At 36.9% G+C, this 57,671-nt stretch carries 50 protein-coding genes, 3 tRNA genes, 1 rRNA gene and 1 pseudogene (2 of these 55 running past the window's edge); 37 read left to right on the top strand and 18 right to left on the bottom strand.

Going from position 1 to position 57,671, the window contains the following annotated elements; all coding sequences use genetic code 11:
- The 8 genes from FORMB_RS02405 to FORMB_RS02370 form a co-directional block, all read right to left on the bottom strand.
- Nucleotides 1-807: the 5' portion of a MerR family transcriptional regulator gene (locus FORMB_RS02405; RefSeq protein ID WP_069675932.1), read on the bottom strand. Its footprint begins 93 nt before the window's first position; 807 of the gene's 900 nt are visible here — the first part of the coding sequence; the start codon lies at nt 805-807; its stop codon lies beyond the left edge, outside the window.
- 78 nt (nt 808-885) lie between these two features.
- Nucleotides 886-970, bottom strand: a tRNA-Leu gene (locus FORMB_RS02400).
- Nucleotides 971-1,025: 55 nt separating this feature from the next.
- A complete protein-coding gene (locus FORMB_RS02395; protein WP_069675931.1) occupies nt 1,026-1,538 on the bottom strand; it encodes a hypothetical protein in 513 nt (170 codons plus the stop codon).
- Nucleotides 1,531-2,733 (bottom strand): hypothetical protein, encoded by a 1,203-nt coding sequence (locus tag FORMB_RS02390; protein ID WP_069675930.1) that lies wholly within the window; start codon nt 2,731-2,733, stop codon nt 1,531-1,533. The genes FORMB_RS02395 and FORMB_RS02390 overlap by 8 nt, the downstream gene beginning before the upstream one ends.
- Complete coding sequence (locus FORMB_RS02385; RefSeq protein ID WP_069675929.1) at nt 2,733-4,952, bottom strand: type II secretion system protein GspD; 2,220 nt, start codon at nt 4,950-4,952, stop codon at nt 2,733-2,735. Before FORMB_RS02385 ends, FORMB_RS02390 begins: the two co-directional genes overlap by 1 nt.
- Before the next feature lie 40 nt (nt 4,953-4,992).
- Nucleotides 4,993-6,399, bottom strand: coding sequence for a GspE/PulE family protein (locus FORMB_RS02380; protein ID WP_231925563.1), 1,407 nt, complete (start codon nt 6,397-6,399; stop codon nt 4,993-4,995).
- A 1-nt stretch (nt 6,400) separates the two neighbouring features.
- Nucleotides 6,401-6,877: a hypothetical protein gene (locus tag FORMB_RS02375; protein WP_069675928.1), complete on the bottom strand. Its 477-nt coding sequence runs from the start codon at nt 6,875-6,877 to the stop codon at nt 6,401-6,403.
- 1 nt (nt 6,878) lies between these two features.
- On the bottom strand, nt 6,879-7,274 hold the full coding sequence (locus FORMB_RS02370; protein ID WP_069675927.1) for a prepilin-type N-terminal cleavage/methylation domain-containing protein: 396 nt from the start codon (nt 7,272-7,274) through the stop codon (nt 6,879-6,881).
- A 287-nt stretch (nt 7,275-7,561) separates the two neighbouring features.
- Between FORMB_RS02370 and FORMB_RS02365 the strand changes: the two genes are divergently transcribed.
- The 22 genes and pseudogenes from FORMB_RS02365 (at nt 7,562) to FORMB_RS02255 (ending at nt 32,470) form a co-directional block, all read left to right on the top strand.
- Nucleotides 7,562-8,002 (top strand): OmpH family outer membrane protein, encoded by a 441-nt coding sequence (locus FORMB_RS02365; protein ID WP_231925562.1) that lies wholly within the window; start codon nt 7,562-7,564, stop codon nt 8,000-8,002.
- A gap of 33 nt (nt 8,003-8,035) precedes the next feature.
- Nucleotides 8,036-9,424 (top strand): hypothetical protein, encoded by a 1,389-nt coding sequence (locus FORMB_RS02360; protein WP_069675926.1) that lies wholly within the window; start codon nt 8,036-8,038, stop codon nt 9,422-9,424.
- Nucleotides 9,425-9,430: 6 nt separating this feature from the next.
- Nucleotides 9,431-10,093 (top strand): DUF2059 domain-containing protein, encoded by a 663-nt coding sequence (locus FORMB_RS02355; RefSeq protein ID WP_069675925.1) that lies wholly within the window; start codon nt 9,431-9,433, stop codon nt 10,091-10,093.
- A 12-nt stretch (nt 10,094-10,105) separates the two neighbouring features.
- Nucleotides 10,106-10,732: a hypothetical protein gene (locus tag FORMB_RS02350; protein WP_069675924.1), complete on the top strand. Its 627-nt coding sequence runs from the start codon at nt 10,106-10,108 to the stop codon at nt 10,730-10,732.
- Nucleotides 10,733-10,743: 11 nt separating this feature from the next.
- Entirely contained in the window at nt 10,744-11,397 is a 654-nt protein-coding gene (locus FORMB_RS02345) for a hypothetical protein (RefSeq protein WP_069675923.1), read from the top strand.
- A 4-nt stretch (nt 11,398-11,401) separates the two neighbouring features.
- Nucleotides 11,402-16,486 carry a hypothetical protein gene (locus tag FORMB_RS02340; protein ID WP_157498066.1) on the top strand — a complete coding sequence of 1,695 codons (5,085 nt, stop codon included), beginning with the start codon at nt 11,402-11,404 and terminating at the stop codon, nt 16,484-16,486.
- A complete protein-coding gene (locus tag FORMB_RS02335; RefSeq protein WP_069675921.1) occupies nt 16,476-21,227 on the top strand; it encodes an RHS repeat domain-containing protein in 4,752 nt (1,583 codons plus the stop codon). The genes FORMB_RS02340 and FORMB_RS02335 overlap by 11 nt, the downstream gene beginning before the upstream one ends.
- Complete coding sequence (locus tag FORMB_RS02330; protein WP_069675920.1) at nt 21,227-21,466, top strand: hypothetical protein; 240 nt, start codon at nt 21,227-21,229, stop codon at nt 21,464-21,466. The genes FORMB_RS02335 and FORMB_RS02330 overlap by 1 nt, the downstream gene beginning before the upstream one ends.
- A 223-nt stretch (nt 21,467-21,689) precedes the next feature.
- Nucleotides 21,690-23,231 carry an RHS repeat domain-containing protein gene (locus tag FORMB_RS02325; protein ID WP_069675919.1) on the top strand — a complete coding sequence of 514 codons (1,542 nt, stop codon included), beginning with the start codon at nt 21,690-21,692 and terminating at the stop codon, nt 23,229-23,231.
- On the top strand, nt 23,215-23,796 hold the full coding sequence (locus tag FORMB_RS02320; RefSeq protein WP_069675918.1) for a hypothetical protein: 582 nt from the start codon (nt 23,215-23,217) through the stop codon (nt 23,794-23,796). The genes FORMB_RS02325 and FORMB_RS02320 overlap by 17 nt, the downstream gene beginning before the upstream one ends.
- A gap of 72 nt (nt 23,797-23,868) precedes the next feature.
- On the top strand, nt 23,869-24,777 hold the full coding sequence (locus FORMB_RS02315) for an RHS repeat domain-containing protein (RefSeq protein WP_069675917.1): 909 nt from the start codon (nt 23,869-23,871) through the stop codon (nt 24,775-24,777).
- Nucleotides 24,778-24,789: 12 nt separating this feature from the next.
- Nucleotides 24,790-25,473, top strand: coding sequence for a hypothetical protein (locus tag FORMB_RS02310; protein WP_069675916.1), 684 nt, complete (start codon nt 24,790-24,792; stop codon nt 25,471-25,473).
- 37 nt (nt 25,474-25,510) lie between these two features.
- Complete coding sequence (locus tag FORMB_RS02305; protein WP_069675915.1) at nt 25,511-25,753, top strand: hypothetical protein; 243 nt, start codon at nt 25,511-25,513, stop codon at nt 25,751-25,753.
- A gap of 11 nt (nt 25,754-25,764) precedes the next feature.
- Nucleotides 25,765-26,214, top strand: a complete 450-nt coding sequence (locus FORMB_RS02300) for a hypothetical protein (RefSeq protein ID WP_069675914.1) — start codon at nt 25,765-25,767, stop codon at nt 26,212-26,214.
- A gap of 457 nt (nt 26,215-26,671) precedes the next feature.
- Nucleotides 26,672-26,746, top strand: a pseudogene (locus FORMB_RS13290) (ORF6N domain-containing protein); the annotation flags it as partial.
- A gap of 615 nt (nt 26,747-27,361) precedes the next feature.
- Nucleotides 27,362-28,141, top strand: a complete 780-nt coding sequence (locus tag FORMB_RS02285) for a hypothetical protein (RefSeq protein ID WP_157498065.1) — start codon at nt 27,362-27,364, stop codon at nt 28,139-28,141.
- Between the two features lie 2 nt (nt 28,142-28,143).
- On the top strand, nt 28,144-28,800 hold the full coding sequence (locus FORMB_RS02280; protein WP_069675911.1) for a hypothetical protein: 657 nt from the start codon (nt 28,144-28,146) through the stop codon (nt 28,798-28,800).
- Nucleotides 28,793-29,254 (top strand): hypothetical protein, encoded by a 462-nt coding sequence (locus FORMB_RS02275; protein WP_069675910.1) that lies wholly within the window; start codon nt 28,793-28,795, stop codon nt 29,252-29,254. Before FORMB_RS02280 ends, FORMB_RS02275 begins: the two co-directional genes overlap by 8 nt.
- Nucleotides 29,254-30,531, top strand: a complete 1,278-nt coding sequence (locus FORMB_RS02270; protein WP_069675909.1) for a hypothetical protein — start codon at nt 29,254-29,256, stop codon at nt 30,529-30,531. Before FORMB_RS02275 ends, FORMB_RS02270 begins: the two co-directional genes overlap by 1 nt.
- Nucleotides 30,519-30,854: a hypothetical protein gene (locus tag FORMB_RS02265; RefSeq protein WP_069675908.1), complete on the top strand. Its 336-nt coding sequence runs from the start codon at nt 30,519-30,521 to the stop codon at nt 30,852-30,854. The genes FORMB_RS02270 and FORMB_RS02265 overlap by 13 nt, the downstream gene beginning before the upstream one ends.
- Nucleotides 30,841-31,326, top strand: coding sequence for a type II secretion system protein (locus FORMB_RS02260; RefSeq protein WP_231925561.1), 486 nt, complete (start codon nt 30,841-30,843; stop codon nt 31,324-31,326). Before FORMB_RS02265 ends, FORMB_RS02260 begins: the two co-directional genes overlap by 14 nt.
- Before the next feature lie 10 nt (nt 31,327-31,336).
- Nucleotides 31,337-32,470, top strand: a complete 1,134-nt coding sequence (locus FORMB_RS02255; protein ID WP_069675907.1) for a type II secretion system F family protein — start codon at nt 31,337-31,339, stop codon at nt 32,468-32,470.
- A 56-nt stretch (nt 32,471-32,526) separates the two neighbouring features.
- Here FORMB_RS02255 and FORMB_RS02250 read toward each other — a convergent pair.
- Nucleotides 32,527-32,611 (bottom strand) — tRNA-Leu (locus tag FORMB_RS02250).
- A 54-nt stretch (nt 32,612-32,665) separates the two neighbouring features.
- Nucleotides 32,666-32,738 (bottom strand) — tRNA-Lys (locus tag FORMB_RS02245).
- A gap of 128 nt (nt 32,739-32,866) precedes the next feature.
- On the opposite strand from FORMB_RS02245, the gene FORMB_RS02240 reads away from it, so the two are divergent.
- On the top strand, nt 32,867-33,385 hold the full coding sequence (locus tag FORMB_RS02240) for a shikimate kinase (RefSeq protein WP_069675906.1): 519 nt from the start codon (nt 32,867-32,869) through the stop codon (nt 33,383-33,385).
- Here FORMB_RS02240 and FORMB_RS02235 read toward each other — a convergent pair.
- A complete protein-coding gene (locus FORMB_RS02235; protein WP_069675905.1) occupies nt 33,377-33,880 on the bottom strand; it encodes a phosphoribosyltransferase family protein in 504 nt (167 codons plus the stop codon). The genes FORMB_RS02240 and FORMB_RS02235 overlap by 9 nt on opposite strands.
- Nucleotides 33,881-33,927: 47 nt before the next feature.
- On the bottom strand, nt 33,928-34,308 hold the full coding sequence (locus tag FORMB_RS02230; protein ID WP_069675904.1) for an RNA-binding S4 domain-containing protein: 381 nt from the start codon (nt 34,306-34,308) through the stop codon (nt 33,928-33,930).
- A gap of 76 nt (nt 34,309-34,384) precedes the next feature.
- On the opposite strand from FORMB_RS02230, the gene FORMB_RS02225 reads away from it, so the two are divergent.
- Nucleotides 34,385-35,410, top strand: a complete 1,026-nt coding sequence (locus FORMB_RS02225; RefSeq protein ID WP_069675903.1) for an FKBP-type peptidyl-prolyl cis-trans isomerase — start codon at nt 34,385-34,387, stop codon at nt 35,408-35,410.
- Nucleotides 35,411-35,612: 202 nt separating this feature from the next.
- On the opposite strand, the gene FORMB_RS02220 is transcribed toward FORMB_RS02225, so the two are convergent.
- On the bottom strand, nt 35,613-36,566 hold the full coding sequence (locus FORMB_RS02220; RefSeq protein WP_069675902.1) for a transketolase family protein: 954 nt from the start codon (nt 36,564-36,566) through the stop codon (nt 35,613-35,615).
- A gap of 18 nt (nt 36,567-36,584) precedes the next feature.
- On the bottom strand, nt 36,585-37,427 hold the full coding sequence (locus FORMB_RS02215; RefSeq protein ID WP_069675901.1) for a transketolase: 843 nt from the start codon (nt 37,425-37,427) through the stop codon (nt 36,585-36,587).
- Between the two features lie 175 nt (nt 37,428-37,602).
- Here FORMB_RS02215 and FORMB_RS02210 point away from each other — a divergent pair, with 175 nt between their 5' ends.
- The 10 genes from FORMB_RS02210 to FORMB_RS02165 all read left to right on the top strand — a co-directional run bounded on the left by FORMB_RS02210 (nt 37,603) and on the right by FORMB_RS02165 (nt 49,124).
- Complete coding sequence (locus FORMB_RS02210; RefSeq protein ID WP_069675900.1) at nt 37,603-39,531, top strand: LTA synthase family protein; 1,929 nt, start codon at nt 37,603-37,605, stop codon at nt 39,529-39,531.
- A 16-nt stretch (nt 39,532-39,547) separates the two neighbouring features.
- Entirely contained in the window at nt 39,548-40,114 is a 567-nt protein-coding gene (locus tag FORMB_RS02205; protein ID WP_069675899.1) for a dual specificity protein phosphatase family protein, read from the top strand.
- 87 nt (nt 40,115-40,201) lie between these two features.
- Entirely contained in the window at nt 40,202-41,332 is a 1,131-nt protein-coding gene (tgt, locus tag FORMB_RS02200; protein WP_069675898.1) for a tRNA guanosine(34) transglycosylase Tgt, read from the top strand.
- 4 nt (nt 41,333-41,336) lie between these two features.
- Nucleotides 41,337-42,410 (top strand): LptF/LptG family permease, encoded by a 1,074-nt coding sequence (locus FORMB_RS02195; protein WP_069675897.1) that lies wholly within the window; start codon nt 41,337-41,339, stop codon nt 42,408-42,410.
- Nucleotides 42,397-43,284, top strand: a complete 888-nt coding sequence (locus FORMB_RS02190; RefSeq protein WP_069675896.1) for a DMT family transporter — start codon at nt 42,397-42,399, stop codon at nt 43,282-43,284. Before FORMB_RS02195 ends, FORMB_RS02190 begins: the two co-directional genes overlap by 14 nt.
- A gap of 71 nt (nt 43,285-43,355) precedes the next feature.
- Nucleotides 43,356-44,309 (top strand): acetyl-CoA carboxylase carboxyltransferase subunit alpha, encoded by a 954-nt coding sequence (locus tag FORMB_RS02185; protein WP_069675895.1) that lies wholly within the window; start codon nt 43,356-43,358, stop codon nt 44,307-44,309.
- A gap of 246 nt (nt 44,310-44,555) precedes the next feature.
- Nucleotides 44,556-46,091 carry a replicative DNA helicase gene (dnaB, locus tag FORMB_RS02180; RefSeq protein ID WP_069675894.1) on the top strand — a complete coding sequence of 512 codons (1,536 nt, stop codon included), beginning with the start codon at nt 44,556-44,558 and terminating at the stop codon, nt 46,089-46,091.
- 108 nt (nt 46,092-46,199) lie between these two features.
- On the top strand, nt 46,200-47,384 hold the full coding sequence (locus FORMB_RS02175; RefSeq protein ID WP_069677865.1) for an asparagine synthetase B: 1,185 nt from the start codon (nt 46,200-46,202) through the stop codon (nt 47,382-47,384).
- Between the two features lie 55 nt (nt 47,385-47,439).
- Nucleotides 47,440-48,153: a DUF4197 domain-containing protein gene (locus FORMB_RS02170; protein ID WP_069675893.1), complete on the top strand. Its 714-nt coding sequence runs from the start codon at nt 47,440-47,442 to the stop codon at nt 48,151-48,153.
- A 131-nt stretch (nt 48,154-48,284) separates the two neighbouring features.
- The gene (locus FORMB_RS02165) at nt 48,285-49,124 is read left to right on the top strand and encodes a 2OG-Fe(II) oxygenase (protein ID WP_069675892.1); all 840 of its coding nucleotides are present in this window, start codon (nt 48,285-48,287) and stop codon (nt 49,122-49,124) included.
- 101 nt (nt 49,125-49,225) lie between these two features.
- Here the strand turns inward: FORMB_RS02165 and rplT are convergent, their stop codons facing one another.
- The 4 genes from rplT to thrS form a co-directional block, all read right to left on the bottom strand.
- Nucleotides 49,226-49,570 (bottom strand): 50S ribosomal protein L20, encoded by a 345-nt coding sequence (rplT, locus tag FORMB_RS02160; RefSeq protein ID WP_069675891.1) that lies wholly within the window; start codon nt 49,568-49,570, stop codon nt 49,226-49,228.
- Nucleotides 49,571-49,669: 99 nt separating this feature from the next.
- A complete protein-coding gene (rpmI, locus tag FORMB_RS02155) occupies nt 49,670-49,867 on the bottom strand; it encodes a 50S ribosomal protein L35 (protein ID WP_069675890.1) in 198 nt (65 codons plus the stop codon).
- Between the two features lie 26 nt (nt 49,868-49,893).
- Nucleotides 49,894-50,409, bottom strand: a complete 516-nt coding sequence (infC, locus tag FORMB_RS02150) for a translation initiation factor IF-3 (protein ID WP_083243891.1) — start codon at nt 50,407-50,409, stop codon at nt 49,894-49,896.
- A 63-nt stretch (nt 50,410-50,472) separates the two neighbouring features.
- Complete coding sequence (gene thrS, locus FORMB_RS02145) at nt 50,473-52,413, bottom strand: threonine--tRNA ligase (RefSeq protein ID WP_069675888.1); 1,941 nt, start codon at nt 52,411-52,413, stop codon at nt 50,473-50,475.
- Between the two features lie 140 nt (nt 52,414-52,553).
- Here thrS and FORMB_RS02140 point away from each other — a divergent pair, with 140 nt between their 5' ends.
- The 3 genes from FORMB_RS02140 to FORMB_RS02130 form a co-directional block, all read left to right on the top strand.
- Nucleotides 52,554-52,844, top strand: coding sequence for a hypothetical protein (locus tag FORMB_RS02140; protein ID WP_157498063.1), 291 nt, complete (start codon nt 52,554-52,556; stop codon nt 52,842-52,844).
- A gap of 66 nt (nt 52,845-52,910) precedes the next feature.
- The gene (locus FORMB_RS02135) at nt 52,911-56,207 is read left to right on the top strand and encodes a reprolysin-like metallopeptidase (RefSeq protein WP_069675886.1); all 3,297 of its coding nucleotides are present in this window, start codon (nt 52,911-52,913) and stop codon (nt 56,205-56,207) included.
- Nucleotides 56,208-56,691: 484 nt separating this feature from the next.
- Nucleotides 56,692-57,671 (top strand): 16S ribosomal RNA (locus FORMB_RS02130); it runs 540 nt beyond the window's last position.

Below are 57,671 nucleotides of genomic sequence, written 5' to 3'. Positions count from 1 at the left end.
TAACCGCACCGAATTAGTAGTGTTTTTAATTACTTCCGTATAGAGTTTTTTCAAATAACCTTCAACCTCTTCAGGGTTTGGTTTGATGGTGAAATAAGAGACGTATGTAATGTCTTCATAAAGAGCGTTAAGAAGGGTAAGGTCCTCAATAGGGACACTTTCACCAAGATAAATTGTGTGGTATCCACGACTCAAAAGTTCGTAGTTTATAAACAAAAGTCCAATATCATGAATTTCATTGAGTGGTAAAAACAACACAAACGTTTTTGTATCAGGTTTCGGGTTTGAACTTTGTATGCGCTCAATATGAATCAACACTTTTTGTCGAATATGAACAGATAAAAAATGCTCATGGGAAGGCTTGATAGTGAGTGTTTGCCATAAAAAACCGATGTCTTGTATGATGGGAATGAAGAGTTCGTAAAAAATTTCACGAAAGCTTTTTTCCTCTAACAAACGGTTATAGGTGTTGTAAAAAAGTGCTTGGTCAAAATTTAGCATCGCCAGTTTAAAGGCATTAAAGGCATGTGGTTCCGTATTTCCTAAATACGAAACCTCTTTTACTTTTGCTGCAATTTGAAACTCATCAAGTACTGCAATTCTAGAGACTTTATAGCCATTACTGTTTAAGAAACTAATGTTCATCAGCTTTTGTAAGCTTCTTAAATTGTAAGTCCTAATGTTGGTGTCTGTGCGTTCTGGCACGAGAAGATTGTAGCGTTTCTCCCATATACGAATGGTATGGGCTTTAATTCCAGAAAGATTTTCTAAGTCCTTTATGCTAAAGGAGGTTTTAATTGTGTTCATGTTTTAATAAGATTTGGGTCAACTAAACTAATCAAAAAAACATTAAAAACAAAATGTTGAACTTAAATAATACAAAAGTGCGCACGAGAAGACTCGAACTTCCACGGGAATAATTCCCACTAGCCCCTCAAGCTAGCGCGTCTACCAATTCCGCCACGTGCGCATTATGAATGTTAAAGTTGAGAGTTTGTGTCTCAGTTTTAGATTGTGATTAAAAATCAGCCAAAACTCTTTAACAAAATCCTTGCTTGCAAATAAAACCGTCCCGTTCTATAGTTTTTCTTTTTTTCAAAATGAAGACTGATGACCTCCCCAAATTTAGTTTTTTGTTCTAATAAATAGACAAGTTGATTGATGTTGTTATAAGTGCCTTCAAGCGTGAAATCATAGGTTTTGATCACTAAGTTATCATTTGTAGAGACGTGGGGTTCTAGAAAATCAACCACCTTTAATGCGTTATTACTGGCGTAGGTATTGATGACTTTAAGAAGATTGTTTTGAATCGAAGACCCACCCAATTGGAACCTTGTTAAGAGCGAATCATAATAAACATTTTTTTGTTTTAACAAGGCTAATTGCTGGGGTGCACTTTTGAGAGATACAGCCTCATTTGCTAAATGGGTATGTTGTTCTTTTAGTTGAAGGGTGTTTTTGATGGCGAGTTGGTAACAAAGGATCAATGCCAAAATAAAAGATACTGTGAGGGCTATATTTTTTTGCTGTTTAGTCATTTCTTATAAGGATAGAAACTTTAAATTCTGATTTTTTGGAACTCGTATTGCGATACTCTACAATAGCAACTTTAGCAATCCACCCCATTTTTTCTAAATGATTAATCCATTCTGAAAAATCAGAGCTCTTAATACAGCTGCCTGAAACGAGAATGTGATCTTCACTTAATTGAATAGGAGCATCTTCTTTAATGCGCCTTAACAAAGGCTGGTAATGGTAGTCTGAGAGCAGAATGGTTTCCGGTAAGCTTTCGATAATAGTATGACTGTAAAACGAGCTTTTAGATCCATTGCTTTTTAGTAAATCATCTACCATTTTCTGTTTTTTGGAGACGGTTTCATTAAGTATAATGATTTGTTTTTTGGTAACTTGATTTATTTCTGAGACTTGCTCCAATTCATTTACGCTATCGAAATGATGATTAAAAAAGAAAAAGTTAATTAATAATAACCCTAAAATAAAGAGACCTCCAAATTTTATAAATAGATTATAAAACCGCGTTTGTTTGTAACTGTCTTCTAAGTGTTTTTTTTCTGTTGAAAAGTTGGTTTCTGTGTTGCTGTTTTTTAAAATAGGTTGGAGGGCTCCCGAAAAAGAGAGCAACTGATGATTGGTCACACTACTGCCATTTATATCATAATTTTCTGAAACAACAGCTCCCTTTTCAATCTGTAAGATGTCATCGTTTTCCAGAGTGATTTTAGCATTAGAACTGTAAATCGTTTCCTCTTGGATAAACTCCATGAGGTTGCTCAGAGAATGATTTCCTAAAGATATATTGAGTATTAAAAGTTGATGTTTCGCATAGGTTTCTACAAGTGTATTTATATAATCTTTCCGACAGATATTTATAAAATGCGAGTTCTTTTGAGAGAGGACTTCAAAATAGAAATCTTCAAGATTGATGTTTGGGAATGCGCTATAAACTAATTTTAAAGCATCCGTTTGTTTATTTTCAATTGTTTTAGAAAGTACTTTGTCATTATTAACGATCAAAACAATATGTTGGTGTTTCGGTAGATGTTTCGATAGATTTTCAATGGTATTATCTTTAAAAGAAGCACTGATGTTGAGCTCTTTTTTAGATTGAAGCAGTACCGTTGCATTTAGAATTTCAGTCTGATTATGGGTGCTGAGTTCAACCCCACAAAAGTGCTTTCCATACTGTAGATATGTCCAAATGGTATTTAGCATTAGTAAATAATGGTGGGTTTGATTAACACAGTTAATTTAGATTTACGACCTTCTCGTACCCGTTTGCTAAACAGCCATTTTATAATGGGGATTCTTGATAAAAAGGGAACTCCCGACCCTGAGTTATTTGTTCGTCGCTCCTCCAGACCTCCTAAAACGACAATGTCTTGATCTCTCACGCGAATAATGGAACTGAATTCTCGAGAGCTAATATCTGGCGGTGCATCTTTTGAAATTCGACCTCTAAAACTGGACTGAATTACAAAAATATCCAAGGTGACTTGTCCATCTCCCGAAACAATGGGTTTGATGGTGAGCCCCAATTCTGCTTCTATAGGCTGGTAGTTTGTAATTTCAGACGTTTGTGGATTGTCATTACCATAAATATTACGTTGGGTAACGGCGTAATAGGAGGTTTGTCCATTTGAAAATCGCGCACGGTGTCCATTTAGCGTTGAGAGTTTGGGAGTGGAGCGCACCTTTAAATTTCCATTGGATTCCATGGCTTTAATTGTTGCGAAAAAATTAGGAATCACTTTCCCTAAGTTAAAAGACCCAAAGCCGTCAAAGCCACCAATAACCTTATTAATAGTGTGTGCGCCTAAGCTAAGGTCTGTTTCTGGATAGATTCCACCGCTAGTGGTTGTTGGCTCTTTTCCAATGCCCCAACTGACTCCTGTTTCTACAATAGCGTTGGTGTTAACCTCAATCATCATAACTTCAATTAAAATAACGGGGACAGGTTTGTCAATTTTAGATATAAAATCCTTGAACCGTCCAATGTTACTGCTCGGGCCATTGACGTAAAAACTGTTGAGTTCATAATCCACTTTAATGTCCAAATCTTTTTTAATTTCATCTGGAAGAATATTCACCAATGCCTCCGCTTTGCTACTGTAATTACTAAAGGATTGATTTGAATTGGTATTCAGTTGTTCTCGGTTACGATTGCTGTAATTATCAATTTGATTCGAATTAGAATTCGTGTTATTTCTTGAGTTTGTATTGGTATTTTGCACTTGACTTCTAGCGTTTCGACTGCTGCTGCGACTGCCGCCTCCGCTTGGGTCTGATAGCAATTCTACAGAACGGTGTTGTAAATGAATGATCGCAACTTCACGAACACTCAACTGATTTTCGGTTCCAAAGAAATAAATGGTGCCTTCTTTTTTGTAGGTAAAATGCTTGGAGCCTTTGGAACTTTTTACATTTGATAATGACCGTTGGTTCGGGTTATTAAAATTTGAATTGTTAGGATTGTTAGGATTTGAAGTTTCGGAAGTTTGAGTCGTTTGTCCTTCAAAAATCTTGGTTAATAGAGCATCAAAAGAAATAGACTTGGCTTTAAAGGTCGCCATACCTGCTTGGTCTAAAGGTGTTGCAGTAAACACATCAATGTTGAGGGCATTGCCAATATCATTGATAATATCAGCAATGGATGTATTGACAAAATCAACTTCTAACAATTGATTTTCTAAGTTGAGCACATTAAAAAAGAAGTTAGAATTCCGGGATCTTGCAGGGCGTTGATTTCCAGAATTGGAAGTATTTGAATTAGAAGTTGTTCCGCTAGGCGAATTATCTTCAAAGAGATAAAACCCATCTTTTGATTGTTCTACATATAAATTATTTGCAAAAGCCATATTGTCCATCGCAGTATCAAAAGGCGTTTGTTGAATATAGGCCGTCAACAATTTAGCTTCAAGACCTGGGGAAAACACTAAGTTTTTCCCAGTTTCATCCATAATGCGTTTGAATACGTCGTAAAGCGAATCTCCTTTCGCATCGATAGAAATGGTCTGATTATTTGGGTCGTAGGTGATGGGAATGACCCGTTTTTCGGGGGTTTCGGGGGTTTCAAAATACTGTTTAATTGAAAGGATGTTTCCTGTAAAATCAATGGTCAAGTTGTATTCTTTACATAAAAATACCAGTAAATCTGCGACGGATACGTCCGTAAAATTATTTGCGATACTAATTTGATTCAGTTCTGGCGACACATTAATATTTACTTTATGAACATCCGAAACCGCTAACAAAAAATTGGAGAGGGTGATGTTGTCAACGTTAATTTCAGTCTTGACATTTTCGGTCAATCCATTCACTTCCGTTGATAACAATTCCAACTGATTTTTGATGTTCAAAATACGTTGATCCGGATTTTGCGCATGAGTGAAACTGCAAATTAATAAGGCAACTATGGGGATTATTTTTTTCATTTTTTAGAGATAAAACTAGGGTAATGACAGCAGCTATATTTTAACTAGAAAGCAGGGTATATACTTCATCTATAGAAGTGACACCGTTGATTACTAGATCTAATGCATTGTCTTTAAGGGTTTTAATATTATTTTTTATACTATAATCTTCAATTTCTAAGGTGTTTTGTTTGATGTGTTCGGTTAAGGCTTTTTGGATCGGCAAAATCTCATAAATCGCCCGTCGTCCTTGATAGCCTGTGTGGTAACAATCGTTACAGCCTTCCGCTTTGAAATGCGTTTTTAAGTTGTTGGGTATTTTAAAATCAGCAGGGAATAACCCTTTTGAGATGGGAGCTTCTTTTTTGCAAACGGGACATAGTTTCCGAACCAAACGCTGCGCAACACTGACGTTTAAGGTGCTGGCGATTAAAAAGGAAGGGATGCCCATGTCAATTAATCTCGAAATCGTTGCCCAAGCCGAATTGGTATGGATGGTGGACAATACCAAATGCCCTGTCAACGCGGCGCGAATGGCCATGTTAGCAGTTTTTACATCCCGAATTTCTCCCACCATAATCACATCAGGATCCTGTCGTAAAAAGGTTCTTAAAGTACTCGAAAAATCCAATCCAATACTTTCTTTAAGCTGCACTTGGTTGATGCCTTCTAGCGTATATTCTATCGGATCTTCAATGGTAAGAATATTAGTTGTTTCGTCGTTCAGAAGCTTCAGGGTGGCATAGAGCGTTGTCGTTTTTCCAGAGCCTGTGGGGCCAGAAATTAAAATAATTCCGTTGGGTTTTTTCAGCGTTTCCGTATAGAGCTTGAGTTCCGAGGCTGTAAATCCCAATTCACTTAAATTAACAAGGGTGGCATCTTTACTTAAAATACGAAGCACAATTTTTTCGCCATGCAGCGTGGGGAGGGTGGACACCCGAATGTCAAATTCATCGCCATTGGCTTTGACCGTGATCCGCCCATCTTGTGGGAGGCGTTTTTCGGAGATGTCTAAATTTGCTTTTATCTTGAGTTTGTTAATAATCACTGGGTATTCTTCCAAAGAAATAAAAAACTGTTCTTTCAATTTCCCATCCAATCGGTAGCGCACGCGACACCTAAATTCATAAGGCTCAAAATGAATGTCACTACTCCCAATATCTTTAGCGGTCAAGAGTAGTTTTTCTAAAAAATCCGTGCTGTAACGCAAGTCTTCTTGGGGGTTTTTAGACTGTGGTCTAAAATTCACACTCAAATACTGTTGTATGTTTTCGGTGGAGTCTTCAAGGAGTTCAATCTCTTTATTTAAGATGATTTGTAATTCCTGTGTCAAATGATCAGACACTTGATCGGATTTAAACGTCAAGCTGCCATTGTGCGCCTCCACAGGAATGATCCGGTAATGGTAGGCTTGCGCACTCGAAATAAGTTGCGATAAATGGGTTGCTATGTGAAAATCTTCGTTCAAATTATAAGGTATAAGCAGGGGTTAAAAAACCCATCCAATGGGCAGCATAAACGAATGCAAAAAACACACTCATATAGCCCGCTAAGGGCACGGATTCTGATTTAGATTTTTTTAGAACTAGATGTAAAAGCAACGAACCTACCAATCCAAACACAAAGACAATCATAAAAGTCAATTGGGCAAAACCAAATGCCAGCGCGACAAACAACAGTCCATCACCCAAACCAATTGTGTCCGATAATTTCATTTTTAGTTTATAGGTCGCATACAAAAAGATCACGCCCAACAACAGACCAATAAATACCAAATTGAGTAGGATGGCTTCCAAAAACAAGGCCGCTGAGGTTTCCTGAAAAAAGAGAATTCCGACGCAAATGCCAATGGCTGGAAACAAAAACCAATACACAGAGCGGTCCTTCAAATCCTGATAGGCGACGCTCGCAAAGGCACTCAATAAGATCAGTTTTAGGATCCCCATTTTAATCTTTTACGGTTTGTTTTGGTTTGCCATCTTCGTCAATTTCCCACACATTAAACACTCCATCGCCATCAAAATCAGTAATGGCAGTCGCACGGGCTTTGAATTGGTGGTTGGTGGCACTTATAATTTCATAGCGGTAATTGGAAGTCCCCTCTTCTTTTACGGTTTTTGGGGCTTCAAAATCAATGGTTTCTAAGTCCATTGAATATTTCGAATTCATATAACGGTAGGTGGTTTGTGAATTGAAGAGGTGACTTAATTGGAGTTGCGCTTCCACACTTTTGGCTTTGCTAATGAGGGGCATCAAGTTGGGCAATGCCAACAGCAGTAAAATCCCAATAATGACCAGCACAATGAGGATTTCTTGTAGATTATAAGCAGGCAGTTTTTTCATCTTTTTGGGGATTAATGAGAAACAATGGGATAAATATATATAAAATTTTAACACGAGTCGGAACTATGTCCGTTTTTTTATATCAGATAAGAATGAGTTAAAATGTTAGTTAAACGTTAAAAAACAAGACAACCATTTTTTTATTTAACAGTATTTTAATAGTTTTATGCTACCTAATAAATCTATTAAAAATTATGAATAAACTCGTCTTCCCTGTAGCCATTGCTGCACTTTTAATCAGCATTGGATCCTTTTTTTATTTACAATCGTCTTCCAACCAAGTGTAAGTGGATGTCAATAAATTATTGGATGGATACAAACGCACCAAAATAGTGCGTGCGCAATTTGAAGAAAAAGCCAAAACTCTCAATGCCAATGTGGACAGTCTGCTCGTGGACTGGCAAAATGAATTGAAAATCTACGAAAAAGAACGTTCCAAAATGAGTAAAAAAGAATTGGAACTCAAGCAGGAATTGTTGGGCAATAAACAACAACAGATCAATAACTACCAACAAGCCGTTCAAAAACAAATCCAGGAAGAAGACAAGAAAGCCACGCAAACCGTCATCAATGATATTAATGACTATGTGAAGGACTATGGTAAACAGCAAGGGCATCAAATTATTTTTGGAGCCAGCGGCAGTGGAAATATCATGTATGCCAACGAGGCCTCCGATTTAACCCAAACCGTTTTAGACGGTTTAAATGCGGAATTTGAGGGGCAATAAACTTAAATAAAACAGAACTAAAAACCATTTATTATGAAAAAAACAAATCTTACACTTCTTTTAATTTTTAATATTTCTTTACTATTTGCTCAATTAGACGACACATCCTCTACAAATAACGGCGCTATGATTTTTGGTGATGGTACTGGAACACTATATCAGTTTGCTGGTGATCAACGTGGTACAGATACTACAAACCAATCACAAGGAGGTTTTGGTATTCTTTCTGGTTCTCATCAAATATCTCCAATAGTTTGGATGTATGGAAATACAAACAGAAATGCTTTTCAAGTTAGGAAAAAGGGATATAATTCTACAGTCCAAAATGGATCAACTTTATTTCATGTAGGAGCAACCGGAAATGTCGGAATTGGAACAACAACTCCAAGCGAGAAACTCCACGTCAATGGAAATATATTGAGTAATAAATTAATGTTAAACGATCCTAACAGAACAATAGATTGGAATACAATATGGCAAAGTGGTTTTTATGAAAGTTATAATGCTACAAATGGTCCAGAATCAGGTGGATGGTTTTGGGGCTTAAACATGAACCACGTTTCAAATAGTTCTACGTATAAATATAATGGACAAATCGCAATTAAAAATTCAAGTTCATCTCCTACAATGTATTTTAGAAGTACCAATAGGCTTGGAGCTGGAACTTGGGCTAAAATCATTACCGATATAGGAAATAAAGTTATTATAACTGGCAATGTCGGAATTGGAACAACAAATCCACAATACAAGTTACATGTAAATAGCGGAGTACAGTTAAGAAAAACCTCTATTGGTGCAACGAGTGCTTCTTCTGAAAATAGTTGGATACGAGACGATTGGTTAACCGGTAGTTATGGGCCTCCAAAATGGAATCAAGCTACCGCAAAATGGGTACGCCCAGGAGGAACTTATAATGATATGGGAGGGGTGGTTTTTCAAGATGAGGGCACTTACTTTATTCGTGATAGTAGTGGTCCTCAGCTAGAATATACAAATAATGAGTTTTTAGAGAAAGCATATTTATTTGCTCATATTTCTACTGGCAATATTGGAATTGGCACTAACACCCCCGATTCTGGCTATAAATTAACCGTCAAGGGCAATATATCTACAAGAGAAGTGAGAGTCACTGCTACAGCAGGTGGTGCAGATTTTGTTTTTGAAGACACGTATAAGTTACCAACATTAAAAACAGTCGAGCAGTTTATTACAAAAAACAAACACCTTCCAGAAATAGCATCGGCTAAAGAAATGGAAGAAAACGGGATTCATCTTGCAGAAATGAACATCAAACTCCTCCAAAAAATTGAAGAACTCACGCTTTACACTATCCAGCAACAAAAAGAGTTAGAAGCCCAACACCAAAAAAACAAAAGCTTAGAAGCGCGATTGGAAGCTTTGGAAGTCCATCTAAAAAATTAAATAATTATGATAAAATCACTTTTTGTTTTAATGATTCTATGCCTCACAGTTCAGGGGCAGGCACAGGAAACCGATGCCTCTCAACTGGTGAAGCTCCTACATCAAACCGATATGGACTCTAGGTTGGAGTTCTTACAACAATTCCAATCCGTAGCGCCTTCTGAAAAAATGAAAGACAGCACCGCTTTAGCAAAGTCGCTTTACACAGGTATTGAAGCCGTCTATCAAAAACAATTCACCCCAAAGGAGTTGAAAGGCTTGTATGCTTTTTACAGCAGCCCACTGGGAACAAAACTCCTACAGAAACAAGCCCAACTCCATAGCGAGGTTTCAACCGTGGCTTATAAGTGGGAGATGGAACAACAAGGCATCACTATTGAAGACCTCGAAACACCAATTTTCAACGATAAAGAGGACGAACTCATGGAGCCGAATGCTGAGACCATTGCAGAAGAAGTCGCCCCAAAAGTGGAAAAAATTCCGCTGCCAAAAATCGCAACTTTAGACGATTTAAAATCCTTGTTGCGTAAAGATCCCTTTATCATCGCGGATCAGAACATATTACTGGCATTGTTCGGGAAAAAAGAACTGGACACTGTGTTTGAACAACTGATGGAAGAACAGGGAGCTGAGCTAATGGAAGAAGAGGAGATAGAACCAAAACAATAAGGAATCAAACGGATGGCTAAAAAACACCTCTTTCAAAAAATGCTTACCCTAAGTTTTTTAGGAGTGCTCCTCATCGGGTGTCAAGGTCATAAAACGTTTGAGAACGAAGACGATTTACTCATGTACATACAAGACGAACAAAACGGTTACACACACCACAAAACGATCAATGGCGTCGAATACACCCTCTTGTACCGTCCTACCGATTTGTTGGTCAAACAAGAATTAGGCGATGCGTCGGCAACAGAAACTCAAGTGCAAACATCCAGAGAAAAATACCATAAGTACCTCTATTTCAATTTAAGCATGAGCAAAAACAACCAGGAATTGTTGAGTGTTGCGCCCAAAAACCAAAATGAATTTGGAGCCATGGTCAACCAATTGGCGTTTGGAATGCAAGACAAGGTACACCTGTTTACAGCACAGAAAGACACCATTGAGCTGGCGGATTACATCTATCCACGGATGTATGGAATGAGCCGTGCCACCACCATGATGTTTGTCTATCCAAGAGAGGCCGACAAACTAAACCAGGACTACCTCAACTTCACCATTGAGGATTTGGGCTTATACACAGGCGAAGTGAAGTTTAAAATAGCGACTCAAACATTAAAAAATGAACCGACCTTAAAATTGTAAGGGCATTGCAAATGAATATAAAACCAAACATCCAAATCTTAAGAAGCCTCCTAATGGGAGTTGCACTGCTTATTTGCACTGCAACCCTGAATGCGCAACGCTCAGAAGCCATTTTAACCTTTAAGGATGGAACGGTTAAAAAAGGCTTTGGGAAATTGATTTCTCAGGACCGAGTGAAGTTTAGAAAAAACAAGAAATCCAAAGCTAAAAAGTACCCTTTTAAAACCCTAAAACATGTGAAAATTAAGGAATACGACGAATTTCATACCTATGCCTATATCCGCGTACAAAACAAAAAGAAACCACGTGTGTTGGAAGTTAAACTTACCGGGTATTTAAGTCTGTATGAATTGAGTAGAACCTATCATAGCCCTCACAATTTTGGAGGTGGCGCAGGCGGCTTTGGTGGCGGTGGGGCGTCTGTTGGTTTTACATTTGGGCACAGCTATAATATCAATAATTTTTACGTCCGTAAAGAAGGCCAAAAAGAAGCCACCCATTTGGGGTCAAACCAATTGTTTAGCAAAAACTTTAAAAAGGCGGCTTCTGCCTATTTTAAAGACTGCCCCAGTTTGGTAAAAAAAATACAATCCCGAACCTTTAAAAAAAGGGACCTCGAAAAAATAGTATCCTATTACAACAACAAATGCACCCAAAAAGAATAACGTTATGAAAATTCACCCTCAAATAAAAACCTTCAGCCTCCGTTTTGTTCTCCTTGTATTGACTATACAAATGAGCACTGCGCAAGGGCCCAATGCTCCTGAAGCCGCCAGTTTTGAACCCGTAGATGCCACGGATATGGTGAACTTAGCAACAGGCGATTTAAGTTATGTATTGCCCTTATTAAATGTGCCAGGTCCAGAAGTGGGCTATCCTTTATCATTGTCCTACCACGCAGGGATTGCCATGGATCAAGAAGCCTCTTGGGTGGGCTTGGGGTGGAGCTTGAACCCAGGAGCCATCAATAGAAGTGTGAATGGGTACCCTGATGACTGGAATAATAGAAAAAAAACAACAATTTTATATGATGCTGGTGGCACAGTCACTACACATGACATAAGTGCATCTATTGGTTGGAAAAACAGTAATTTTTCTGTTGGATTATTTGCTTCTTATAGAGTGAATAAAGCATTTGGAGGAGAAACTTCTTATGACACTAGTTACGGAGCTACTCTTTCAATTGGTCGACATAGCATAAGAGCCAATAATGAAGGCGGTATTGGATATACATATACGATTTATAAGAATACTTATGCGTCTATTAATTATGATAAAAGGAATGATTTTAGTTTTAAACTGGAAGTGGATGGTACGGGCATTACTCTAAACTCTAACGGAAATCATTATTTGAAAGTTGCTGGAGGGTCTTTACAGATATCTGGATCTGGGAGTCTTTCTCCCAATCTTCACACAAGAACCATTGGAACAGTAATTTACGTTGACGTTAATATTGAATTATTTAATTTCGGCTATTCTAGAAGAAAACAAAGATATTCGTGGTATGATAGAGCTAGTTATGATTGTCTAGGGATTTTGTATATAGGTCAAACAGATGAAATGATATTAAATTCTTTGAATCCGACGAATGCGTCAGTTGATGCTTATCAGTCCATTTATAAAACTGCGGATAATCAACAATTATTAGAGAATAATTTTACAGGACCTTCTTATGACAGCTACACTTTGAGTTCTCAGGGGCTTAGTGGCTCTATTACTCCGTACTTGTTTGAGCATGGGACTTTTAAAAATAGATATAATCGTGTAAGCTCTAGTGCTCATAATAATACTAGCTATGCTACTCAATCTACTTTTAGTTATTATGATAACAGTTTTTCTAAACAGGTTGATGATCCAAATAATGATATAAATTTTTATTTTGAAAACATAAATGCTTCATATATGAGCTTAAGTTCTGGCTCTTGGCCTACTTTTTCATCTGTAAATTTAATAACGGATATAGATGTCGACAATGAGCAGACTAATCATACTACCTCTATAAACGGTACCGCTCACAGTAATTATAATTCTGCAAACCAAAGAATTAATAATGGTCCTTTTATTGAAGTATTCACTAATGGTGAAATTATTAATAATCAAAATATAATTATAGAAGCTAATGAAGTGAATCGTTCTAATAAGCCTTTAGAAGGTATTGGAGCTTATAGGGTGACTAATAAAGATGGTCTTGTTTATCATTATTCTTTACCAGTATATCAAAAAGAAATGTTTTCTAGATCTACAGAACTTGAAGATAATATTGACAATAAGTTTTATGAAGAACAACAGTTTACTCCTTATGCGACCCACTGGCTACTCACTGCAATTACAGGTCCCGATTATATTAAAATGAGTAATGATAATATTTCCCCAAATCAAGGAGATTATGGGTATTGGGTTCGTTTTGACTATGGAAAATGGAGTGATGGATATGCATGGAGAACTCCAACTAAGGATTTAACTTATCACAAGAATGATCAATCAAAATCTTATGGATGGGGGGTGAAAGAGATTTATTATTTGGATATGATTAAAACTAGAACACATACCGCATTATTTGTAAAAGAAGATAGAAATGATAATTATGGAGTAGAAATTAACATTGGAGCGAGTTTAACTTCTCCACGAGTTTATAATTATGGAGACAAACAAGTATTAGGGCATAGTGGTTCAACATATTTTGTTAAAGGCATATATGATAATCATGCTATGAATATTTCTACTGGGGTCTATTTTTCTAATATTTGGCATAAAGAATATGTTAATATCAATAAACATAAATCATTGAGGCTAAAAGAAATTTTTGTTCTTAAAAATGAAGATGTACCTTCTAATATTAAAACCTATACATCAGAAAGTAACGGAAAAGAAATTGGTGAAATGTATTTTGAAGAAGAGATAAGAGTTTATGATACTGCTTATAGAGAAGTATATCATGCAAATTATCCGTTATTAAATAATGGAAGCTTAAAGGAGTGGAAAGGCGAGTTTTATAATAATGTATTAAACTCTAATGATATTGCTAATAATTTTTCCAATATAAATGATTTTAAAATTAATCACATTGAAATGCATTATGACGAAACCTATCCATCGATGCGAAATTCTCCAAATTCATTGTTAGCTCAAAAAGGGAAGCTTACTTTAAGTAATGTAAACTTTTTAGGAAGGGGACAAGAAAGTTTAATTCCACCTTATGAGTTCAGTTACTTAAATGATGTTTCAATATACAATAGTGATAATGAAGATTCTTGGGGGTTCACGGCTGATTACCCTGAAAGCTCAAGTTTAAAATATATTTCAACTCCATTAGGTTCAAAATTTGAAATTACATATGAGCCTGATGATTTTTATCAAGAAGCTGCAACGAATTTCAGAACATATAATGATGGAATTCAATTTAATTTTTATAATCATGAAGGGAAACTAAGATTTGATATAGAAAATAAAACGGATAGTAAAGATTTAAATTATTTCAACGATTATTTTCAAGTAGGTGCACCCGTTAAAGTTGATATATGGGCTGCGTTATTACATGAGTATCGTGACCCTTTTTGTGAAGATAGGTCTGGCAGTATAGATATACAGAATGAATTTGTTAATGTAGTCTATGTTTCGGATACTAAGGTGACTTTTGAAACTTCATTAAGCCATACTCATAATTATAATGATGGGCTAAACTGGTTATATAGTTCAGGGCCTATGGGGCTTGGTTTTTCCGATCATACAATGCAAAATTTATTAAGGGGTCAATTTCCAGATTTGCCAGATACTTGTAGGGATGATACAGCCGTAACATTTTTGTTTAAAATATTTGCTAAAGATTCTAAAAAAAACAGAAAAGGAGGTGGGCTTAGGGTGAAGGATATTGCTATTACAGATGGAACAATATCTTATAAAACTAATTATTACTATAATGATTTAAATTACAGTAGTGATCCAAATAGTTCTAGTTATAGATCTTCAGGAATAACATCTTATGCGCCTTCTAAATTTGATAAGGAGATTGAATATGTCACCGAAATGCCCCCTCCTGGTGTGACTTATGGGTATGTTACAACAGAAAAAATTGGATCAGACAATACAGTCAGCTCTAAAACGGTTTATAATTTTGAAACATTTAAACCTATAGTCAAAACGGATAATAGTTCATACTCTTTAGGTCTTTTATATATAAATAAAACTCCTACCGAAAGTTCTGGTACATATTCAGTTAATGGCAATAATGCTAAAATTTCTTCTACAAAATATGTCGTTAAGGATAATAAATCAGCCATCGGGAGATTATTAAGCGTGTCTAATTATAATACTTCTAACCAATTATTATCTAAGACAAATAATGTTTATAGAGATTTTAATGAAAACAATCAAGGAGTAATTCAGGAAACTTTTTATTCATATACTAAAAATAAAATACAAGGTAGTGTCGATCAATACCTGTTAAACTCGTCTTCAAAAATAATCAACCCAAATGCTTTATTATTTAGTAGAAAGACTAGTGGAGGCTATACTTTTACTGAAGTTTACGGTAAATATGATTTTAATACTGGCCAAGTCCTAGAAACCATCACAGACGACAGCAAAGGCAACCGCTTTAAAACAGAGTTGGTGCCTGCTTACGCCATCCCAGAATATGGTTCAGGTGATTACAGTATGGGAAGCAAAGTAGATAACCTTACCAATAAAAACATGCTAAGTCAACAAGCGATGAGCAAAACCTATATAGATATTGCGGGTGATTGGAAAGAAACGGGGGTAGGGATCACGACTTGGAATAATGATTGGTTCTATACGGACTATTCTGGAGGCGTTTCCTCTCCTCCTAATGATGGTATTGGAAGGAAATTTAAGATTTGGCGCAAGCACAAATCCTTTGTATGGGATGGGGGTTTAAACGATGATGGGACTTTGCAAGGATTTACAAATTCAACTCCAGAACACGATGATGAAAATTTCGTTTGGACGGTAGGCCCAGAGATCGCTCAAACCAATGCGGATTGGAAAAACATATCCACCACCACCCAGTACGATCATTATTCCATGCCCTTAGAAGTTAGAGATATCAATGGGAATTATGCGGCTACCAAAATGGGAGATGCGAACAGTAAAGTGTTTATGTCTGCAAATGCAAAATATGGAGAGTGTTTTTATACAGGAGCCGAAGATCCATTAGCTAGTAATTTTATAGGACAACAAATTAAGCTCGTCAATGGCGCTTCAAGAGTGAGTACCTATGCCCACACAGGAACCCAGTCCATACAAATAGCCCCTGGCAACAGCATCCATGTTGATTTCGTTTCTGGAAAACACAGATCCGGAACTTACAAAGTATCCATTTGGGTCAAAAAAGACAATGGAGTAGATGTGAGGGACAGAGCAGCAAATGTGAGGGTCGGATTTGGCAGTGCCCCCGTTCCTTTTAATGGCGAACAAATAACGGCAGGGGATTGGGTGCAATTAAATCATTATATGGATTTAAACGGATCCAGTGGATATATCAATATAACTTCAAATAATGGGAATATTTATGCAGATGATCTTAGAGTACACCCCATCGCTTCTTCCATGACCAGCTATGTTTACAACGAATGGGACGAACTCTGGTACATTATTGGAACCAATGGTTTGGCAAGCAAGTTTGAATACGATGCCGCTGGACGACTTATTAAAACCTACTCAGAAATAATTGATACGCCCTCTGTACCAGGAGGATTTAAAACAGTATCTAAAAACTACTACAATTATGGAAACTAAAACAAAAATTATTTTAATGTTATTAATCCTTTTGGGGATTCATAACACTGTTTTTGGACAAGACCTTGTTCAATGGGATTCTAATACGGCCCAGTTTTTAATAAACACTTCCGAAGAACAACTGTACAATGAGTCCATCATTACAGATCAAGAAGGAATTAATTTTAGTAATCAAGCTTCAAAATCAACTAAGATCCTTTCATTAAAAGTGATTCCTAAAGACAATGAGAGTTTTGAAATGAGTTTGGAGAACATCAGGTTTCTTCAGTCAGAAAATTTCAAACAATCGTCTGAAGAAATAAGTGGAATTCCAATTTTAAAAAAAAGATGGTATCCTCTTACAGGAGATAATGGCTATTTTTATTTTCCACCATCCTATCAAGTGGGTATTTTTTTGGTACACAAAGATCAATTATGTACGCTTCCTGATTCCGATACATTTCCTTTAAGTGGTGACAATTCATTAGCGATAAAAGACAGGTATAATTACCGTTTAAATTTTAATTTAGGAAGCCCTTATTCTAACTCTGACATACAACTCCCCTTAGGACTTGTCATTGACAAAAAAACGTGTATTGAGATTTCACCAACTACAACCCCTGATAACATCCCTATCAACGAAACGATTGACCTTATTGGTTTTAACAGACAAGCGGTTTCTTTTGCTTCCCAAGACATCTCATCCTCTTTTGACCCTAGTAAAAAAATAGCAATGAAACGTGACGGCAATACCATTGCATTTGTGTATGACGGCAACACCGTATTATCAACAACGCTAGGAAGTGAAATTGAAGATTACAGAGTTGTGGTTGCTATGAGTGAATACATCAAACTGAAAACAGGAAAAGAGGTATTTGGAAAAGATCCGTTTGTGACCTCTGCTTGTTTGACCTATGGAGATTTATTAAGCATAGAGGATTTTAGTGTGTTTCCAAAAAGCTTAGCTTGGTTGGCATTAGGCACTTTAAAAACCAATCCCTTTCAAGAAGATAACAACCATCTCTATTACAGCTATGATTATCACAGTTCCGATGATTTTTCCTACAAAGGAGCCTATTGTCCATGTGATGAAAAATTGGGAACCAAAACGTTTAATTACACGTCTAAATGTTCCTACGATGTATCGGGTCAATTGATAGGACAATCGCTTAATTATTTTAACCGATTGGGAAAGCCAACACAATCACAAGCGCTTAGTTTTAAAACCTATAAACTATGGCTCTCCGAAACAAAATATGACCCACAAGGAAGGCCGTCATTTAACACCTTTTCTGCACCAACCCAAGGGAATATTAAACAGCTGTATGAGAATTCATTTTCAAACATTAGTTCAACAAACATACAAGAAAACACAGTAGGTTGGTACTATAGCAATAATAACACAGACGAGCCTTACCAAGACATCACAGACCATCCCTTTTCAAGAGCTTTTTTCAGCGATCTGAATCCCGGCGCAGTCTTAAAAACCATAGGAGGGAACAAAGTAGATACAGACAATGATGGTGACATTGACGACAATGATGATTGGCTACAATCCTATACCTTTTCCATGCCTGCCAGTCAAGAATTGTCCCAAGCCAATGCTTTTAACAGTGCCTCATACGATTCGAATAACCGTAAAATCATGAAAACCGTTGTCAGAGATGTGCACGGCATAGAAAATGTGGTGTTTACAGACACCGACGGCAAAACACTTGCCGCCGCACGCTCTGGGGGTGGTACCTCTAGAGCTATGACCATCCCCATTGGGGCACAAGGCTTTGTGGACATCCATGTACCCTCTGGCACTACTGGATTTTCTATAAACGCTTCGGCAGTCACTATTTTTAATTTAATAACAGAAACCACAACAACAGCAGCTACCACCAGTCTTCCCAATGGCTTTTATAGAGTGGCCGTTACCAATCCCGACACCTACATTTCAGGAACAATTGCAGTAACCTACAAAGAAAACTACTACGACTACAGCCTAAACACCTATGACAATGTTGGGCATTTAATAAGTTCAAAACAACCCCTAAACCACTTAGAGTCCACTTACGAGTACAATGCACTTGGACAGTTGCTAAGCACCACAAGCCCCGACGAGGGCACCGCTAATTTTGTGTACCGTAGTGATGGGCAAATCCGCTTTTCGCAAAACAGCAAGCAAGCAATTGCCAATGAATACTCCTACACCAACTACGACTCTTTGGGCAGACCCATAGAAAGCGGGGTAGTCCAAGGCACTTTCAGCCTCAATTTGAATGGCGATATGGCGAATAATTTTTCAGGCAGTCGAAGCGAACAAAATTTCACAGAATACGATGCTCTTGCCTCCAATGAATTATCGGGGCTTTCAGGATTAAATGCCGCTTACCACCATCCCGGCTTTTTAGCTACAAATGTTGCCAAAACTCAGAACAACCAATCCACCACCTACTACAGCTATGATGTTTATGGACGGGTACAATGGATTGTGCAAAACATCCTAGGCTTGGGCATAAAAACCATCGATTATGTGTATGATGACATTACCAGCCAAGTGAATCAGGTAGTCTATCAAAAACACAGCACTACCGAAACCTTTATACACCGCTACAGCTATGATCCTATCGATTACAGTCTAACCAAGGTAGAAACATCTCAAGATGGGGCGAGTTATACAACACATGCCGCCTATAACTACTATGAAACAGGCGCTTTGCGCAATGTGCAATTGGCAGAAGGCATACAACAAATAGACTACGTCTATAATTTAGCAGGCCAACTCAAAGCCATCAACCACCCTAGCTTAGCCGCAGCAGACGACCCCGGCGGAAATGCCAACGACCTTTTTGGGATGAGTATCAACTATTACAAAGGCGATTACAAACGCTCCAATGCTTTTGACGTATCAGATTTTGGCACCAACCAATTCAATGGCAACATCAAAAGCATTGCTTGGAATACAGACTACACCCTGGGCAACACCCCCTTCCAATACCTCTATGAATACAACCGAAATAACTGGTTGACAGGCGCCACCTTTAATGCCAATGGCAACACACAACGTGTAGGAGATGATGAGGTTATCGATTTTACTGTAGATCCGAATGCCACTATACAAGCCACCAATTCCATCACCTTTTTGCCAAATGCAGAAATAGTAGCCAGCGGCAACTCTGTATTTACAGCCGAAATTGTACCCGCAAACAACTCAGACCCCTTTGGTTCCACAGACTACCAAGTCAGCAACATCACCTACGATGCCAATGGGAACATACAAACCCTGAACCGAAACAAAAACACAGAAAACGGTACAAACAGGATGGATGAGTTGACCTATGCCTACAAAACAGACAAACCCAACCAGCTCCAACGTGTGGATGATGCGGTGACGATAGCTACCAATGCCGAAGACATCAAAGACCAAACCACCGTAGAAAACTATATTTACAACACCATAGGGCAACTCATAGAAAACAAAGACGAACAGGTAAAATATGCCTACAACGCCAGTGGATTGGTCACAGAAGTACAAAAAAATGGAACGCCACGCGTCCGGTTCTATTATAACGACAGAGGCCATCGAATGAAAAAAGAAAGTATTCTCCCATCCGGAACCACCACCACCTACTATGTACGCGATGCTGCTGGCACTCCAATGGCTATTTATGAAAACAGCATACTCACAGAACACACCATCTATGGCAGCAGCCGTTTGGGTGTCCACTACCGCGAGACAGGAACAGATGCCTACCAACTCACCGACCATTTAGGAAATGTACGTGCGGTGATTATGAAAAATGGCGAAAATGCAGTATCTTTAACTGCGAAAACAGACTACTATCCTTTTGGGATGCCAATGCCTAACCGAAATATTGAGGGCAATTATAGGTACAAATTCCAAGGACAAGAAAAAGACGCTGAAACGGGAAAAGAGGCTTTTGAACTTAGATTGTGGGATAGCAGGATAGGACGGTGGTTGACGACGGATCCTTATGGGCAGTTTTCGAGTCCGTATGTTGGAATGGGTAACGACCCAATAAATGGTATTGACCCAGATGGTGGTTGGAAAACCAAATGGGGAAGATTTTGGGGATGGGTCGGAAATGGATTTAGGGGGGAGCGTTATACAAGTGATGTATCAACTGGAAAAAGGAAATATGGACTTGCTTTTGATGATGGTGGCGGTGATGGACCAGGAGAGTTAACAGGAACCTTTATGGCAGTAAGTGGAGCAGACCTCGATTCTTGGAATATGAACCAACAATGGGGTAACTGGAGATTTACAGAAAGTGGGCAAGGTTTTGATGTTCCTATGATGAGAGGTACACAGCATAATTTCTTTGGTAGAATGGAGAATAAACTTAATGCATCAGATTCGTATAGTTCAAAAATCGGAGGGGCAGTTTATAATACTCTTGATAATGTATATGTGTTTGGAACATCTTTTGATTTATTGAGTCCTAATAATCAACCACAACATTTAAATGGAAACGGTGTTGTGAGAGGAAGCACTGAAGGGATTGATGCAGGTATAAATGGAATGTTAACATTAGCCTCATTTGGTAGAATAAAAAAACCATCTCTTAATGCTGCTCAATTCAGTAGTAAATTTAAGGGCACTTTGTCTAAATTAGCACCTAAAATAAGAGGCTTTATTAATAGAAAAATGAATTGGGTACATAAAAACATTGGCACAAGTATGAAAGGAGATATGGGATACTATCAAATAGGTATTGGTGTTGTTGATGATTGGTTAAATGGAGATAAATAATGGATGTTATAGGTATTTTTATTGTACATTATATTTTTTCGTTTTTAGGAGCTAGTTTAAGATATGTAATAATAAATTCTAAAAACATTTTTCTTAAAAAAGAAAAGGTTGGATTTAAATATATCTGGGAAGGCAAAGGTGGAAAATACAATGGAATAGAAAGTGAAACAGTCAATACACTTATAGGGTTTGTTTTGTTTTTTGTATTAGCTACTTTAATAATAAAATATAATTGGTAAATAAATACTATATTGAATTGCACTGCACTGCAACCTCTACGACACTTTTACGCTAAGTTGTCCCTTATAAGGGAATGTGTTTGGAAGAATTGTGTTAAGAAGAAAGAGAAACAACAGAGTATTTGGTATCAAAGCTTATAGCTAAGGAGGTTTTTGTATAGGTTTGGTATCTATTAAGGGTTTAAAGAGAGAACTAAAGAGAGAAGGGGAGTTTTGAGGGAGAATGGTTTGTCATATAAAACTAGGACCCCTAACCTCTACGGCTCTTTTACCCGCCATCATCACCATCAAAGATGCCAACGGAACCATCTTAGGCACCGCGGCACATAACAGTCCCAACCCAACCGCCACTTCTAATGTAGGAAACACCCCTGCCTGTGCACCCTATCTGACAGCCCACAACAGTTTTGAATTCACGCCCACCACCTCCACCATTACTATTGAAGTCCAACGCGACTGCGTTGGTTTTGGACGCATCTCCATAGACAACATCAACCTGCAAGTCCCCACAGCCTCCAAACTCGCCTTTTTCTATGACGATCGGGGGCAGCGTGTACGTAAAGAAGTTTATAGTTCAGGGAATACCTATCTAACCTACTATGTACGGGATGCTTCTGGCAGTCCAATGGGCATTTATACTGGTGCCTTTGGACCCACAATACGCCAACCCACCGTGCTCAAAGAACAACCCATTTATGGCAGCAGCCGTTTGGGGGTCCACTACCGCCAAACCAACAGCGATGTCTATCAACTCACCGACCATTTAGGAAATGTACGTGCGGTGATTATGAAAAATGGCGGAAATGCTGTATCTTTAACTGCGAAAACAGACTACTATCCCTTTGGGATGCCAATGCCTAACCGCAATATAGAAGGCAATTATAGGTATAAATTCCAAGGACAAGAAAAAGACTCTGAAACGGGAAAAGAGGCGTTTGAGTTGAGACTTTGGGATGGTCGAATAGGACGGTGGTTGACGACGGATCCTGCGGGGCAATATGCGAGTCCATATTTAGGGATGGGGAATAATCCGATTAATGGAACGGATCCTGATGGGGCATTTTGGAAACCTATTGTTAATGCTGATGGTTCTGTTTCTTATGTTGCTGAAGAAAATGATACTGTTCAATCTTTTGTTGATCAATACGGAGTTACATATGATCAAGCAAAGGGTTTATTAAATGGGAATGAGAACAATATTCAAGCAGGAGTTACTACTGTATCTGGTCGAAACGTATATGATATGTTCGGGACTGATTTATTAAGATTACAATTAACTGGGGGGAGAGCTACGCAACAAAGAGTTATAGATCATTTTAACTTTGCTTTACAGCACAGTGCTTCGGATGGAGCTAATGCGTGGTTATCTTCTGATTATTTTGGGGGTATTAAATATCAACTTCAAACACCTATTGATTATAAGGGGTCAATTGAAATTAATGGAAAAAATGTCGATATTAGTCTTGCGGTTCAGTGGTATACTTCTGAAGGTTTTTTATTTAATGTGAAGTACCATCCTGCTGTTTTTGGAAATACTTTGAAACATCCAGATGACGATTATGGAACTATGTTTGGCTCAGATAAGAGAATAACGCATCACAATATTAGATTTGGATATTTGATGAATGGTAGGATTGTTTGGCAGCTAGCAGGTGCTGTTCAATTAACTGTTCATACTAAGAATAAAGATGCATTTCAACAGCAAATATTTACTAAAAAACCAAAATATAATTATATAGGGAGAAGCAATGGTTTCAAAGATTAAAAATATTATTTTTTTCATTTTAGGGGTAATGATATTTTCATGTAATGACAATAGTAAATCATTTATTGAATTTGAGAATTGTATTAATACTAAGATAACAAATAGAATAAACATAAAGAGTTCAATATATAATTCTATAAATTATAATAAAATCAGTTTATCTGACTCAATTAGTGTATTTGAAAACAAATTAATTGATGAAGGTATTCTTTTAGGAAAAAATCAGAATGATTACCATGAATTAATCAAAAAATTAACTCATAATAAAATTGAATTAATTAAAGAAATCACAATAAAAAACTCTGGTTTTCTTAATTACATATCCAATGATATTACTACTATGAATTTCATGTTTGATAATTGTCCTATCGAAGCTAAACTTTCAAGTAAAATAAGAAAAAAGTATTTTGAAATTTTTAAAAAAGGATACCCAACAAAAGAAATTTTATATGGGTTAATTGAAATGAACGAATTTCAAAATGAGGTATTTAGAAATTCTATTAATTATTTAATATTTATACATGTGAAATACGCCCCTGATGGTGCTAGTTTGCGCTCCCGCTAAGTTGTACTTAGTGGCGTCAAAGATTGGCGAGTTCAACTCACCGACCATTTAGGAAATGTACGAGCCGTGATTATGAAAAATGGCGAAAATGCTGTATCTTTAACTGCGAAAACAGACTACTATCCATTTGGGATGCCAATGCCTAACCGCAATATAGAAGGCAATTATAGGTACAAATTCCAAGGACAAGAAAAAGACGCTGAAACGGGAAAAGAGGCGTTTGAGTTGAGACTTTGGGATGGTAGGATTGGAAGATGGTTGACTGTGGATCCTGCTGGGCAGTATAGCTCTCCGTATTTAGGGATGGGTAATAATCCGATTAATGGAGTAGATCCTGATGGGGGGGAATGGTTTGATTGGGTAAGAGGTAAAGATGGTGATACATGGGTTTGGCGAGAAGATATAACTTCTAAAGGACAAGCAACTGCTGCTGGCTTACAATATGGAGGAGCAACCAAATCTGATGTAATAAAAAATTGGGGATTTAATACTACAGATGGATTTGAAGGTTTGTGGAATAGGAATTTAGGAGATGGACATGGTCAAAAATTCGATTGGAATAGTTATGTATCGGGAAGAATACCAGTAGCAATAGAACAAGGCCTACAAAGTCAAATTAACAAAAATCAAGAATTGAGAGATAATCCATATGGAGATATTAGTTTAGCTTTCTCTAAAATTGACTTAGGTATTGACCAACTCCCAAATTCCTTTGGAAATATAAGGTTTCAAAGTGGTTTTAATTTCAATGGCGAAAATGTTCTATTTAATGGAAAGTTGTCAACGTTATTAAGTAAAAATAATAGATTTTTTAACTTTATGAAATCTTATGAAATTTACAGTAGTAGTGGCGGAGATATATTTGAGAATGCAATATTCTTTGATAGAGGTCTTACTGACAGCGCAGGCAGAATCCCTACTCTAATAATTGAAGTTCATTCAGATAAGCATTTTAGTTCATTACATTCAATAATGAAATAAATCATATTTTTTATGAGATTAAAATACTACTACCTTTTCTTTATTTCAGTTACAGCCTTTGTTGTTTGGATATTTTTTTCTTTTTCAAAAGAAAATTTAGCTGATAAAGAAATCATAAAAGAGTGTGTGTCTTTTTATACATTAGATTATGATTTGAATTTTAATGATAGTGAATTAGAAAAAAAAATAAATAAATATTTACACCAAACCTGCGCAGAAATAGATATTATTAGAGATAATAAATATATTTTTAAAATTGATAAAAACGATAGTCTTTTAGTATTTAGTAAAAACAACTTATTTAATTATCCTAAATCAGAGATAAAGTTATTTCCAAATAATAAGAATCAAAGATGTCTTAATAAAAATATGAAAATTGGTTTCTATTCAAATAATTTTGAACAAATAGACAATATAAATGAAAAGAACATTAATCAATATTTAATTAAAAATACTGATTCGTTAGTCTATATACCTTTGTTTTCTGGCACTAGAAATCGTGATAAATATGCCATATATATGTATGAAGATGGTATTGTGTCTATTTCTTGTTCCTCTAATATAAATATTAATTTATTAAATAAAATCAACAGAGTGTTAGTAAGCTATATTTCTAATAATGAAATATCTTTTGATTATGCTTTAATACCAATTGTTGTTTTGGATATAACCCCCGCTCCCGCTAGAATTTTCTAGTGGTGACAAAGATTGGCAGTCATTAGTTGAGGTAAAAGTGAAAATTGTTTTCGCAGATTATAAATTTGTATCAGAAGAGTTACAAATAGCTTCAAATCCACTTTTACCGATTAAGACTAGAATTAGGGCTGGAGTTTTAGGTATTGGTTTAGGCTTATCAGCATTGCCAAAAACAATTTATAAATTAAATTCTGCTCCAACAATAGGTGTAGGTGTAGCTCAAATAATGGTTGATTTCCACATTAGCAATGTAGGTGTTACAAATCAACCCGGAAACTAAAAATAATAATTATGAAAAGTATTACAATTTTATGCCTTTTTTTACTTTTGTTTGGATCATGCAACTTAGCACCAGGTAGTTATCCTTATGTTGAAAGATACACTATTAAATTATCAGAAGAGAAATTAATTGATGTTATAAAAAAATTTAAAAAAGATAACCAGAATTACATAGTGCAGCCAAAATATGGGTTTGTTGATGGAAGGAGTTCTGGTAAAGATCATTGGTATCATATTTATTTTAACAATCCACAAAAAAGTCAAATAATGTATGTTTGGGTTCGTAAAAAATCTAAAACAGAAACTATCTTAGCTTTTGTCAGTGTAAAAAAGCATTCGGATTTAGGTAATTGGAAACGCATTAATAAAGACTTTACAAAATCTAAAAATAAAGCAGAAATCAAAGAGTTCGAAAATAGGATTTTGTATAGTTTGGGAATTAATGATTTTATTGAAGATTAATACTTCCGTGCAACCTCTACGGCTCTTTTACGCTAAAGTGTCCCTTATAAGGGAATGTGTTGTTATATAGGGAGTTGTCCACGCTAAAGACGTGGCAGGCTCAAAACAGTTGGAAACTATTTTAGATATGAAAATTGATGTAGTTTTAGTATTTTTACAATATAATATTTTGAAATTACGAACATAGAAGCAAGTGTGAATTTAGGTAATTACGTGTTGGTTAAAAGAGGATATTAATAGAGACCTTTCAATTAGCTAAAACCAAACTTGATGTCACAATCTGTGATGTCAAGTCATTACATTCGTATATTATTAAAAATATGAGTAAAAACTAATCATACCAGACGAAGTAGTGATCAGTAAGATTTACTACATAAGAGATCAAAAAGTAATGTAAGATAGTGATTTAGCAGAACTTTACGAAGTAGAGACAAGAGTCTTAAATCTACAAGTTAAAAGAAATTTAGAAAGGTTTCCTGAAGACTTTATGCTCCAATTGACCAAAGAAGAATGGGGCAACTTGAAGTCGTAATTTGCGACACCAAGTTGGGGAGGAAGAAGAAAATTACCTTTTGTATTTACCGAACACGGAGTACTGATGTTATCGAGTACCTTGAACAGTAAAAAAGCGATTGCAGTAAATATTCATATAATGAGAATTTTTACCAAGCTACGTGAAATGTTAACGGATAATTTAAGCTTAATATTGAAGAAATTAAAAAGAAACTAACAAATCACAGTAAGAATATTGAATTAGTATTTAATTACTTGGATGAATTAGTTGATAAACAAGATAACGAAACACCTAGAACTAAAATAGGTTTTTAAAAAGGATAGAGAATAAGATCTTAGCTAACGAAGTCTATAACTTTCGCAGCCAAAAAAGGCAATATCTCACAAGCTGTAAGCACGGCAACCTCCACGTCTTTTTTACGCTAAAACGCCCCTTTTTTCAGCTTTTTGCCACGGATGTCCATTTTTTTCATATATTAGTTATCCCAATGTAAACTTAACCTAAAATGCACCTCAATACCCCCATTGCAGTCCATTCTAAAAACTTTCTAACAACAGCCTCTAAATGTTGTTGCCAAGACTTGTGGCATCCCTCTAAAATTCAAAGTAGCTCCACAGACAAAATTCATTTTGAATGGAGTTTAAAAAACGCCGTTTTTTCAAATACAAACACCCCTGTCTTATGATCAAATACAGTTGCATCGCACTAATGATAGTAAGTTTTACAGCTTGTAGAACCCTGTCCGTTCAGCAAGAGCGTCAAAACATAACCACTCAAAACTTACAACTTGGTACCATAGGAGTCCATAAGAATTTTTTGTTAGAACAAGACTATAATTTCACCGCCTTCCCACAATTCCAGCATCCGATTAAAGTGCATGTAAATGGAGTACCGTTTAATAAATCCAAGTTAAAGGCCTTTGAAAACGCCAAATCTGCTCAAAACAAGGCCATCGTTGTAAAGTATGTGGATTCTGTGAAACCAAAACCTCGCTTTTTAAAACTAGAAATTGCTGACCGTATCGCTGTTTTGAAGAGCTTAAACAGTGAGGCAAATAAAGATGTTTTTCAGTTTTTACAGAACAAAACCAACGCACATCTAGTATCCACAATTTCAGTGGTTTTCGATGCCGAAATCGCTGCTAAATTAAGCACTGCGCAGCAAGTGTTTTTGGAACATACAGGAATCAATAATTATGTCTTAAAAACCTATAATCAAAATAAAGAACAACATTCAATACACCTCAGTGAAGGGGTGGTGTTTGGGTATCAAACCTCAAAGGCCTGTTGGAAGGAAAATAGAAAACGTCAACTTGAAATTGTGGATTTCGTAGAAAGTGACGATCGCTGTCCAATCAATACCCACCGAGTTGCGAAAAAAGCCAAAAAGAAAATTAACTACAAAAATTTTTAGCGATGAGAAATTTAAAATTAATAACCCTTTTAGCACTAGCAATCAGTTGTGGAGACATCCTACAAGTCGAAGATATTTCACAAAAAACAGTGACGGCTTTAGCCCCCACAAACAACAGTGTTTTAAGCAGTGCGAATGTCACGTTTTCTTGGGAATCTCTTAGAGATTCTGTCCAGTACCGTCTCCAAATTTCAACACCAACTTTTGGCGAAGCCACACAAATTGTGTTGGATTCTTTGGTCACCACCTCGAGTTTCTCAAAGGAATTAACGCCAAATGATTACCAATGGCGTATCCGCGCAGAAAATTCGGGATATACCACCGCTTTTTCAACCCAAAGTTTTTTGGTGGAATCCACGGATGATGTCGATATTTCTGAAGCAACCGTCGTGTTGCTAGCGCCTGCGGATGCCGTTAGTTTTGGTGCTACAGATACCATCAATTTTTCATGGGATCCCGTTTTAAATGCAGAAACCTATTCCTTTCAAATCGCTATTCCTAGTTTTGAAAATGCCACTGAAATTATAAAAAACGAAACCACTGTCGCCACAACTTTTAGCGTTTCAAACTTAGCCGTCAACAGCTATGAATGGCGTGTCCGCGCTCTAAACCCAACGTTTCAAACCAGCTATACCACACAAAAATTCACTGTTGAATAAGAAGAAAAAAACATACCTCCTAATCACCGCGGTCCTTATTGTTTGGGGACTCATTGCTGTTAAAATAAACAGTGCACTACAGTCTAAAGAACTTCTTGAAGTTGAGACCGTCCAAAACCAAACCTTTGTGCCAATTACTCCTATCGAAATGGATTCTTTTTCCATCCAAAAGATAGATCGGGATCCCTTTTTAGGAACGTTTTCAAAACCTCCTAAAAAAATCAAGAGACCCTTGCGCCCCCCTCCAAAACCAATGTCCCTCAAACAAATCACCTATGCAGGAATCGTACAAAAAACACATAGCAAGACCCCTGTTTTTGTGTTGAATATAAACAACCGACAGTATATAATAAAAAAAGGGCAAACCGTCGATAGTGTGACGCTTGTACGTGGTAATTCTAGCGAAATTGTAGTGCGCTACAACCGCCAACTTCAAACCATAAAACGCCCTTAATGATTCTCTTAAAACTTAAATCAGGAGCTTTGCAATTGACGCTGTTTATTTCGATTATTATTGCAGTGTTATTGATGGGGTTTGTTTTATTGGTTCATAGTCATAAACGATTTCAAGTCCAAACAGACTTCATACTTGAAACCACACAGAACGCTCAGAAAGGAATTGAGCACGCTCTGCTCCATTCCATTCGTTTGAAGGACACCGTGGCAATCCCACTTGAAGAACCAAGCTTTAAGACCTTAGAAATCCACCGTGATTTTTGGGGTATTTTTGAAAGAGTCACTTCAGTCTCTAAAATCAAAACCAATCAGTTTCGAAAAGTCGCTTTAATAGGAGCAAAGTCCAAGGATCAAAACCGAACCGCCTTATACCTTCAAGATACACGCAAGCCGTTGGTAGTGGTGGGGAGAACCAAAATTGAGGGCGTCGTTTTTTTACCCAAACAAGGCGTAAAGGCAGGGACTATTTCTGGGCACTCCTATACGGGTTCTCAACTTCTTTATGGTTCCACCCAGCAGTCTTCTACATTACCACCTTTAGCAACGGATATTGTTGATCAAATAGAATCTATTGAATCTCACGTTTCAGAAATTTCAAATACTCAATTCATTACAATTGAATCCGGAAAAGCATATAACAATTCATTTTTTGATCCTCTTCAAATTCATTTCTCAACGACTAATGTTATTCTTAATGAAGTTCAATTGACAGGGCATATTGTCGTGCAGTCCAAAACCAAAATCACAGTTCTGGCATCGGCCGTATTAAAGGATATTGTGCTCATTGCCCCCGAGATTGAAATTGGAAATAATGTCATTTCAAATTTTCAAGCCTTCGCATCAAAGAGAATGAGCGTTGGTAATTCTGTTCAATTAAATTACCCATCGGCATTAATTTTAAATAAAAATCAAGTGGAAAACCTACCAAACACCACTGGTACAAAAGAAAAACCTTCCATAGAAATAGGGAAGTCTTCGGTAGTGAAAGGGGTGGTTGTTTATCAAGGAAACGATCCTCCTAATAATTATAAAACTCAAATTGAACTTCAAGAAACGGCTATTTTGATAGGGGAGTTGTATTGCAATCAAAATACAGAACTCAAAGGAACTGTGTACGGAACCGTATTTGCCAAAAATTTTATAGCCAATCAATTTGGGTCCATTTATCAAAATCATATCTATAACGGAAAAATCAATGTGCATCCATTGCCTAAAGAATATGTAGGACTCTTGTTTAAGAACTCAAAAAAGGAGGTGCTAAAATGGCTGTACTAAAAAAAATAAAGGCCTCCACACTCATGGAAACTCTGATCGCAACGGTTCTTGTAGTGATCACTTTTCTGTTGGCGAGTATGATTTTAAATAACCTAGTGTCCAATGCGGTCACCTCCAATACGATGGCCATTGACACCCATTTGATTGAATTACAGTATTTACAGCAACATCAACAATTGGAAATGCCTTACAGCGAACGCTTTCAGAATTGGAGCATATCCGTAGAGCGTTTAGTGGAATACAATGAACCCTTAATTGTGTTTGAAGCTACAGACTTAGACCGTCATAAAACCATAAGAAAAACGTACAATGCAACCCCTTAAAAAAATAAAAGCCTTTACAATCAGTGAATTGAGTATTGTCCTGCTCTTGACGAGTATTGTCGTAGGGCTGGCGTTTACAGTACTTGGATTGGTGCGAAAACAGATGGGAGTAATGCAAGAAAATTTCAATATTACATTAGAAATAAATAAATTAGAAACGGAGTTGTGGTTAGATTTTAATCGGTATCCTTCCATTCATTTTAATGCTTCCGAGGATAGATTGCTATTGAGGAACGAATTGGATTCGATATCCTATACCTTGTCCGAATCTTATATTATTAAAGAAAAAGATACATTTCCAGTTCAATTAGAAAGCAAGAATTTTTATTTTGATGGCGAACAAGTCACAGCAAATTCAATAGACGCTATAAAGTTAACCACCACTAAAGCATTTCAAAACCGTGCGTTGTTTATTTATGTAAATAACGATGCGACATCATATATGAATACTAAGGAACTTCTTAATCCATAAAAATGCAGCAATGGGCTTTCAATTAAAACAAATAAAAACAGCAACACCACTGTCAGAAATGGAAGCTGAACAACCTTCCTTTTTACAAAAAGAAATCACCCTTTTTGGACAGTCATTTTCCAATAAAATCAAAGAAGATTTTTACACCGAATTGAGTGTCTTGTTAAAAGCGGGAATTACGCTTAAAGATGGTTTAGAGCTTATCGAAAATACCCTAAAGAAAAAAAGACCAAAGAAAATACTTCAAGAACTCTCGGAAGCTATTGTTGCTGGATCTAGTTTGTCAGCGGCTATAAAAACTCATAAAGAATTCTCAGACTATGAATATTTTTCACTGAAAATTGGTGAAGAAACGGGGACATTAGTGCAGGTTTCAGAACAGTTAGGTGCTTTTTTCATCAGAAAAAATGAGCAACGCAGACAAGTGATTAGCGCAATGACTTATCCATCAATAATTTTATCAACCGCTGTAATGGTTGTAGGGTTTATGCTGCACTTTATAGTACCGATGTTTCAAGATATATTCGAACAGCAAAACGTGGAATTACCCGCCATTACAAAATTTATAATCAACGCATCTGAATTCATGAAAAGCTATGGCTGGTTATTTTTTTTACTCATCTTCGGCATCTTTATTTCTAGAGCATTTTTCAATAAAAAAATCTGGTTTATTAAAGCGAAAGACACCTTCGTTTCCAAGCTGCCTTTTCTAGGGGAATTTGTAAAAAAGGTGTATTTGTCTCAGTTTACGCAAGCAGTGACTCTGTTGACAGCTTCTAAAGTTCCTGTGGTCAATAGCATTCAATTGGTTAAACAAATGATTAATTTTTATCCCTTACAAAAAGCCTTAGAAGCCGTTGAACAAGACCTTTTAAAAGGAAAATCGCTAAGTGAGAGTTTAAAGCCACATGCATTGTTTGATGATAAAATGGTTGCCATGGTGAAAGTCGCCGAAGAAACCAATCAAAATGAATTTATTTTTGAACGCTTAAACACTCAATATAATTCTCAAGTACAGCAAAAATCAAAGCTATTGTCAACCATCATGGAACCTGTAATCATCATGTTTGTAGGGGTGATGGTAGGCGTTATTTTAATAGCCATGTACTTGCCAATGTTCAAGTTGAGTAATGTATTGGGGTAAAACTGTGGAGTGTTTAAATCAAGAAATTTAAATGCGATTATATGAAACTATAATAGTGCGCACGAGAAGACTCGAACTTCCACGGGAATAATTCCCACTAGCCCCTCAAGCTAGCGCGTCTACCAATTCCGCCACGTGCGCATTATGAATGTTAAAGGTATAAAAAAAGTTAAGAATAAACTTAACTTTTTTTAGTGACCTGGCTGGGGCTCGAACCCAGGACCCTCTCCTTAAAAGGGAGATGCTCTACCAACTGAGCTACCAGGTCATTTATTTCCCTCAATGCGGCTGCAAATATAAAGGGATTAATTAATTATACAATGCTTTTTCAGATTATTTTTCGTTTTTTTGTTGCAGTTAATTTAAGAGAGGGTATAATCAAATTATTATAAAAGTATGATCGTTGTTTTGTTAGGATATATGGGGTCTGGTAAGTCCACTGTTGGACAGATACTTGCAGTAAAGCTAGGTACTAATTTTTTAGATTTAGACGATTACATTGAACAAAAACAGAAAGCAACCATTTCTGAAATTTTTAATTCTAAAGGCGAAATATTTTTTAGAAAAGTGGAAGCAGAAGCGGTCAAACAGCTGTGTAATGATTCCGATTCCTTAGTTTTAGCATTGGGAGGTGGGACGCCTTGCTATTCCGACACCATGCAATTTTTGGTAAACCACCCCAATGTGGTGACGGTTGTTTTAAATATTTCGATTAAAAATGTATCAGAACGCTTGATTCATGAAAAAGCAAAACGTCCGTTGATTGCCAATTTAAAAAATGAAGACATTCCAGAATTTATAGCCAAACATTTATTTGAACGGTCTTTTTATTACAACCAGGCCGAAATAGGAATCCAAACCGATACCCTAAGTGTCGCCGAAATTGTAGGGACCATTCAGTCCAAATTACTCTAAAATCACTTTCGTTTTTTTTCCTGTAAAGATCACAGAAATATGCTCATGGATAGAGGTTGACAAAGAGATGCCTTTAAAATCTGCTTTGACCGGGTATTTCTTATGGTTTCGATTGACAAGAACCGCCGTTTTAAACTGTTTTAAAGGAACATCCAAAAAATGTTTCACTCCATATATCAAAGTCGTTCCAGAGTTCAATACATCATCCACCAATACCAATGATTTATTTGTGTACGCCTCTTTTGTAAGCGAAGTGGTAATAGGGTTTGTTGGATTTCTTTTGTCAATGCTTACTTTACAAAGAACGGGGTTGATGTCACAAATTTCAACCAAGGCGGCTCTTAATTTCTCAGCAAACAAATAGCCATTGGATTCGATACCAGCAAGAATAACTTCTTGTTCTTCAACATTCGTTTCATAAATCTGATACGCAATTCGTTTTACTTTATGATTTATTTCATCGTGATTTAAAATGCAATTCTCTGTTAAATCCATAGTGTTCGTTTGTTCAAAGATAAAAAACTGTTTTTATTCTTAGGGTATTATTCTTTATTATCATCACTTTCTAAATACCCATCAATTTCTCTACGGTCTTTTTTAGTCGGTCGCCCTTCGCCTTTTTGACGGTAATAATCTTTCGAATATTTTAATAACTCTTGTGCTTCAAATTCAGATTTAGGCGTGGTGTCTATTCTATAGATATCCACAAGTTTAGCCCCCACACGACTGGGGGGAATGTCTAAAACCGTCAATTGATAGTTCACTTGATTCAAGCGCAGCACTATTTTGTCCATAGGATAGATATCTCTGCTTGGCTTTACAATGGCATCATTTACTCTGATATGCCCTTTTTTACATGCTGTTGTGGCAATATTTCGGGTTTTGAAATAACGGACACACCATAAATATTTATCTATTCTCATAAAATGATTAAAACAACGTTAATGTACCCTACAAAAATACTATAATATTGTATCTTGCGGCATTAAATACAGTTTTATGAAATATAAATATAACATACTCTTCATTTGTGCGCTGATTATTTCAGTCATCTCTTGCAGTCCTGACGATGAGGATTCTATAGTATCTGTGCCCGAAAACGATCGTACAGAACAGCAAGTTACAGACAATGATGCACTTGAGATCTTCCTTAATACGCATTATTACAACTCTACAGAGGTGAGTGCTTTGGCAAATCCTAGCATGGCAGATGTGGTAATCACGGAGTTGTTGGATGGTGAAACACTGCCTTCGGATGTGACGCTCTTAATGTCAGCTGTTGAGACTAAAACAACCACTTATTTAGAGGTTGAATATGAATATTATATTTTAAGAATCAACCAAGGCGGGGGTGCTGAATCTCCACATTTTTGTGATAAATTACGTATCAAATATGCAGGATCTCTCATGGATGGCACCAATTTTGATACGAAATCTATACCAGTTAGTGTCGACTTGGCTGGTTATGTCCCAGGTTGGGGTCGAGTGATGCCCGAGTTTAACGTGGGTACATTTATTACGAATTCAGATGGAACGGTATCTTTCGATGATTATGGTATGGGTGTTATGTTTTTACCCTCTGGTTTAGGCTATTATGCGGATTATCAAGAGACGATTCCGTCCTATTCGAATTTGGTTTTTAAGTTTGAATTGCTGCAATCTGAAACTGCAGACCACGATTTTGATAACATTCCAACCTATATGGAGGTGATTGAAGCAGATTATGATTTATTTGGTAAAGATACAGATGAGGATTTAGTGGTTGATTTTGTAGATGGTGATGATGATGGTGATGGGACATCCACTGCGGATGAAGTGCGTGTAGAGACGTTTACAGAGACTACTAGAGGTGCTCTTGAAGCAACGCTCGCTGCGCTTACATTGGAATCAAATCAGTTGATCTCTCCAGTCAAATACAATACAGATCGAAATAACTTTACTGCCAATCGTGTGACAATCCTAGATAGTAATGGCAATGGAATTCCTAATTATTTGGATGACACAGAATCTGAAATAATAGAATAAAGAGTTCAATTATAGATATTAAAGAGGCTGTCTAAAAAGCTACATTTTGTCAATCTGAACTAGTTTCAGATTCTAATAATATTTTGAAAATCAATGTTTTAAGATTCTGAAATAAACCTGCCTACCGTCAGGCAGGCTCAGAATGACAGGTTTTCATACTTTTTAGACAGCCTCTTTGTTTTAAACAGAAATGTATTTACCGTTATTTTCTCTTAATAACTTTCAATGCTTTCTCAACAATGCTATCACTGTTAAGTCCGTATTTTTCCATCAATTGAGCAGGGGTTCCTGACTCTCCAAACGTATCATTCGTCGCTACAAACTCTTGCGGTGTTGGATGGTGAAGTCCTAAGACTCTCGCCACACTTTCTCCCAAACCTCCAAGGTGGTTGTGTTCTTCGGCAGTGACAATACAACCTGTTTTCGCCACAGAATCTAAAATGGCTTTATCATCTAAGGGTTTGATGGTATGGATATTGATCACATCCGCTGAAATGCCTTGTTCATGCAATACTTTGGCGGCTTCAAGCGCTTCCCAAACAAGATGTCCAGTCGCAACAATCGTCACATCCGAACCTTCTTGAAGTTGAATGGCTTTTCCAATTTCAAACACTTGATCAGCAGGAGTGAAAACGGGCACTGCTGGCCTTCCAAATCTTAAATAGACAGGACCTTCATAATCCGCAATCGCAATCGTTGCTGCTTTGGTTTGGTTGTAGTCACAGGTATTGATAACCACCATGCCCGGAAGCATTTTCATCAATCCGATATCTTCTAGGATTTGGTGGGTAGCGCCATCTTCACCTAGGGTTAATCCAGCGTGAGATGCACATATTTTTACATTCTTGTCAGAGTATGCGATCGATTGTCTGATTTGATCATAAACACGACCGGTAGAAAAGTTAGCAAACGTTCCTGTAAAGGGTATTTTACCTCCAATAGTCAAGCCGGCGGCAATAGACATCATATTCGCTTCCGCAATTCCAATTTGAAAAAAACGTTCTGGATTTTCATCAATAAATTGATTCATTTTTAAAGAGCCAATCAAATCTGCACAAAGTGCCACGACGTTTGGGTTGGTTCTTCCAAGCTCTGTAAGACCAGCTCCAAAACCACTTCTCGTATCTTTTTTCTCTGTATATGTATAAGTTTTCATTCTATGTTGGTTTTGAAATTAATAATCTCCTAAAGTTTCTGGATTCTGATTTAAAGCACTTTCTAACTGTTCGTCATTCGGTGCTTTTCCGTGCCATGCATGGGTGTGCATCATGAAATCAACACCATTGCCCATCATGGTTTTTAAGAGCACACAAACCGGTTTTCCTTTTCCAGTAGCAGCTTTGGCCGTTGCCATTCCTTCTAAGATGGCCTCAATATCATTTCCGTTTTCAATTTCGATAACCGTCCAATCAAAAGCTTCAAACTTCCGTTTAATACTTCCCATAGGAAGTACATCATCGGTAGCGCCGTCAATTTGTTTGCCGTTTAAATCGATGGTTGCAATGATATTGTCAACATTTTTTGCAGAAGCATACATGATCGCTTCCCAATTTTGACCCTCTTGTAATTCGCCATCGCCGTGAAGGCTATAGATCAAACGTGCATCTTTATTTAATTTTTTTGTTTGTGCCGCACCAATAGCAACCGAAAGCCCTTGACCTAAAGATCCAGAAGCAATTCGAATTCCGGGAAGCCCTTCATGTGTTGTTGGGTGGCCTTGCAATCGTGAGTTTAACAATCTAAACGTGTTCAGTTCTTCAACTGGGAAGTAGCCTGAATGTGCCAATACGCTGTAAAAAACAGGAGAAATATGACCATTTGAAAGGAAAAATAAATCCTCATCAATCCCATCCATGTCAAAACCTTCTTTGCGATGCATGATGTTCGTATAAAGTGCCACTAGAAATTCTGCACAGCCTAAGGAACCGCCTGGATGTCCAGAGTTTACTTTGTGAACCATTCGTAAAATATCTCTACGAACTTGGGTTGTTAAATCATGTAAATTTTTGTTTGACATTGACTAGGTTTTAGATGTTAAAAAATCGATCTCCAAATATAATTTTTATTTTAAAGAGATAAGATAATTAATCTTGTATTTTTTACAATTTAACTAACAATTTATAAAAAGGGAGAAGCAGTGTTTGAAAGTGTAATTTATTTTCTATTTTTACACATATTTTTGAACCATTTCTATGTTAAAATTCCTCAGACTACAAGAGTATAAAGTAATGCTTTACAGACTGTTACTTGTTTATTTTTTTTACACACTAAGTCGTTTTTTATTCTTTATTTATAATTATTCGTTTTTAGAAATTGATTCTCTATTTGAGTACTTAAGACTGAGTTATCACGGACTTGCATTTGATACGACCGCTATATTTTATCTAAATGGTTTATTTGTGTTGTTTTCAATGCTTCCATTGAGAGTTAATACGCAAAGAGGCTATCAGAAATTTTTGTTTATTATTTACTTTTTGACCAACTTGATCGGGATGGTCTTGAACTTTGTGGATTTGATTTATTACAAATATAATTTTAGCAGGACCACCGTTTCTGAGTGGGATGTGATTGAAAATGAAAGCAATCTCCCTCAAATGCTTGGGCGTTTTGCCGTCAGTTATTGGCATGTTTTTCTCTTATTTATTTTATCAGCTGCTTTGTGGATATTCCTTTACAAAAAGGTAAAAGTGAGCACAGAACCCTATGCGAAAAGTTTAACGGCTTACATCCTTACATCCGTAGTTTCGTTTCTTATTATGGCAACGCTTATGGTCGGAGGGATTAGAGGTGATTTTAAATACAGCACACGCCCCATAAATCTAGTGGATGCAAACAGGCATACCTCTAAAATTCAACATGCCGATTTTGTGCTAAACACTCCTTTTGCAATTATTAGAACCTTCAATAAAAAGACTTTTAAAAAAGTATCTTTTGATTTGCAGAAATCGGTTGTTGACAGTTTAGTGCAACCGATGAAAGTCTATCAAAAAACAGTTCCAAACAAACCAAACATCGTTGTTTTTATTACCGAAAGTTACAGCAGAGAATATATAGGCGCCTTTAATAACCCTACAGAAATCAAGGATTATGTTGGTTATACGCCCTTCTTAGATTCGCTAGCAACGAAAAGTTTGATATTTAACAATGCCTTTGCAAACGGCAGAAAATCCATCCACGGAATGTCTTCCGTATTGGCAGGAATTCCTTCCTTTAAAGATGCGTTTACGTCCTCCCCTTTTGCAAATCAAGATGTGGAATCGCTCGTATCTGTGTTAAACGACGAAGGCTACGACACTTCTTTTTTCCATGGAGCTCCCAATGGGTCTATGGGGTTTTTAGGATTTTCAAACATTCTAGGATTTGATCACTATTATGGAAAAACAGAATTCAACAACGACCTCTTATTTGATGGTGTTTGGGGGATTTGGGACGATCCCTTTTTTCAATACACAAAAGAGGTTTTAGATACCAAAACGACGCCCTTTTTCTCTACAATTTTCACGGTCACTTCTCACGAACCCTATATTGTTCCTAAGGAATATGAAGGGGTATTCCCTAAAGGAAACCTGCCAATGCACCAATGTGTAGGCTATACTGATTTTGCTTTCAAACAATTCTTTGAAGCCGCCAAAAAAGAATCTTGGTTTGACAACACGATTTTTATCATTACCGCCGATCATACCAATCAAATTTATTACAAGGAACAGTATTTGAATCCGATTAACAGGTATGCCGTTCCCATTTTGATTTACAGCCCTAATGAAGAATATATAGGAGTTAATACTGATTTGGCACAACAAATTGACATCTACCCAACCATTTTAGACATGGTCGGATACAACAAGCCGTTTAGAAGTTGGGGGCGTAGTTTAGTGGATAGTAGTGTTGACAGAATGCCCCCTTATGTGATGAATTTTAACGGGCAAAATTATCAATACAGTAAGGGGAATATAATTTGTATCTTTGACGGAGCAAAAGCCATTGGTTTTTATGATATAAATGATTTAAAGCTGGAAACAAATTTAATAGCAAACCGTACTGAAGAAATGGACGCTGTTGAGTTGGCTTGTAAAGCATTTTTAAAAGATTATTTTGAACGAATTATTGATAGAAATTTATAATTAAAATAGAATAGTGATGAAGAAAAAAATAGGACTCTTTCTTTTAAGTGTGATTGTGATAGGTGTTTCAAAATATGTGTACGATGTACATATCAATTATAATTTCAAAGAAATTTCAGAAAATAAAGTTTATAAATCAGGGGTAATTCCTCCTGAGAAAATCGCAACATACATTCAAGATCACCAAATCAATAGTGTAATCGATTTACGTTTTCCTCATACCACTGACAAGGTGAATAATCCAGAAATTCCTCAAGAACTCACTGCTGAAAAAGAAGCCGTTGAAAAGCTTGAAGGAGTGACTTATTTTAACCTAGGAACCGATCAAGTGCCAACACAAGAAACAGTTGATAAATTCTTAACCATCATGGACGATCCGTCTAACTATCCTGTATTGCTTCATTGCTATCATGGGGTGGGTCGTGCACAATTATTTTCTGCAATTTATAGAATGGAGTACGAAGGTTGGAGCAATCAAGACGCTCGCGAACAAACTCGTGTACTCCTAAAAGGCAGCTCGTTTGATGAAGGTGCGCCCAAAGGCGATTACTTAATCAACTACAAGCCGCGTCCGAAGAAATAATAGCCATCAGAAGTTTTTGTGCTTAGGGTATTAAAGTTATTTTTATATCCTAAAAAAAATTCACCATTAACCTTGTAATTTAAGAGTTTGAAATTCGATTTACTAAAAAAAGACACGGATACGAAGGCGCGTGCAGCCACCATAACAACAGATCACGGCGTGATTGAAACTCCCATTTTTATGCCAGTAGGCACCGTGGGAACTGTCAAAGGTGTGCACCAACGCGAACTTAAAAATGACATCAATCCAGATGTTATTTTAGCAAATACCTATCATTTATTCCTTCGCCCTCAAATAGATATTTTAGAAAAAGCAGGGGGACTTCATAAATTCATGAATTGGGACCGCAATATTCTGACGGATTCCGGAGGGTATCAAGTGTATTCCCTTTCTGCCAATCGAAAAATTAAAGAAGAAGGCGTCCGATTTAAAAGTCATATTGATGGCAGTATGCACACCTTTACACCAGAAAATGTGATGGAAATTCAGCGCAGTATTGGCGCCGATATCATCATGGCTTTTGATGAATGTACGCCCTATCCTTGCGATTATAACTATGCAAAACGATCGATGTACATGACGCACCGTTGGTTGGACCGTTGTATAAATCACCTCGATAAAACACCCTTAAAATACGGTTTTGATCAAGCGTTTTTCCCGATTGTTCAGGGAAGTACCTATAAAGATTTAAGACAGCAATCAGCTGAATACATCGCCAATGCCGGCGCGGTAGGGAATGCCATTGGCGGACTGTCAGTAGGAGAGCCAGCAGATGAAATGTATGCCATGACCGATGTAGTTTGCGAAATTCTTCCCGAAGATAAACCCCGCTATTTAATGGGTGTAGGAACGCCAATCAATATTTTAGAAAACATTGCTTTGGGTGTTGATATGTTTGATTGTGTGATGCCAACGCGTAACGCTAGAAATGGAATGTTATTTACAGCCCATGGCTCTATAAATATTAAAAATCTAAAATGGAAAGATGATTTTTCTCCCATTGATGAGATGGGAATTACCTTTGTAGACACCGAATATTCAAAAGCATATTTAAAACATTTGTTCAGTGTTAACGAATTATTAGGAAAACAAATCGCTACAATTCATAACTTAGGCTTTTATTTATGGTTGACTCGCGAAGCTCGAAAGCATATTTTAGCAGGTGATTTTGGAACTTGGAAAGCCATGATGGTCAAACAAATGGATAATCGTTTATAGGCGTATGAAAATTCTAGATTGGTACATATTAAAGCGGTATTTGTTTACATTTTTCATGATGTTATTACTGTTTATTCCTATCGGAATTACGATCAATCTTGCTGAAAAAATTGATCGTATTTTAGAGTATGAAGTCCCTTTTCCAGAAGTCGTCTCTTATTATTTTGATTTCACAATATATTTTGCCACCCTCTTATTTCCGTTGTTTTTATTTTTATCGGTCATCTGGTTTACGTCCAAACTCGCCAACAACACAGAAATTGTTGCGTTTTTGAGTTCAGGTGTATCTTTCTCACGGTTTTTACGACCCTATTTAATTGGAGCTACTTTTGTTGCAGGCCTCGCATTGATGCTAGGAATGTACTGGGCACCTATTGCCAGTAAAGGATTTAATGAATTTACATACAAGTATCTAAACAGTAATAAAGTTGTTGAAACCCAACACATCTACCGACAAATAAATGATAATGATTACATTTATGTTAGTAATTTTGACACCAAGGCAAAGCGGGGAAATAATTTCACCCTTGAACATTTTGAAGGTAATAAGTTAGCCTACAAAATTCATGCCTCTCAAATTCGTTATATCGAAAAAGACAGTACCTATCAATTGACAAATTATAATTTAAGAACCATAGGTGAAAACGAAGATCAACTTGAATACATTCGTAAAAAAGACACCATTTTCAGTTTTGACTTGCAAGATTTAACCCCCCCAATGTACGTTGCTGAAACACTGACCTATGGAGAGTTAATGACATTTATTGCTCGTGAAGAAGTACGTGGGTCTTCTAATATCAACCGTTATAAAGTAGTGCAATATAAAAAATGGAGTTTACCAGTATCCGTTTTTATACTCACCATTATTGCTGTTGCAGTATCTTCTGTCAAACGCCGTGGAGGGATGGGTGTTAATTTAGCATTCGGAATAGTCATTGCTATGATTTATGTATTTTTCGATAAAGTCTTTGGAGTGATGGCGGAGCAATCTGATTTTTCTCCATTATTGGCCGTTTGGTTTCCAAACATTGTCTTTGGAAGTTTAGCAATTTACCTCTTGTACAATGCAAAGCGATAAACTCAAAAACTATCTCCACCTTCATTTTTTGGTGCTCATTGCGGGATTTACAGCTATTTTAGGAGAACTCATTTCGATAGAGGCAATTTCTTTGGTTTGGTACCGAATGACCATCGCAGGCGTCCTCATGTTTCTGTTTATCAAGTTTAAAAAGATGTCGCTTAAAGTACCGCTAAAGGCAGTCATTAGATTTTCAATTGCGGGGGTGATCATCGCCTTGCATTGGATCACGTTTTTTGCCGCCATCAAAGCCTCTAATATTTCTATCACCCTTGCCATGTTTTCTACAGGTGCCTTTTTTGCCTCTCTGATAGAACCCTTGTTTTACAAACGTAAAATTATCGGCTATGAAATTATATTTGGATTCATTGTCATTGCAGGGGTTGTCTTAATCACACAAACGGAGTTACAATATCTTTTAGGAATAGCCCTTGGCATTTCCTCGGCCTTATTTTCTACGCTTTTTGCTGTTCTCAATGGGCAATTTGTAAAAAAATATAAAGCCAGTGTCATCTCATTTTATGAATTTGTAAGTGGCGTTTTGTTTATGTCTATTTTTATTGCCTTTACAGGAGATGGATTTGACGCCTCTTATTTTCAGCTTAGCAGTTCCGATTGGATATGTCTCTTTATTCTAGCATCCATCTGTACAGCTTATGCATTTATAGCCTCCATTCATGTGATGAAACACATCACCCCTTATACTCTGGTGCTTACTTATAACCTAGAACCCATTTATGGAATTGTACTTGCAGTGATATTATTTCCACAAACAGAAACCATGCGACCGCTATTTTACATCGGTGCAGCCCTTATAATTTCCACTGTACTTCTTAATGCCATGTTTAAAAACATCAATAAATCCAAAATCTAAGCTTTGAAATCTATTTAAACCTATTAAAGTTTTATATTTGTACACTAACTAAAAACTAATCTTGAATTTCTATGGAATATCTAGAATTTGAGTTGCCTATAAAGGAACTAGAAGATCAATTACAAAAATGTCAAATTATTGGAGAGGAGAGTGATGTAGATGTCACTGAAACATGTATTCAGATTCAAAAGAAACTGGACCTTGCCAAAAAGGATATTTATAAAAACTTAACACCTTGGCAGCGCGTACAGTTGTCGAGACATCCCGACAGACCTTATACCTTAGATTATATCAACGCAATTTGTGGAGATTCATTTTTGGAGCTTCATGGCGATCGTAATTTTAAGGACGATAAAGCAATGATTGGCGGATTGGGAAAAATTGGCGATCAAAGTTTTATGTTCATTGGTCAACAAAAAGGATATAACACCAAAACCCGTCAATACCGAAACTTCGGAATGGCAAATCCAGAAGGGTATCGAAAAGCTTTGCGCTTGATGAAATCTGCTGAAAAATTTGGAATTCCTGTCGTATCGTTAATTGACACCCCTGGTGCATACCCTGGATTGGAAGCGGAGGAACGCGGACAAGGGGAAGCCATCGCTCGAAATATTCTTGAGATGACCCGTTTGAAAGTCCCAATCATCACCATCATTATTGGTGAAGGTGCTTCTGGAGGCGCCCTCGGAATTGGGGTAGGAGATAAAGTCTTGATGTTAGAAAATACGTGGTACTCAGTGATCTCACCAGAATCCTGCTCTTCTATTTTATGGAGAAGTTGGGAATATAAAGAGCAAGCAGCTGAAGCCTTAAAACTAACCGCTAAAGATATGAAGCGAATGAAATTGGTGGACGAAATTGTAAAAGAACCACTGGGAGGTGCTCATAAAGATCGGGAGCAAACATTTGTTACAGTTTCCAATACGATTGTGAAGTCGTATAATGAATTTAAAAACTTATCACCAAAAGAATTGGTAGATCAACGTATGGATAAGTACTCTCAAATGGGGGTTTATAAAGATTAAGTTATAGACTTCATCTTATAAAAAATTAAGTCAAGTGTTTCACTTGACTTTTTTGATGCTTATTAACAATATTTTGAACTTATAAACAGTTCAATTGTTGAGTATCCCTTACCTTTACAATACGATTTATACTCATATTTTAAGTACTTTCGTAAGCGTTAAACAAGCCCCCTTTAAAATAGTATTACCAAAGTAATGATTCATAGCGATCTTATAGGACCGTTAAAAAACATTGAATAAAATTAGATGAAGCAACCAGAACCAGTAAAAGTTTACAAAAAAGACAAAAGCACGCTCATTAGCTTGGAAAAAGGAAAAATCCCACCACAAGCGACTGATTTGGAAGAAGTTGTTCTTGGGGCCATGATGATTGATAAAAAAGGAGTCGATGAAGTCATCGATATTCTTAGTATGGATGCTTTTTATAAAGATGCCCATCAATATATTTTTGAAGCGATTCTTCAATTATTTGAAAACAGTGAACCTGTAGATTTATTAACAGTTTCAACTCAATTACGTAAAAACTCAAAACTTGATTTAGTAGGAGGGGATTTCTACCTTATATCATTGACTCAAAAAGTATCTTCATCGGCACATATTGAGTTTCATGCACGTATCATTTTACAAAAATTTATTCAGCGAAGTTTAATTAAAATTTCAAATGAAATCATAGAAGATGCCTTTGATGAAACCAAAGATGTTTTTGATTTATTAGACAAGGCCGAATCACGATTGTATGAAGTCACCCAAGGAAATATTAAAAAATCGACGGAAACAGCCCAAGATTTAGTATTTCAAGCTAAGAAAAAAATTGAAGAAATATCCAACAAAGAAGGACTTTCTGGAGTCCCTTCAGGATTTGATAAATTAGACAAACTCACGTCGGGTTGGCAAGAAAGTGATTTGATTATCATCGCAGCCCGTCCAGGTATGGGAAAAACAGCCTTGACACTGTCCATGGCGCGTAACATTGCCGTCACTCAAAACATTCCTGTAGCGTTCTTTTCATTAGAGATGTCGTCTGTGCAATTAATCACACGTTTGATTTCTTCTGAAACAGGATTAAACTCTGAGAAACTAAGAACAGGTCGCCTCGAAAAACACGAATGGGAGCAGTTGAATGTTAAAGTAAAAGCACTCGAAAAAGCACCTTTATATATAGATGACACCCCTTCCTTATCTATTTTTGATTTAAGAGCAAAGGCACGCCGTTTGGCTTCACAAAATGGAATCCGACTTATTGTAGTGGATTATTTACAATTGATGACTGCTGGTGGGTCTCAAAAAAGTGGAAATCGTGAACAAGAAATCTCTATGATTTCTCGAAACTTGAAAGCCCTCGCAAAAGAATTAAGCATCCCTGTAATTGCATTATCGCAATTGTCTAGAGCCGTGGAAACTCGTGGAGGGAGCAAGCGTCCGTTGCTATCGGATTTGAGAGAATCAGGAGCCATTGAGCAAGATGCAGATATTGTATCCTTTATTTACCGTCCCGAATATTATAAAATTGATGAGTGGGATGATGAGCAACACACCCCTTCAGAAGGTCAAGCGGAATTTATCATTGCAAAACACCGTAATGGCGGGCTCGAAAATATCCGTCTGAAATTCATTGGACATTTAGGGAAGTTTGATAATCTCGATGATTTTGACTCCCCATTTGATACCGAATTTCATTCCAAAATGAATGCGGCTGCGAATGATGACACCTTTAAACAGGAGAATTTTAGGGTCGATCCAAGTGATGCATTTGGAGATTCTGATGATGATACGCCTTATTAAACCATTTTAGATCATTTTTTTGAGTATATTTAGGGGATGAAACACGAATTACTGAGTCTTTTTTTAGCACTATCCTTTCAAATTCATGCCTCGTACATTCTCATTCCGATGGATGCCGAGAGTCAAAAAAATCATTTGAAAGCATACGGAATTACGTATTGGACCTTACATAAACAAGAAAATGTCAAATGGCTTCTCAATTACAGAGGCGGTTCTTTTTTGTTACCCTACATAGACGCCATCGAAAAAGAATGCCTGATCCGAGGGGTTTCTTACGAACTAATTAGTGATGCCGAAGCCGAAGCCATTCTTCTTGAAATAAGCAGTCCGAGTAAAAATATGGATGCAGTCATTCTTGAAAAAGCACCTAAAATTGCGGTCTATTCTCCCAGTGGGAAACAACCTTGGGACGATGCTGTGACCATGGTTTTGACTTATGCAGAAATTCCCTACGAAATTATTTACGACACCGAAGTCTTGAGTGATGCTTTATTGCTTTATGACTGGTTACACCTCCATCACGAAGATTTTACAGGACAATATGGTAAATTCTATAGAGCCTACAGAAATGCAGCTTGGTATATTGAGCAACAACAAACCGCCGAAAAACTCGCCACGAGTTTAGGATACGATAAAGTTTCTGAAGAAAAACTAGCAGTCGCCCAGAAAATTAGAGAGTATGTTTTGGGAGGTGGTTTTATGTTTGCCATGTGCAGTGCCACCGATAGTTTCGACATTGCTTTGGCTACTCAATCTCTTGATATTTGTGAGCCGATGTTTGATGGCGATGGCACTACCTCCAATTACCAATCACAATTAGATTACTCTAAAACCTTTGCTTTTAAAGATTTCATTTTGGAACGCGATCCAAAAGTATATGAATTTTCAAGTATTGATATGACCCAAAGACGCAAGATTCCTAAGGAGTTAGATTATTTCACCCTCATGGAATATTCTGCAAAATGGGACCCCATTCCAACCATGCTCAATCAAAACCATACAGCGCTTGTGAAAGGATTTATGGGACAAACCACGTCCTATTCGAGAGATCAAGTCAAGTCCAATGTACTCGTCATGGGGGAGAATAAATCTAACGGAGAGGCGCGCTATATCCATGGGATTAAAGGACAAGGATTTTTTACGTTTTATGGAGGTCACGATCCCGAAGATTATACCCATAGAGTAGGGGATCCCAAAACTGAATTGGACTTACATCCAACCTCGCCAGGCTATCGACTCATTTTAAACAATGTATTATTCCCCGCAGCCCGAAAGAAAAAACAAAAAACTTAATTTTTAATAGGGATATAATACTTTATTCATCCTTTTTTCTTAAAACAAAAACCACATGCTTCGTAAACTCTTAATTATTTTATTAGTATTTCAATTCACTGCCTGTGCTGGGCTGCAACAAGTGGTTGACTACATCCCACTTCCTACTACTGTTGGTTTGCCGAATACAGATATAGCTTCTGGACTTCGGGAGGCACTTAATGTGGGTATCGAGAAGCAAGTTGGAAAGCTCACCCAACAAGATGGATTTTTTAAAAATGAACTTGTTAAAATCACCTTGCCAGAGGAGTTGAAGAAAGTAGATAAAGCACTAAGAAGGATTGGACTGAGTAGTTTAGCGGATGAAGGATTAAAAGTTTTGAACCGTGCTGCAGAAGACGCTGTGAAAGAAGCCACTCCCGTATTTATCTCGGCAGTAAAAGAGATCAAATTTGACGATGCCAAAACCATTTTATTGGGCAATAATACGGCTGCTACCGACTATTTAACCTCTAAAACCGAAGCAACGTTATACCAAAAATTTCAACCCGTGATTAAAAAATCATTTTCTAAAGTGGGCGCTGATAAAATATGGGCTAATTTAATTCAAAAATACAATAAGATTCCATTTACTAAACTTGTGAACACGGATCTTACAGATTATGTGACTACGGAAGCACTAAAAGGCGTTTATAAGATGATAGCCATAGAGGAAGAACAAATTCGCACACGACTCTCATCTCGAACAACAGACTTGCTTCGGACTGTATTTGCTTTGCAAGATAAATAGAGTTTTATTTAAACGGATTATAAAACATTTCAAAGACCGAAACCCACATGAGAATTAATCTTTATTAGTATATTGGTGTTTTAAAAAGTATATCATCTTTTTTGTAACTGTAATTATTATTTTTTTCTAACATGAATTCAACACCTTCGCTACATAGAACAGATCTCGCTCAGCTGATTGTGAATAGAATTGTGCAAGAAAAAGACCGTATTAAAATACAGTATGAAGTGTCTAAAAATCAGATCGGCTATTTTTTTATAGATGATTTATTGCCTCCAGAAATCACAGAATACGTCAACAGTCAGTTTCCATCAAAAGACGCCATGGTTCTCAAGAAAAGCATTCGTGAAAACAAGTATATTGGAGTTCAAATGAATCAATATGCACGGATTTTAGAAGAACTTATTTATGCGTTTCAAGATGAACGTGTTGTAAATATAATTAAAGATATTTGTAATATTGACGACCTTCAGCCAGATGTAAACTTATATGCAGGTGGATTGTCTTCTATGAAACACGCTCAGTTTTTGAATCCTCATTTAGACAACTCTCACGATAAAGAACGCAACCGTTGGCGGGTGTTGAATTTATTATTTTATGTCACTCCAAATTGGTTGGACTCTAATGGTGGACATTTAGAACTTTGGCCAGAAGGATTAAAACAAGATCAAACCACTTTATACTCCCGTTTTAATCGTCTTATTGTGATGGCAACTCACGATAAATCATGGCATTCTGTAAACCCTGTTGTGGCAGATGCTTCTCGGAATTGTGTTTCTAATTATTATTTTTCGAGCACTTCTCTTTCGAATTCAGATAAATTTCATGTGACCACCTTTAGAGGCAGGCCCCATCAAAAACTCCGAAATCAAATTCTAAAATTAGATTCTTTTTTAAGAATGAATTTGAGAAAACTATTTAAAAAAGGAGTTATTGAAAATCCACATGTCTATAAAACAGATAAAGAGTAAATCAACAACTAGTCAATGTTTTTTAGGACACAATATAAATCAAAAAAGCCTCGCATTGCGAGGCTTTTTTATAAGCGAATATGATACAATAGGCTAGTGCCTTAGTTTACTTTATCTACAATAGCTTTGAAAGCCTCTGGGTTGTTCATCGCTAAATCTGCTAAAACCTTACGGTTTAATTCGATATTGTGCGTTTTGAGTTTCCCAATAAATTGTGAATACGATAATCCATGAGCTCTGGCTCCTGCGTTGATACGCATGATCCATAAAGCACGGAATGTTCTTTTCTTATTTCTACGGTCTCTGTAAGCGTATAGCATGGCTTTGTCAACTGCATTTTTTGCAATTGTCCATACGTTTTTACGTCTTCCAAAGTATCCTTTAGCTTGTTTTAATACTTTTTTTCTTCGGGCTCTTTTGGCCACTGAGTTTACTGATCTTGGCATTTCTTAAATGTTTTTTGTAGTAGGCGATTCAATTTTCTTGAATACTTTTAGCGGCCTAACTCCATGGTTTATAAAAATAATTTTTAACCTAAACAACGTTTACTTTAAACGTAATTGTTGTTTAATGTTTGCTTCATCATTCGCATGTACTAATGTACTGTGCGTGAGAGCAAGCTTACGTTTTTTAGACTTCTTCGTTAGAATGTGGCTTTTGAACGCATGCTTTCTTTTGATTTTTCCAGTACCAGTTACTTTAAAACGTTTCTTGGCACTAGACTTGGTTTTCATTTTAGGCATTTTCTCCTTTTATTTAGTTGCTTCGCTTATTTTACTTTTTTAGGGGATATGAACATAATCATACGTTTCCCTTCTAATTTTGGCATCTGCTCTACCTTTCCTAAGTCCTCTAAATCTTGCGCTAAACGCAATAATAAAATTTGACCTTGTTCTTGATAAATGATTGAACGTCCTTTGAAAAATACAAAAGCTTTCAATTTAGCACCTTCCTTTAAAAACTTTTCGGCGTGTTTTTTCTTAAAAGCATAATCATGATCATCGGTTTGAGGTCCAAAACGAATCTCTTTAACCACTACTTTCGTAGCTTTTGATTTGATTACTTTATCACGCTTTTTTTGTTCGTAAAGAAACTTTTTATAATCCATTACCTTACATACAGGAGGAACAGCATTAGGTGAGATTTCCACCAAATCAACCTCTTGCTCTCTAGCAATTGCTAAGGCTTGAGATAAGCTATATACACCAACTTCAACATTGTCACCCACAAGTCTTAACTCTAGTGCAGTGATTCTTTTGTTGATCTTGTGTTGATCTTCTTTAATAATTCTTAGAGGACCTCTGTCTCTTCTTCTACGTATTGCTATGGCTTTATATTTTAGTTAAACTTAAAATTCTTTTAATGTTTTTTTAATTTCTTCTTCTATAATGGATGTAAATGACTCCACACTAATCGTGCCTAAATCGTCTCCACCGTGTTTTCTAACACTTATTGTCCCGTCGAGTTCTTCTTGTTCTCCAACGATAATCATATAAGGAACTTTTTGCATTTCTGCGTCCCGAATTTTCTTACCCATGGTTTCATTTCTGTTGTCCACGAGGGCGCGAATTTCGTTATTTTCTAGCGAATTTAAAACTTTTCGAGCGTATTTTTCATATTTCTCACTAATTGATAGTATAATTACTTGTTCTGGCATCAACCAAAGTGGGAAATTACCGCCTGTATGTTCTAATAATATGGCCACAAATCGCTCCATACTTCCAAAAGGTGCACGGTGAATCATTACGGGTCTATGTAGCTCGTTATCAGCACCTTTATACGTTAAGTCGAAACGTTCAGGCAGGTTGTAATCCACTTGAATCGTCCCAAGTTGCCACTGTCTGCCAAGGGCATCTTTGACCATAAAATCTAATTTAGGTCCATAAAAAGCAGCTTCGCCAGTTTCTATAACATAATTCAACCCTTTGGCTTCCGCAGCATTAATAATTGCTTGTTCTGCTTTGTCCCAAACGTCAGACGCTCCTATATACTTCTCCAAATTCTTTGGATCGCGTACCGAAACCTGCGTTGAAAAGTTTTCAAACCCTAAAGAGCCAAACACATACAGCACCAAGTCAATTACATTTTGAAACTCTTCGTTTAATTGGTCAGGGGTGCAAAAAATATGCGCATCATCTTGCGTGAATCCACGAACTCTTGTCAAGCCATGTAATTCACCACTTTGTTCGTACCTATATACAGTCCCAAATTCGGCAAATCGTTTTGGTAATTCTTTATAGCTAAACGGTTTTGCGTTATAAATCTCACAATGGTGAGGGCAATTCATCGGTTTCAGTAAAAACTCTTCGCCATCCTTTGGTGTTTTGATAGTTTGAAAACTATCGGCTCCGTATTTTTCATAATGTCCAGAAGTGATATACAATTCTTTTTGACCGATATGCGGTGTGATTACCATTTCATAACCTGCTTTTTGTTGAGCTTTCTTTAAAAAGTCTTCCAAGCGCGATCGTAAAGCAGCCCCTTTTGGCAGCCATAGCGGTAATCCTTGACCTACTTTTTTAGAGAAGGTGAACAACTCTAACTGTTTCCCTAACTTTCTATGATCTCTTTTTTTAGCTTCTTCTAAAAGTATTAAATATTCAGTGAGTTCTTTTTGTTTTGGAAATGAAATCCCATACACTCTGGTGAGTTGGGTATTGTTTTCATCACCCCTCCAGTAGGCGCCTGCAACACTTAAAATCTTAACGGCTTTAATTATGCCCGTATTTGGAATGTGGCCCCCACGACATAAATCTGTAAAAGAAGAATGATCGCAAAATGTAATTTCGCCATCCGTAAGGTTTTCAATCAATTCAACCTTATAAGTATTTTCTTCCTTAGTGTATTTTGAAAGTGCATCTGCTTTTGAAACAGATTTGATGGTAAAATCATGTTTTCCACGCGCAATCTCAATCATCTTATCTTCGATGCGTTTAAAATCTTTATCCGAAATCACTTGGTCTCCCAAATCGACATCGTAATAAAACCCATTATCAATTGCTGGACCAATAGAAAGTTTCACACCTGGAAACAATTCTTCTAAAGCCTGCGCAAGTACGTGAGAAGACGAATGCCAAAATGCTTTTTTGCCTGCATCATCTTTCCATGTATATAAGGTAAGACTGCCATCCGTGGTTAATAGGGTAGAGGTTTCAACGGTAATATCGTTAAACTTAGCCGAAATGACATTTCGAGCGAACCCTTCACTAATATCCTTAGCAACGTCCAATACAGTAAGGTTTTCTTCAAAAGACCTTATACTTCCATCCGGTAACGTAATGTGAATCATAATTCATTTTATAATAAGAGACAAATATAGGGTGTCCTTTTTACTCTGACAATAACATTTAATTTTTTTAATTTTTTTTATGGGTTTTATCATAAAATTGCTTAATTTTGAGCGTGTTACCCTAAATACCTACTTAGACAATGAATTTAAAAACACCTAAATTAAGGTTTCTATTTTTACTATTCTGGTGTATGGCTTTCTCCCCTGCACAAAATAATTCCTGTCAAAATTTTAATGATGATGCGTTCTTATCTGAAAATAAAACGACTAAAAATTTTGGTATTGAAATCCACGAACTGTACTGTCTAGGTACTCACACAAACAATTACCAAAACCAACTAGTTTACAGCAAAACACTCAAAGAAACTGAACCAGCAAGAGTTAGACAGCTTTCAGAATACCTGTATCTGTATAACAAAACAGGTAATTAACTTTATAAATAATCTATGACTTAAAACTAAATAATTTTAACATCAAAAACCCTAAACTCTATTATTATGAAAAATTATTACTTAAAAAAAACACTATTAATGCTGTTTTTATTTTGTGGAACAGCCCTGTTTTCACAAAACCAATATTGGGAAAAAGCAACGACATCCAGGTTTTCTGAAGCTGAAATACTTCAAAGAAATTCCGTGCCGAATTCTTTTGAAATATTTCATTTAAACATGGAGAAGTTTTCAGAGGTTTTAGATTTAGCCCCTCTGAGAAGTCCAGGCACAATCCGTTCTTCTGTAGTTATAGAATTTCCCATATCTGATGGTTCATTCCAACAATTTACAATTACAGAATCTCCAATTATGCATCCAACACTTGCGGCTAAATTCCCCCAAATTAAAACCTACAAAGCTATTGGAATTGACGACCCTACAGCAACCATGCGATTTAGCGTAACCCAGTTTGGGTTGCATTCCATTAAATTATCAGGTATCGATGGTGCGTCTTTTATTGATCCTTACACAACAGATCGTGAAAACTACATCGTTTATAATAAAGGGTCTCTAGATGCAGATTACGGAAATTTTGAATGTTTAACTGATAATGACATCCATATAACATCCTTAGGCGATAACTATGAACTTGATAGAGCAGACACCAATGATCGAAAATTAAGAACCTACCGTTTGGCCCTTTCTTCAACAGGTGAGTACAGTTCTATTTTTGCAGGTTCAGGTACTGAAGCAGAGCAAAAAGCCAATGTTATGGCACAAATGACCATAACAATGAACCGAGTTAATGAAATATATGAAAGAGATTTGGCGATAACATTGCAGTTTATCGCAAATAATGATGCCATCATATACTTGGATGCTTCCTCCGACCCTTGGAGTGGGGAGTGGAATAGTACCACCCAAACAGTAATTGATAATACGATTGGCAGTGCGAATTACGATATTGGTCATAATTTCAATACCTCTAATGGGGGTAATGCGGGTTGTCTTGCTTGTGTTTGTACAGATGGACAAAAAGGGAGCGGATATACAGGACGTTCAGACCCTACTGGAGATCCTTTTGATATTGACTATGTTGCTCATGAAATGGGGCATCAATTTGGGGGATGGCATACGATGAATTCCTGTTCTCGTTCAGGTAATGGATCTACAGAAGTTGAGCCTGGATCGGGTAGTTCTATTATGGGGTATGCAGGGATCTGTTCTCCTAATGTACAGCCTAATAGCGATGCTCATTTTAATTATGTCAATATAAGAGATATACAGGACAATATACAGACAGGCAACAGTAGCTCTTGTGATGTAGAAACTTCATTGACTAACCAACCGCCCGTCGCTAATGCAGGTTCGGATTATACGATTCCGAAATCAACCCCCTTTACTCTTAAAGGGACTGCTACAGACCCAGATGGGTTAGCAACCTTAACCTATAACTGGTCTCAAAATGATCCTGAGCAATCCCCCAGTAATACTGCACCACAATCGAATTGGGTTGTGGGACCTTTGTATAGATCAAGATTGCCAATAACATCTCCTAATAGATCAATGCCACAAATGAGTGACGTAGTCGCTAATAATTTAACACCTACTTGGGAAGTGACTCCTTCAGTAGCCCGACAGATGAGTTTTTCATTTACAGTAAGAGATAATGGGAGTGGCTTCGCAAATGGTATTGGTCAAACAAGCTCCGATTTGATGGACGTAACTGTAGTTGATGTAAATCCATTTGTGATGACTGCTCCTAATACAGCAGTTAGTTGGAATGTATCATCAACCGAAACGGTTACCTGGGATGTTGGACAAACCAATAACAGTACTATTAATTGTCAAACTGTGAATATTAAATTATCTACTGACGGGGGAATGACCTATCCAATAGTATTAGCAAGTAATACGCCAAATGATGGTTCGGAAGCTATTTCTATCCCAGATAATCAAACAACGACAGCTAGGATAATGGTCGAAGCAGCGGATAATATATTTTATGATATTTCTGATACAAACTTCACCATCGGTGCGCCTAACAGTCCAACGTTTACAATCTCTATACCAGCAACGCAAACGTCACAAGTGTTATGTGCTCCATCAAACAGTGTTATTGATGTTTCATACCAAGTTTTTTTAGGATTCAATGAAGTAACAACATTCTCGGCTAGTGGAGTACCTTCTGGGGTTTCTGTAAATTTTTCAGCAAATAACATTAATTCTAGCCAAACGGTTGTAGTTACGATTAGTCCAACAAATTCGGTTTCTCCAGGTACCTATCCAATTGTAATTAATGCGCAATCGAGTTCAGTGCAAAGATCAGAAACCATTAATTTTGAAGTGTACAGCACTAGTTTTAGTACAGTCAATTTAACGTTTCCTACTCAAAATGCAACGGATGTTCCTTTAACGACTCCACTTAATTGGGATGCGGATTCAAATGCATCTAGTTATGTGATTCAAATTGCTAAAAACACTTCATTTACTAATAATTTAGTAACGTATAACTCAACTACGAATTCGCTTGATTTGAATTCCCTTCAAACTATGACTCCTTATTATTGGAGGGTTGCTCCTAAAAATCTCTGTGGTCAAGGAGCTTTTTCTTTAACTCGTAGTTTTACGACTGCTGCTGTTGCTTGTGGTGGGGTTAATTCAACTGAAAATAATTTAACCTTTCCACCTTTTTCAATTGGAGGAGCCAATTTCGTTAGAACTTCCACTCTAAATGTAGGAATTGATACTATAATCACTGATGTCGATGCGACAATTAATGTTCAACATGGTTTGTCTGCGGATATTGAATTGAAATTAACATCCCCTGGAGGTACTACAATTACATTATTAAACGCTAACAGGTGTGCTAGTGGAGCAGATATTGCTGTAACCTTTGATGACCAAGGAACAGCGCTAAACTGTAGTTCTTCCGCTCCTGCTGTTTCTGGAACCGTCATTCCATTTCAGGCCTTGTCTGCTTTCAACGGAGAATCTTCTGTAGGAGATTGGACTTTAACAATTACAGATACAGCTCCAAGTTCGATTGGTGGGGAATTTCTGAATTTCAGTCTCAATATATGTGGACCACCTCTCGGTGTTTCTAAAGAATCAATCGATGATTTTGTAGTTATACCTAATCCATCTGATGGACAGTTTGATTTTAAACTTCCCACAGGATTCAATGCGGATGTAAAAGTTTTAGTCCATGATCTTCATGGAAGAACTATATATAAGAAAGTATTTACTAATAAATCACAACGTTTTCACACAGTAGTTCTAAATAATGCATCCCAAGGAATGTATTTTTTAAATGTTTCTGATGGAGTTCGTACAGCAGTAAAACGAATCATAGTTAGATAATTCAACTTATTATTCATTTAAAAAAGTCTTGGCATTCAATGTTAAGACTTTTTTCTTATAACCCCCTTGCTCTAACCACTTGTAATTCAGCAGATAGAAACGGGTAAAAAAAATAAACAAAAAAACACAAAAAATAAATCTTGTTTAGGGTAAAAAAGGTTGTATGTTTGCAGCCGCTAAAAAACGGTAGTAGATTATTAAAAGTTCTTTGATTAATTGTGGTGTTATAAGGTTTGAAAAAAAAGATAATTTTATTTTCAAAAAGCATTGCGATAACCAAAAAAGGTTTTATATTTGCAGCCGCTTAGGTTCTTAGGGATCTGCGAAAAAGATAAAAAGTTCATTAAACATATTGATTGACAGCGTAAAGAATTAATTGGAAACGATTAATTTAATACAGAGAATAAACCATTTTGAGTACAACACATTAAATTTCCTTTAGTTGTTAAGAGTACAGGTTTCTTAAGAGAAACTTTAAAAATTAACGATGAAGAGTTTGATCCTGGCTCAGGATGAACGCTAGCGGCAGGCTTAACACATGCAAGTCGAGGGGTAACAGAGTAGCTTGCTACTGCTGACGACCGGCGCACGGGTGCGTAACGCGTATACAATCTACCTTATACTGGGGTATAGCCTTTAGAAATGAAGATTAACCCCCCATAGTCTCTAAGAGTGGCATCACATTTAGAGTAAAGGTTACGGTATAAGATGAGTATGCGTTCTATTAGTTTGTTGGTGAGGTAACGGCTTACCAAGACTACGATAGATAGGGGCCCTGAGAGGGGGATCCCCCACACTGGTACTGAGACACGGACCAGACTCCTACGGGAGGCAGCAGTGAGGAATATTGGACAATGGAGGCAACTCTGATCCAGCCATGCCGCGTGTAGGATGACTGCCCTATGGGTTGTAAACTACTTTTATACAGGAAGAAACACCTCTACGTGTAGAGGCTTGACGGTACTGTAAGAATAAGGATCGGCTAACTCCGTGCCAGCAGCCGCGGTAATACGGAGGATCCAAGCGTTATCCGGAATCATTGGGTTTAAAGGGTCCGTAGGTGGATAATTAAGTCAGAGGTGAAATCTTGCAGCTCAACTGTAAAATTGCCTTTGAAACTGGTTATCTTGAGTTATTATGAAGTAGTTAGAATATGTAGTGTAGCGGTGAAATGCATAGATATTACATAGAATACCAATTGCGAAGGCAGATTACTAATAATCAACTGACACTGATGGACGAAAGCGTGGGTAGCGAACAGGATTAGATACCCTGGTAGTCCACGCCGTAAACGATGGTTACTAGCTGTTTGGACTTCGGTCTGAGTGGCTAAGCGAAAGTGATAAGTAACCCACCTGGGGAGTACGTTCGCAAGAATGAAACTCAAAGGAATTGACGGGGGCCCGCACAAGCGGTGGAGCATGTGGTTTAATTCGATGATACGCGAGGAACCTTACCAGGGCT

The organism is Formosa sp. Hel1_33_131 (genome assembly GCF_001735745.1).
In the GTDB taxonomy this organism is placed as follows: Bacteria; Bacteroidota; Bacteroidia; order Flavobacteriales; family Flavobacteriaceae; genus Hel1-33-131.
This window is presented reverse-complemented; position numbering and strand designations above follow the sequence as displayed.

Coding starts and splice junctions, on each gene's coding strand:
- FORMB_RS02395 (WP_069675931.1), bottom strand. CDS start 1,538: ATGACTAAACAGCAAAAAAATATAGCCCTCACAGTATCTTTTATTTTG.
- FORMB_RS02390 (WP_069675930.1), bottom strand. CDS start 2,733: ATGCTAAATACCATTTGGACATATCTACAGTATGGAAAGCACTTTTGT.
- FORMB_RS02385 (WP_069675929.1), bottom strand. CDS start 4,952: ATGAAAAAAATAATCCCCATAGTTGCCTTATTAATTTGCAGTTTCACT.
- FORMB_RS02375 (WP_069675928.1), bottom strand. CDS start 6,877: ATGGGGATCCTAAAACTGATCTTATTGAGTGCCTTTGCGAGCGTCGCC.
- FORMB_RS02370 (WP_069675927.1), bottom strand. CDS start 7,274: ATGAAAAAACTGCCTGCTTATAATCTACAAGAAATCCTCATTGTGCTG.
- FORMB_RS02360 (WP_069675926.1), top strand. CDS start 8,036: ATGAAAAAAACAAATCTTACACTTCTTTTAATTTTTAATATTTCTTTA.
- FORMB_RS02355 (WP_069675925.1), top strand. CDS start 9,431: ATGATAAAATCACTTTTTGTTTTAATGATTCTATGCCTCACAGTTCAG.
- FORMB_RS02350 (WP_069675924.1), top strand. CDS start 10,106: ATGGCTAAAAAACACCTCTTTCAAAAAATGCTTACCCTAAGTTTTTTA.
- FORMB_RS02345 (WP_069675923.1), top strand. CDS start 10,744: ATGAATATAAAACCAAACATCCAAATCTTAAGAAGCCTCCTAATGGGA.
- FORMB_RS02340 (WP_157498066.1), top strand. CDS start 11,402: ATGAAAATTCACCCTCAAATAAAAACCTTCAGCCTCCGTTTTGTTCTC.
- FORMB_RS02335 (WP_069675921.1), top strand. CDS start 16,476: ATGGAAACTAAAACAAAAATTATTTTAATGTTATTAATCCTTTTGGGG.
- FORMB_RS02330 (WP_069675920.1), top strand. CDS start 21,227: ATGGATGTTATAGGTATTTTTATTGTACATTATATTTTTTCGTTTTTA.
- FORMB_RS02325 (WP_069675919.1), top strand. CDS start 21,690: ATGGTTTGTCATATAAAACTAGGACCCCTAACCTCTACGGCTCTTTTA.
- FORMB_RS02320 (WP_069675918.1), top strand. CDS start 23,215: ATGGTTTCAAAGATTAAAAATATTATTTTTTTCATTTTAGGGGTAATG.
- FORMB_RS02315 (WP_069675917.1), top strand. CDS start 23,869: ATGAAAAATGGCGAAAATGCTGTATCTTTAACTGCGAAAACAGACTAC.
- FORMB_RS02310 (WP_069675916.1), top strand. CDS start 24,790: ATGAGATTAAAATACTACTACCTTTTCTTTATTTCAGTTACAGCCTTT.
- FORMB_RS02300 (WP_069675914.1), top strand. CDS start 25,765: ATGAAAAGTATTACAATTTTATGCCTTTTTTTACTTTTGTTTGGATCA.
- FORMB_RS02285 (WP_157498065.1), top strand. CDS start 27,362: ATGGAGTTTAAAAAACGCCGTTTTTTCAAATACAAACACCCCTGTCTT.
- FORMB_RS02280 (WP_069675911.1), top strand. CDS start 28,144: ATGAGAAATTTAAAATTAATAACCCTTTTAGCACTAGCAATCAGTTGT.
- FORMB_RS02270 (WP_069675909.1), top strand. CDS start 29,254: ATGATTCTCTTAAAACTTAAATCAGGAGCTTTGCAATTGACGCTGTTT.
- FORMB_RS02265 (WP_069675908.1), top strand. CDS start 30,519: ATGGCTGTACTAAAAAAAATAAAGGCCTCCACACTCATGGAAACTCTG.
- FORMB_RS02260 (WP_231925561.1), top strand. CDS start 30,841: ATGCAACCCCTTAAAAAAATAAAAGCCTTTACAATCAGTGAATTGAGT.
- FORMB_RS02255 (WP_069675907.1), top strand. CDS start 31,337: ATGGGCTTTCAATTAAAACAAATAAAAACAGCAACACCACTGTCAGAA.
- FORMB_RS02240 (WP_069675906.1), top strand. CDS start 32,867: ATGATCGTTGTTTTGTTAGGATATATGGGGTCTGGTAAGTCCACTGTT.
- FORMB_RS02235 (WP_069675905.1), bottom strand. CDS start 33,880: ATGGATTTAACAGAGAATTGCATTTTAAATCACGATGAAATAAATCAT.
- FORMB_RS02230 (WP_069675904.1), bottom strand. CDS start 34,308: ATGAGAATAGATAAATATTTATGGTGTGTCCGTTATTTCAAAACCCGA.
- FORMB_RS02225 (WP_069675903.1), top strand. CDS start 34,385: ATGAAATATAAATATAACATACTCTTCATTTGTGCGCTGATTATTTCA.
- FORMB_RS02220 (WP_069675902.1), bottom strand. CDS start 36,566: ATGAAAACTTATACATATACAGAGAAAAAAGATACGAGAAGTGGTTTT.
- FORMB_RS02215 (WP_069675901.1), bottom strand. CDS start 37,427: ATGTCAAACAAAAATTTACATGATTTAACAACCCAAGTTCGTAGAGAT.
- FORMB_RS02210 (WP_069675900.1), top strand. CDS start 37,603: ATGTTAAAATTCCTCAGACTACAAGAGTATAAAGTAATGCTTTACAGA.
- FORMB_RS02205 (WP_069675899.1), top strand. CDS start 39,548: ATGAAGAAAAAAATAGGACTCTTTCTTTTAAGTGTGATTGTGATAGGT.
- FORMB_RS02195 (WP_069675897.1), top strand. CDS start 41,337: ATGAAAATTCTAGATTGGTACATATTAAAGCGGTATTTGTTTACATTT.
- FORMB_RS02190 (WP_069675896.1), top strand. CDS start 42,397: ATGCAAAGCGATAAACTCAAAAACTATCTCCACCTTCATTTTTTGGTG.
- FORMB_RS02185 (WP_069675895.1), top strand. CDS start 43,356: ATGGAATATCTAGAATTTGAGTTGCCTATAAAGGAACTAGAAGATCAA.
- dnaB (WP_069675894.1), top strand. CDS start 44,556: ATGAAGCAACCAGAACCAGTAAAAGTTTACAAAAAAGACAAAAGCACG.
- FORMB_RS02175 (WP_069677865.1), top strand. CDS start 46,200: ATGGATGCCGAGAGTCAAAAAAATCATTTGAAAGCATACGGAATTACG.
- FORMB_RS02170 (WP_069675893.1), top strand. CDS start 47,440: ATGCTTCGTAAACTCTTAATTATTTTATTAGTATTTCAATTCACTGCC.
- FORMB_RS02165 (WP_069675892.1), top strand. CDS start 48,285: ATGAATTCAACACCTTCGCTACATAGAACAGATCTCGCTCAGCTGATT.
- rplT (WP_069675891.1), bottom strand. CDS start 49,570: ATGCCAAGATCAGTAAACTCAGTGGCCAAAAGAGCCCGAAGAAAAAAA.
- rpmI (WP_069675890.1), bottom strand. CDS start 49,867: ATGCCTAAAATGAAAACCAAGTCTAGTGCCAAGAAACGTTTTAAAGTA.
- thrS (WP_069675888.1), bottom strand. CDS start 52,413: ATGATTCACATTACGTTACCGGATGGAAGTATAAGGTCTTTTGAAGAA.
- FORMB_RS02140 (WP_157498063.1), top strand. CDS start 52,554: ATGAATTTAAAAACACCTAAATTAAGGTTTCTATTTTTACTATTCTGG.
- FORMB_RS02135 (WP_069675886.1), top strand. CDS start 52,911: ATGAAAAATTATTACTTAAAAAAAACACTATTAATGCTGTTTTTATTT.